Annotated in this window: 49 protein-coding genes, 2 rRNA genes, 5 pseudogenes and 1 riboswitch (2 of these 57 only partly in view); of the genes and pseudogenes, 37 read left to right on the top strand and 19 right to left on the bottom strand. The window is 69.4% G+C overall.

What is annotated here, in order from left to right:
- The 12 genes from FEF34_RS32890 to FEF34_RS32945 all read left to right on the top strand — a co-directional run.
- Positions 1-1,487 (top strand): 23S ribosomal RNA (locus tag FEF34_RS32890) (it extends 1,630 nt beyond the left edge of the window).
- An 88-nt stretch (positions 1,488-1,575) separates the two neighbouring features.
- Positions 1,576-1,692: ribosomal RNA gene (gene rrf, locus FEF34_RS32895) — 5S ribosomal RNA — on the top strand.
- Positions 1,693-1,856: 164 nt separating this feature from the next.
- Complete coding sequence (locus FEF34_RS32900; protein WP_138056414.1) at positions 1,857-2,465, top strand: CDP-alcohol phosphatidyltransferase family protein; 609 nt, start codon at positions 1,857-1,859, stop codon at positions 2,463-2,465.
- 116 nt (positions 2,466-2,581) lie between these two features.
- On the top strand, positions 2,582-5,089 hold the full coding sequence (locus FEF34_RS32905) for a mannose-1-phosphate guanyltransferase (protein ID WP_138056415.1): 2,508 nt from the start codon (positions 2,582-2,584) through the stop codon (positions 5,087-5,089).
- Between the two features lie 109 nt (positions 5,090-5,198).
- The gene (locus tag FEF34_RS32910; RefSeq protein ID WP_138056416.1) at positions 5,199-6,122 is read left to right on the top strand and encodes a DUF881 domain-containing protein; all 924 of its coding nucleotides are present in this window, start codon (positions 5,199-5,201) and stop codon (positions 6,120-6,122) included.
- Positions 6,119-6,451: a small basic family protein gene (locus FEF34_RS32915; protein WP_017948521.1), complete on the top strand. Its 333-nt coding sequence runs from the start codon at positions 6,119-6,121 to the stop codon at positions 6,449-6,451. Before FEF34_RS32910 ends, FEF34_RS32915 begins: the two co-directional genes overlap by 4 nt.
- A gap of 152 nt (positions 6,452-6,603) precedes the next feature.
- Positions 6,604-7,518: a DUF881 domain-containing protein gene (locus FEF34_RS32920; protein WP_234043281.1), complete on the top strand. Its 915-nt coding sequence runs from the start codon at positions 6,604-6,606 to the stop codon at positions 7,516-7,518.
- A gap of 485 nt (positions 7,519-8,003) precedes the next feature.
- Positions 8,004-8,534 carry an FHA domain-containing protein gene (locus FEF34_RS44020; protein WP_325063656.1) on the top strand — a complete coding sequence of 177 codons (531 nt, stop codon included), beginning with the start codon at positions 8,004-8,006 and terminating at the stop codon, positions 8,532-8,534.
- A 14-nt stretch (positions 8,535-8,548) separates the two neighbouring features.
- Positions 8,549-9,286 carry a transcriptional regulator FtsR gene (gene ftsR, locus FEF34_RS32930; protein WP_138056418.1) on the top strand — a complete coding sequence of 246 codons (738 nt, stop codon included), beginning with the start codon at positions 8,549-8,551 and terminating at the stop codon, positions 9,284-9,286.
- A 76-nt stretch (positions 9,287-9,362) separates the two neighbouring features.
- Positions 9,363-9,836 (top strand): bifunctional nuclease family protein, encoded by a 474-nt coding sequence (locus FEF34_RS32935; RefSeq protein ID WP_026281837.1) that lies wholly within the window; start codon positions 9,363-9,365, stop codon positions 9,834-9,836.
- 228 nt (positions 9,837-10,064) lie between these two features.
- Positions 10,065-10,667, top strand: a complete 603-nt coding sequence (locus FEF34_RS32940) for a MerR family transcriptional regulator (protein WP_138056419.1) — start codon at positions 10,065-10,067, stop codon at positions 10,665-10,667.
- Positions 10,668-10,746: 79 nt separating this feature from the next.
- Complete coding sequence (locus FEF34_RS32945; protein WP_138056420.1) at positions 10,747-12,249, top strand: DNA polymerase IV; 1,503 nt, start codon at positions 10,747-10,749, stop codon at positions 12,247-12,249.
- Between the two features lie 146 nt (positions 12,250-12,395).
- On the opposite strand, the pseudogene FEF34_RS44360 reads toward FEF34_RS32945, so the two are convergent.
- A pseudogene (locus tag FEF34_RS44360) lies at positions 12,396-12,542 on the bottom strand (PRC-barrel domain-containing protein); the annotation flags it as partial.
- A 114-nt stretch (positions 12,543-12,656) separates the two neighbouring features.
- Positions 12,657-12,752, top strand: a riboswitch (glycine riboswitch).
- A 177-nt stretch (positions 12,753-12,929) separates the two neighbouring features.
- On the opposite strand from FEF34_RS44360, the gene gcvP reads away from it, so the two are divergent.
- Positions 12,930-15,815: an aminomethyl-transferring glycine dehydrogenase gene (gene gcvP, locus FEF34_RS32955; RefSeq protein ID WP_138056421.1), complete on the top strand. Its 2,886-nt coding sequence runs from the start codon at positions 12,930-12,932 to the stop codon at positions 15,813-15,815.
- Positions 15,816-15,972: 157 nt separating this feature from the next.
- Here the strand turns inward: gcvP and FEF34_RS32960 are convergent, their stop codons facing one another.
- Entirely contained in the window at positions 15,973-16,170 is a 198-nt protein-coding gene (locus FEF34_RS32960) for a DUF5999 family protein (protein WP_093654310.1), read from the bottom strand.
- A 291-nt stretch (positions 16,171-16,461) separates the two neighbouring features.
- On the bottom strand, positions 16,462-17,052 hold the full coding sequence (locus FEF34_RS32965; RefSeq protein WP_138056422.1) for a hypothetical protein: 591 nt from the start codon (positions 17,050-17,052) through the stop codon (positions 16,462-16,464).
- Positions 17,053-17,545: 493 nt separating this feature from the next.
- Here FEF34_RS32965 and FEF34_RS32970 point away from each other — a divergent pair, with 493 nt between their 5' ends.
- Both FEF34_RS32970 and FEF34_RS32975 read left to right on the top strand, forming a co-directional pair.
- Positions 17,546-19,048, top strand: a complete 1,503-nt coding sequence (locus FEF34_RS32970) for a glutamate-cysteine ligase family protein (RefSeq protein WP_138056423.1) — start codon at positions 17,546-17,548, stop codon at positions 19,046-19,048.
- A gap of 85 nt (positions 19,049-19,133) precedes the next feature.
- A complete protein-coding gene (locus tag FEF34_RS32975) occupies positions 19,134-19,937 on the top strand; it encodes a CPBP family intramembrane glutamic endopeptidase (protein ID WP_138056424.1) in 804 nt (267 codons plus the stop codon).
- A gap of 142 nt (positions 19,938-20,079) precedes the next feature.
- Here the strand turns inward: FEF34_RS32975 and FEF34_RS32980 are convergent, their stop codons facing one another.
- Positions 20,080-20,901 carry a PhzF family phenazine biosynthesis protein gene (locus FEF34_RS32980; RefSeq protein ID WP_138056425.1) on the bottom strand — a complete coding sequence of 274 codons (822 nt, stop codon included), beginning with the start codon at positions 20,899-20,901 and terminating at the stop codon, positions 20,080-20,082.
- Between the two features lie 175 nt (positions 20,902-21,076).
- On the opposite strand from FEF34_RS32980, the gene FEF34_RS32985 reads away from it, so the two are divergent.
- The 3 genes from FEF34_RS32985 to FEF34_RS32995 are packed head-to-tail and all read left to right on the top strand — an operon-like array spanning position 21,077 to position 24,911.
- Positions 21,077-21,817 carry a TnsA-like heteromeric transposase endonuclease subunit gene (locus tag FEF34_RS32985; protein WP_407698320.1) on the top strand — a complete coding sequence of 247 codons (741 nt, stop codon included), beginning with the start codon at positions 21,077-21,079 and terminating at the stop codon, positions 21,815-21,817.
- Positions 21,805-23,877 (top strand): Mu transposase C-terminal domain-containing protein, encoded by a 2,073-nt coding sequence (locus tag FEF34_RS32990; protein ID WP_138056427.1) that lies wholly within the window; start codon positions 21,805-21,807, stop codon positions 23,875-23,877. The genes FEF34_RS32985 and FEF34_RS32990 overlap by 13 nt, the downstream gene beginning before the upstream one ends.
- A gap of 2 nt (positions 23,878-23,879) precedes the next feature.
- Complete coding sequence (locus FEF34_RS32995) at positions 23,880-24,911, top strand: ATP-binding protein (protein ID WP_138056428.1); 1,032 nt, start codon at positions 23,880-23,882, stop codon at positions 24,909-24,911.
- Between the two features lie 972 nt (positions 24,912-25,883).
- Here FEF34_RS32995 and FEF34_RS33000 read toward each other — a convergent pair.
- Together FEF34_RS33000 and FEF34_RS33005 are read right to left on the bottom strand one after the other, a co-directional pair.
- Positions 25,884-26,180 carry an Imm10 family immunity protein gene (locus FEF34_RS33000; RefSeq protein ID WP_325063657.1) on the bottom strand — a complete coding sequence of 99 codons (297 nt, stop codon included), beginning with the start codon at positions 26,178-26,180 and terminating at the stop codon, positions 25,884-25,886.
- Positions 26,181-26,288: 108 nt separating this feature from the next.
- Positions 26,289-27,289 (bottom strand): annotated as a pseudogene (locus FEF34_RS33005) (IS5 family transposase).
- A gap of 471 nt (positions 27,290-27,760) precedes the next feature.
- Here FEF34_RS33005 and FEF34_RS33010 point away from each other — a divergent pair.
- Complete coding sequence (locus tag FEF34_RS33010; RefSeq protein ID WP_138056430.1) at positions 27,761-28,366, top strand: PadR family transcriptional regulator; 606 nt, start codon at positions 27,761-27,763, stop codon at positions 28,364-28,366.
- Positions 28,367-28,440: 74 nt separating this feature from the next.
- Here FEF34_RS33010 and FEF34_RS33015 read toward each other — a convergent pair whose 3' ends face one another.
- The gene (locus FEF34_RS33015; protein WP_138056431.1) at positions 28,441-28,869 is read right to left on the bottom strand and encodes a type II toxin-antitoxin system Rv0910 family toxin; all 429 of its coding nucleotides are present in this window, start codon (positions 28,867-28,869) and stop codon (positions 28,441-28,443) included.
- An 875-nt stretch (positions 28,870-29,744) separates the two neighbouring features.
- Here FEF34_RS33015 and FEF34_RS33025 point away from each other — a divergent pair.
- The gene (locus FEF34_RS33025) at positions 29,745-30,737 is read left to right on the top strand and encodes an EamA family transporter (RefSeq protein ID WP_138056432.1); all 993 of its coding nucleotides are present in this window, start codon (positions 29,745-29,747) and stop codon (positions 30,735-30,737) included.
- Between the two features lie 232 nt (positions 30,738-30,969).
- A complete protein-coding gene (locus FEF34_RS33030; protein WP_138056433.1) occupies positions 30,970-31,956 on the top strand; it encodes a DMT family transporter in 987 nt (328 codons plus the stop codon).
- 175 nt (positions 31,957-32,131) lie between these two features.
- On the opposite strand, the gene FEF34_RS33035 is transcribed toward FEF34_RS33030, so the two are convergent.
- Entirely contained in the window at positions 32,132-32,803 is a 672-nt protein-coding gene (locus FEF34_RS33035) for a pyridoxamine 5'-phosphate oxidase family protein (protein ID WP_138056434.1), read from the bottom strand.
- 36 nt (positions 32,804-32,839) lie between these two features.
- Here FEF34_RS33035 and FEF34_RS33040 point away from each other — a divergent pair, with 36 nt between their 5' ends.
- A complete protein-coding gene (locus tag FEF34_RS33040) occupies positions 32,840-34,171 on the top strand; it encodes an aminotransferase class I/II-fold pyridoxal phosphate-dependent enzyme (RefSeq protein ID WP_138056435.1) in 1,332 nt (443 codons plus the stop codon).
- 140 nt (positions 34,172-34,311) lie between these two features.
- Here FEF34_RS33040 and FEF34_RS33045 read toward each other — a convergent pair whose 3' ends face one another.
- Positions 34,312-35,355, bottom strand: a complete 1,044-nt coding sequence (locus FEF34_RS33045; RefSeq protein WP_234042636.1) for a DMT family transporter — start codon at positions 35,353-35,355, stop codon at positions 34,312-34,314.
- 75 nt (positions 35,356-35,430) lie between these two features.
- On the opposite strand from FEF34_RS33045, the gene FEF34_RS33050 reads away from it, so the two are divergent.
- A complete protein-coding gene (locus FEF34_RS33050; protein WP_138056436.1) occupies positions 35,431-36,330 on the top strand; it encodes a LysR family transcriptional regulator in 900 nt (299 codons plus the stop codon).
- Between the two features lie 191 nt (positions 36,331-36,521).
- On the opposite strand, the gene FEF34_RS33055 is transcribed toward FEF34_RS33050, so the two are convergent.
- Positions 36,522-36,989 carry a pyridoxamine 5'-phosphate oxidase family protein gene (locus FEF34_RS33055; RefSeq protein ID WP_138056437.1) on the bottom strand — a complete coding sequence of 156 codons (468 nt, stop codon included), beginning with the start codon at positions 36,987-36,989 and terminating at the stop codon, positions 36,522-36,524.
- Positions 36,990-37,206: 217 nt separating this feature from the next.
- On the opposite strand from FEF34_RS33055, the gene FEF34_RS33060 reads away from it, so the two are divergent.
- Entirely contained in the window at positions 37,207-37,857 is a 651-nt protein-coding gene (locus tag FEF34_RS33060) for a cysteine hydrolase (RefSeq protein ID WP_138056438.1), read from the top strand.
- Positions 37,858-37,905: 48 nt separating this feature from the next.
- Here FEF34_RS33060 and FEF34_RS33065 read toward each other — a convergent pair whose 3' ends face one another.
- The gene (locus FEF34_RS33065) at positions 37,906-38,400 is read right to left on the bottom strand and encodes a Rieske (2Fe-2S) protein (protein ID WP_138056439.1); all 495 of its coding nucleotides are present in this window, start codon (positions 38,398-38,400) and stop codon (positions 37,906-37,908) included.
- A 112-nt stretch (positions 38,401-38,512) separates the two neighbouring features.
- Between FEF34_RS33065 and FEF34_RS43805 the strand changes: the two are divergent.
- Positions 38,513-38,614, top strand: a pseudogene (locus FEF34_RS43805) (HipA family kinase); the annotation flags it as partial.
- 425 nt (positions 38,615-39,039) lie between these two features.
- Here the strand turns inward: FEF34_RS43805 and FEF34_RS44365 are convergent.
- Positions 39,040-39,223: pseudogene (locus tag FEF34_RS44365) on the bottom strand (IS1380 family transposase); the annotation flags it as partial.
- A 368-nt stretch (positions 39,224-39,591) separates the two neighbouring features.
- On the bottom strand, positions 39,592-40,941 hold the full coding sequence (locus FEF34_RS33070; protein ID WP_199800618.1) for an ISL3 family transposase: 1,350 nt from the start codon (positions 40,939-40,941) through the stop codon (positions 39,592-39,594).
- A 172-nt stretch (positions 40,942-41,113) separates the two neighbouring features.
- Between FEF34_RS33070 and FEF34_RS33075 the strand changes: the two genes are divergently transcribed.
- Both FEF34_RS33075 and FEF34_RS33080 read left to right on the top strand, forming a co-directional pair.
- A complete protein-coding gene (locus tag FEF34_RS33075) occupies positions 41,114-41,560 on the top strand; it encodes a PhoD-like phosphatase N-terminal domain-containing protein (RefSeq protein WP_171053182.1) in 447 nt (148 codons plus the stop codon).
- Positions 41,561-41,596: 36 nt separating this feature from the next.
- Entirely contained in the window at positions 41,597-43,000 is a 1,404-nt protein-coding gene (locus FEF34_RS33080; protein ID WP_138056441.1) for a pyridoxal phosphate-dependent decarboxylase family protein, read from the top strand.
- Positions 43,001-43,472: 472 nt separating this feature from the next.
- Here FEF34_RS33080 and FEF34_RS33085 read toward each other — a convergent pair whose 3' ends face one another.
- Positions 43,473-44,369 (bottom strand): LysR family transcriptional regulator, encoded by an 897-nt coding sequence (locus FEF34_RS33085; RefSeq protein WP_138056442.1) that lies wholly within the window; start codon positions 44,367-44,369, stop codon positions 43,473-43,475.
- A gap of 91 nt (positions 44,370-44,460) precedes the next feature.
- Here FEF34_RS33085 and FEF34_RS33090 point away from each other — a divergent pair, with 91 nt between their 5' ends.
- The 9 genes from FEF34_RS33090 (at position 44,461) to FEF34_RS33130 (ending at position 53,029) form a co-directional block, all read left to right on the top strand.
- Complete coding sequence (locus FEF34_RS33090) at positions 44,461-45,324, top strand: PhzF family phenazine biosynthesis isomerase (protein WP_138057873.1); 864 nt, start codon at positions 44,461-44,463, stop codon at positions 45,322-45,324.
- A 554-nt stretch (positions 45,325-45,878) separates the two neighbouring features.
- The gene (locus tag FEF34_RS33095) at positions 45,879-46,691 is read left to right on the top strand and encodes a hypothetical protein (RefSeq protein ID WP_138056443.1); all 813 of its coding nucleotides are present in this window, start codon (positions 45,879-45,881) and stop codon (positions 46,689-46,691) included.
- Between the two features lie 288 nt (positions 46,692-46,979).
- Positions 46,980-47,834 (top strand): HipA family kinase, encoded by an 855-nt coding sequence (locus FEF34_RS33100; RefSeq protein WP_138056444.1) that lies wholly within the window; start codon positions 46,980-46,982, stop codon positions 47,832-47,834.
- The gene (locus FEF34_RS33105; RefSeq protein WP_138056445.1) at positions 47,831-48,226 is read left to right on the top strand and encodes a DUF3037 domain-containing protein; all 396 of its coding nucleotides are present in this window, start codon (positions 47,831-47,833) and stop codon (positions 48,224-48,226) included. The genes FEF34_RS33100 and FEF34_RS33105 overlap by 4 nt, the downstream gene beginning before the upstream one ends.
- 182 nt (positions 48,227-48,408) lie before the next feature.
- Positions 48,409-49,170 carry a 3-oxoacyl-ACP reductase FabG gene (gene fabG / locus FEF34_RS33110; RefSeq protein ID WP_138056446.1) on the top strand — a complete coding sequence of 254 codons (762 nt, stop codon included), beginning with the start codon at positions 48,409-48,411 and terminating at the stop codon, positions 49,168-49,170.
- 16 nt (positions 49,171-49,186) lie between these two features.
- Positions 49,187-49,960 (top strand): SDR family oxidoreductase, encoded by a 774-nt coding sequence (locus FEF34_RS33115; protein WP_138056447.1) that lies wholly within the window; start codon positions 49,187-49,189, stop codon positions 49,958-49,960.
- Between the two features lie 118 nt (positions 49,961-50,078).
- Entirely contained in the window at positions 50,079-51,659 is a 1,581-nt protein-coding gene (locus FEF34_RS33120; RefSeq protein WP_138056448.1) for an ABC transporter substrate-binding protein, read from the top strand.
- A 100-nt stretch (positions 51,660-51,759) separates the two neighbouring features.
- Positions 51,760-52,443 carry a uracil-DNA glycosylase gene (ung, locus tag FEF34_RS33125; RefSeq protein WP_138056449.1) on the top strand — a complete coding sequence of 228 codons (684 nt, stop codon included), beginning with the start codon at positions 51,760-51,762 and terminating at the stop codon, positions 52,441-52,443.
- Between the two features lie 109 nt (positions 52,444-52,552).
- On the top strand, positions 52,553-53,029 hold the full coding sequence (locus FEF34_RS33130) for a hypothetical protein (RefSeq protein ID WP_138056450.1): 477 nt from the start codon (positions 52,553-52,555) through the stop codon (positions 53,027-53,029).
- 54 nt (positions 53,030-53,083) lie between these two features.
- Here the strand turns inward: FEF34_RS33130 and FEF34_RS33135 are convergent, their stop codons facing one another.
- From FEF34_RS33135 to FEF34_RS33155, 5 genes and pseudogenes are all read right to left on the bottom strand, one after another.
- Positions 53,084-53,593, bottom strand: coding sequence for a DinB family protein (locus FEF34_RS33135; RefSeq protein WP_138056451.1), 510 nt, complete (start codon positions 53,591-53,593; stop codon positions 53,084-53,086).
- A 173-nt stretch (positions 53,594-53,766) separates the two neighbouring features.
- On the bottom strand, positions 53,767-53,991 hold the full coding sequence (locus FEF34_RS33140) for a hypothetical protein (RefSeq protein WP_138056452.1): 225 nt from the start codon (positions 53,989-53,991) through the stop codon (positions 53,767-53,769).
- Positions 53,992-54,014: 23 nt separating this feature from the next.
- Positions 54,015-54,230 (bottom strand): hypothetical protein, encoded by a 216-nt coding sequence (locus FEF34_RS33145; protein ID WP_138056453.1) that lies wholly within the window; start codon positions 54,228-54,230, stop codon positions 54,015-54,017.
- A 150-nt stretch (positions 54,231-54,380) separates the two neighbouring features.
- On the bottom strand, positions 54,381-54,746 hold the full coding sequence (locus FEF34_RS33150) for a hypothetical protein (RefSeq protein WP_138056454.1): 366 nt from the start codon (positions 54,744-54,746) through the stop codon (positions 54,381-54,383).
- A 94-nt stretch (positions 54,747-54,840) separates the two neighbouring features.
- Positions 54,841-55,821, bottom strand: a pseudogene (locus FEF34_RS33155) (RHS repeat-associated core domain-containing protein); the annotation flags it as partial.
- Between the two features lie 511 nt (positions 55,822-56,332).
- On the opposite strand from FEF34_RS33155, the gene FEF34_RS33160 reads away from it, so the two are divergent.
- On the top strand, positions 56,333-56,569 hold the beginning of the coding sequence (locus FEF34_RS33160) for a Gfo/Idh/MocA family protein (protein ID WP_138056456.1). 669 nt of this gene lie beyond the right edge of the window; 237 of the gene's 906 nt are visible here — the first part of the coding sequence; it begins with the start codon at positions 56,333-56,335; its stop codon lies beyond the right edge, outside the window.

The raw sequence follows: 56,569 nt of genomic DNA on the forward strand, positions 1-56,569 counted from the left end.
ATGGGGTGACGCAGGAAGGTAGTCCAGCCCGGGCGGTGGTTGTCCCGGGGTAAGGGTGTAGGACGTCACGTAGGCAAATCCGCGTGACACGTAGTCTGAGACCTGATGCCGAGCCGATTGTGGTGAAGTGGATGATCCTATGCTGTCGAGAAAAGCCTCTAGCGAGTTTCATGGCGGCCCGTACCCTAAACCGACTCAGGTGGTCAGGTAGAGAATACCGAGGCGTTCGGGTGAACTATGGTTAAGGAACTCGGCAAAATGCCCCCGTAACTTCGGGAGAAGGGGGGCCACGCCTGGTGATGGGATGTACTCCTTGAGCTGGGGGTGGCCGCAGAGACCAGCGAGAAGCGACTGTTTACTAAAAACACAGGTCCGTGCGAAGCCGTAAGGCGATGTATACGGACTGACGCCTGCCCGGTGCTGGAACGTTAAGGGGACCGGTTAGCTCCATTTCGGTGGGGCGAAGCTGAGAACTTAAGCGCCAGTAAACGGCGGTGGTAACTATAACCATCCTAAGGTAGCGAAATTCCTTGTCGGGTAAGTTCCGACCTGCACGAATGGCGTAACGACTTCTCGACTGTCTCAACCATAGGCCCGGTGAAATTGCACTACGAGTAAAGATGCTCGTTTCGCGCAGCAGGACGGAAAGACCCCGGGACCTTTACTACAGTTTGATATTGGTGTTCGGTTCGGCTTGTGTAGGATAGGTGGGAGACTGTGAAGCTTGGACGCCAGTTCAGGTGGAGTCGTCGTTGAAATACCACTCTGGTCGTGCTGGATGTCTAACCTGGGTCCGTGATCCGGATCAGGGACAGTGTCTGATGGGTAGTTTAACTGGGGCGGTTGCCTCCCAAAGGGTAACGGAGGCGCCCAAAGGTTCCCTCAGCCTGGTTGGCAATCAGGTGTTGAGTGTAAGTGCACAAGGGAGCTTGACTGTGAGACCGACGGGTCGAGCAGGGACGAAAGTCGGGACTAGTGATCCGGCGGTGGCTTGTGGAAGCGCCGTCGCTCAACGGATAAAAGGTACCCCGGGGATAACAGGCTGATCTTCCCCAAGAGTCCATATCGACGGGATGGTTTGGCACCTCGATGTCGGCTCGTCGCATCCTGGGGCTGGAGTCGGTCCCAAGGGTTGGGCTGTTCGCCCATTAAAGCGGTACGCGAGCTGGGTTTAGAACGTCGTGAGACAGTTCGGTCCCTATCCGCTGTGCGCGTAGGAGTCTTGAGAAGGGCTGTCCCTAGTACGAGAGGACCGGGACGGACGAACCTCTGGTGTGCCAGTTGTCCTGCCAAGGGCATGGCTGGTTGGCTACGTTCGGGAGGGATAACCGCTGAAAGCATCTAAGCGGGAAGCCTGCTTCGAGATGAGGACTCCCACCCACTTGATGGGGTAAGGCTCCCAGTAGACGACTGGGTTGATAGGCCGGATATGGAAGCCAGGTGACTGGTGGAGTTGACCGGTACTAATAGGCCGAGGGCTTGTCCTCAGTTGCTCGCGTCCACTGTGTTAGTTCTGAAGTAACGAACATGCCGAGACCACTGTGTGGTCGGCCGGGTTCGATATCTTCATAGTGTTTCGGTGGTCATAGCGTTAGGGAAACGCCCGGTTACATTCCGAACCCGGAAGCTAAGCCTTTCAGCGCCGATGGTACTGCAGGGGGGACCCTGTGGGAGAGTAGGACACCGCCGAACAATTCTTCTGGGAAAGCCCCGGACCGTGATGGTCCGGGGCTTTCTCATGTCCCGGGGGCAGGGGCAGACCGTGCCCGAGTGACCGCCACCCCTGTGTACACCGCTCATCCTGCTGACGGTAAGGTCAGGAGGCATCGTTGGTACGTTCGGCAGGAGGCCCCCGGGTGGAGGTCCAGGAGACCCGCGTTCAGACCGACCGGGTACTCACCATCCCCAACATCCTCAGTATGGCTCGCCTGCTCGGCGTACCGCTGTTCCTGTGGCTGATTCTCCTACCCGAGTTCGGTGGTCCGAAGGCCGACGGCTGGGCCCTGCTCGTGCTCGCGCTGAGTGGCGTCAGCGACTATCTCGACGGCAAGCTCGCCCGCCGATGGAACCAGATCAGCAGCCTGGGCCGGATCCTCGATCCCGCCGCTGACCGGCTCTACATCCTTTCCACCCTGGTGGGCCTGACCTGGCGGGGGATCCTGCCTCTTTGGTTGACCGCGGCACTTTTGGCGCGGGACCTGATGCTCCTCGTGATGGTGGGAATCCTGCGCCGGCACGGCTATCCGCCTCCCCAGGTGAACTTTCTGGGCAAGGCGGCTACCTTCAACTTGATGTACGCGTTCCCACTCCTGCTGCTCAGCGACGGAGACGGGTGGCTTGCGTCACTCGCCGAAGTTTTCGGATGGGCGTTCGCAGGATGGGGTACAACTCTGTACTGGTGGGCAGGGATCCTCTATGTGGTCCAGGTCCGCCGACTCGTCAAGGCTGACGCCGTGGCCGATTGAGCCGTATGCACGGAGCTGTGCAGAGTCCCACCGGTCCGCATGAGAACTGGAGAGGGGCCTGCCCGGACGGGTGAAGTCGGCTGGACCGTCGTCTCTTCAAGGAGGACGCTTCCGACATGAAGGCCGTCGTGATGGCTGGTGGCGAAGGAACACGACTTCGCCCTATGACCTCGAGCATGCCCAAGCCACTGCTGCCGGTGGTCAACAGGCCGATCATGGAGCACGTGCTGCGCCTGCTCAAGCGGCACGGGCTCACTGAGACGGTCGTGACCGTCCAGTTCCTCGCTTCCCTCGTCAAGAACTACTTCGGCGACGGTGAAGAGCTGGGTATGGAGCTCACCTACGCGCACGAGGAAAAGCCACTCGGTACCGCGGGCAGTGTGAAGAATGCGGAAGAGGCGCTCAAGGACGACGCATTCCTCGTCATTTCCGGAGATGCACTCACCGACTTCGACCTCTCGGATCTCATCCGGTTCCACAAGGAGAAGGGCGCACTGGTCACGGTGTGTCTGACCCGGGTGCCGAATCCCCTTGAATTCGGCATCACGATCGTGGACGAACAGGGCAAGGTCGAGAGGTTCCTGGAGAAGCCCACCTGGGGCCAGGTCTTCTCGGACACCGTGAACACCGGCATCTACGTGATGGAGCCGGAAGTCTTCGACTACGTCGAGCCGGATGTCTCGGTGGACTGGTCCGGTGATGTCTTCCCGCAGCTGATGAAGGAAGGCAAGCCGATCTACGGCTACATCGCCGAGGGCTACTGGGAGGACGTCGGCACCCACGAGAGCTATGTGAAGGCACAGGCCGACGTGCTCGAGGGCAAGGTCGACGTGGACATCGACGGCTTCGAGATCTCGCCCGGCGTCTGGGTGGCGGAGGGTGCCGAGGTGCATCCTGACGCCGTGCTGCGCGGTCCCCTCTACGTCGGCGACTACGCCAAGGTCGAAGCCGGCGTCGAGATCCGCGAACACACCGTGGTCGGGTCCAATGTGGTCGTGAAATCGGGTGCGTTCCTCCACCGGGCCGTCATCCACGACAACGTCTACATCGGGCCCCACAGCAATCTGCGCGGCTGCGTCATCGGCAAGAACACCGACATCATGCGCGCCGTTCGGATCGAGGACGGCGCTGTCATCGGCGACGAATGCCTGATCGGCGAGGAGTCCATCGTCCAGGGCAACGTCCGGGTCTATCCGTTCAAGACCATCGAAGCCGGCGCCTTCGTCAACACCTCGGTGATCTGGGAGTCCCGCGGCCAGGCGCATCTCTTCGGGGCCCGGGGCGTATCGGGAATCCTGAACGTCGAGATCACGCCCGAACTCGCCGTGCGACTCGCGGGCGCGTACGCCACCACGCTGAAGAAGGGCGCGACCGTCACCACGGCCCGCGACCACTCCCGAGGCGCGCGAGCCCTCAAACGCGCGGTGATCTCCGCACTCCAGACCAGCGCCATCGACGTCCGGGACCTGGAGAACGTCCCCCTGCCGGTGGCCCGGCAGCAGACGGCCCGGGGCAGCGCCGGCGGCATCATGATCCGCACCTCGCCGGGTGTGCCCGACTCGGTCGACATCATGTTCTTCGACGAGCGGGGTGCGGACCTGTCCCAGGGCGGCCAGCGGAAGCTCGACCGCGTGTACGCGCGTCAGGAGTACCGGCGTGCGTTCCCCGGCGAGATCGGGGACCTCTCCTTCCCGGCGAGCATCTACGACTCCTACACGGGCTCGTTGCTGCGCAACGTCGACACCAGCGGGATCGCGGAGGCCGGCCTCAAGGTCGTCATCGACGCGTCCAACGGCAGCGCCGGTCTCGTACTGCCGAGCCTCCTCGGCAGGCTCGGCGTGGACGCGCTGACGATCAACCCCGGGCTCGACGAGTCGCGACCGACCGAGACGCTCGAGCAGCGCAGGCAGGGCCTGGTGCGGTTGGGCGAGATCGTGGCGTCCGCGCACGCCGCCTTCGGCGTGCGCTTCGACCCCGTCGGCGAGCGGTTGTCGTTCGTGGACGAGCGCGGCCGGATCGTGGAGGACGACAGGGCGCTGCTCGTCATGCTGGACCTCGTGGCCGCGGAACGCCGCAGCGGCAAGGTGGCGTTGCCCGTGACGACGACGCGCATCGCCGAGCAGGTCGCCGCCTACCACGGCACCCAGGTGGAGTGGACGACCACATCGCCCGACGACCTGACCCGGGTCTGCCGGGAGGAGTCCACCATCTTCGGCGGTGACGGCCGCGGTGGCTTCATCATCCCGGAGTTCAGCAGCGTCTTCGACGGTCCGGCGGCGTTCGTGCGACTCCTCGGCCTGGTGGCCCGTACCCAGCTCACGCTGAGCCAGATCGACGCCCGTATCCCGAGGGCCCATGTGCTGCGCACGGACATCGCGACGCCGTGGGCGGTCAAGGGCCTCGTGATGCGCCGGGTCGTCGAGGCCGCCGGTGACCGGTTCGTGGACACGACCGACGGTGTCCGCGTCGTGGAGGCCGACGGCCGCTGGGTCCTCGTGCTCCCCGACCCGTCCGAGGCAGTCACCCATCTGTGGGCCGAGGGTCCCGACGACACATCCGCCCAGGCACTCCTCGGCGAGTGGTCCGCGGTGGTGGAAGGCGCAGGTGACGACACGAAGCAGTGAGCGGGCCGGCGGTCTGAGGACGGAGTGCCGGGGCGCGGGACGGCCCGCGTCCCGGCACAACCGTGGGGCCATTCGGCGGTAGCGGCTGCGACGTGCGACGATGTGCGGCATGCCGCAGCAGCCCCCCGTACCGAGGACAGCCTCACCGCCGCGTCCCGATGCCTCGATGTCGCTGCTGAACAACGTCATGGACCACAGCCTCGACGACGGTTACGCGGAGGCGGCGGCCCGCAGGGACGCGGAGGGCGGGCGGCTGCCCCAGACGCTTCGGGCGAAGTTGTGGCTCGCGGCCGGGCTGGTGCTGGCAGCGCTGGTGGTCACTCTCGGCGCTGCTCAGGCGCGGATATCGGCACCCGTCGTGGCGAAGGAACGGGAAGAGCTCATCGACCGTATCGAGGCCGAGACCACGGCCGCGGACGAACTGGAGCAGGACGTCGACAGCCTCCGCGAGGAGGTCGGCGAACGGCAGCGCAAGGCGCTCCAGCGGCAGGGCGGGCACCAGGGAGACCTCGTGGCGCTGCTCTCCGGAGCGACCGAGGTGACAGGCCAGGGGGTGAAGCTGGTCGTCGACGACGCCAAGGGCAGCAAGGCGGGCGGTGGCGGTCCGCGGGAGAGCAGCGGCTTCTCCGACACCGGCCGGGTCCGCGACCGCGACATGCAGCGCGTCGTCAACGGACTCTGGGAGTCCGGCGCGGAGGCCGTCGCGATCAACGGGCAGCGGTTGACGGCCCTGTCCGCGATCAGGGCCGCCGGTGACGCCATACTCGTCGACAACAAGCCGCTGGTGCCGCCCTACACGGTGCTCGCCGTCGGGGACGGGAAGAAGCTGAGCACCGCCTTCCAGGACAGCGCGGACGGCCAGTACCTCCACGCGCTGCGGGAGAACTTCGGGATCCGGAGCAGCATCTCCGCCCAGGAACGGGTGCGTCTGCCGGCCGCGCCGAGCCTGATCGTACGTACCGCAGAGCCGAGGACCGCCGGTGGTACGCCCGCCGGTCAGGGAACGGCAGAGACAGGGAAGGGCACATCGTGATCGCCGTACTGGGCCTGGTCTTGGGAGTCGTGGCGGGACTGTTGCTCCGCCCTGAGGTGCCGGCGGTGGTCGAGCCCTACCTTCCGATCGCCGTGGTCGCTGCTCTCGACGCGGTGTTCGGCGGCCTGCGGGCCATGCTCGACGGGATCTTCGTCGACAAGGTCTTCGTGGTCTCCTTCCTGTCGAACGTCGTCGTGGCCGCGCTGATCGTCTTCCTCGGCGACAAGCTGGGCGTCGGTGCGCAGCTGTCCACGGGTGTGGTGGTCGTCCTCGGCATCCGGATCTTCTCCAACGCGGCCGCCATCCGCCGCCATGTGTTCCGGGCGTGAGGCCGATGAGTGACGACGACAAGACCCTGCGTGAGAAGCCGGCCCCCCAGGACGGGAAGCCGACGACGACGGGCGACCGCCCGCCCGAGGCGACGCCGCCGCAGAGGCCCGAGGCGACACCGTCCCACCCGCCCGTCCCCGCACTCGGATCCGTGCCGGGGCCGCTCCCCGCCCCGGCTCCCTCGACGCCCGCGGGAACCGGGAAGGCCGGCGAACGGTCCGCCGCTGCCGGGAACGCGGGCTCCGGGACCGACGAGGCGGAGCGGACGGACCGCACCGACGTCCACGGCACGGACGCTCCCGCGGAGGAGGGCCCAAAGACGCCGCCGTCCGGCGACGGGACGCGGTTGACCGGGCGGCAGCGACTGGTGGCCGGGCTGTGGCCGCCCCGCTTCTCTCGCGCCCAACTCATCGTGGCCCTCCTGCTGTTCGTCCTCGGCCTCGGCCTGGCCATCCAGGTCCAGTCGACGAGCGACAACAGCGCCCTGCGCGGCGCCCGCCAGGAGGATCTCGTGCGCATCCTCGATGAACTGGATGACCGCACCAAGCGTCTGGAAGATGAGAAGCGGCGCCTCGAGGACCAGCGGACCGAACTGGAGACCAGCTCGGACCAGGCCGAAGAGGCGCGCAGGCAGACACAGGAAAAGGAGCGGCAGCTGGGCATCCTCGCAGGTACCGTGGCGGCACAGGGCCCGGGCATCACGCTGACCATCGGCGACGGTGCCGGAGCGGTCGAGTCGGACATGCTGCTCGATGCGATCCAGGAGCTGCGCGCCGCCGGGGCCGAGGCGATCCAGGTCAACGGGGTGAGGGTCGTCGCGGACTCCTACTTCTCCGACGGCGGCGGTTCCATCGAGGTGGACGGCAAGAAGATCAGCGCTCCCTACCGCTTCAAGGTCATCGGCAAGCCGCAGGACCTCGAGCCGGCGCTGAACATTCCCGGCGGCGTGGTGCAGACCCTGGAGAAGGAGCAGGCCACCGCCTCGGTGACCCGCTCGGAGAAGATCGTCGTGGACGCCTTGCGGCCCGTGGAACGGCCTGACTACGCTCGGTCGTCCTCTCAGTGAGACAAGGGCGTACCAGGGAGGCCGGAGATGGACGAGGGGTTGCGGGGGGTCGGCGCATCGTAGGAGTGCTGCGTGGTGGAAACTGTCCGGAGGGTACGGACGTTGTGAGGATGTCCGGTCGGCAGGTGTGTTCATTCAGGGTTCCTGCCCCACGGGCGGGTCTGTTTTTCGGTCAAGGGGAATCGCCCGTGAAGTTGTTTGGGAAGTTGTTCGGCAAGAGCGCACGCGAGGACGGCGGCACCACCCGTCATCGCGCACCGCGCCATGGCCAGGAGGCGGAGCAGAGCGGCGAGCGTCCGCTCTTCCGGGACGAGATCGCCGGTGGTGACATTCCCGGCGGTCCGGGCGCGTCTGCTGTTGACCCTGCCGGTCCCGGCCGCATAGGTTTCGGGGAACCGTCAACCTCAAGTGCGGGTGGAGGGTTTACGCCCGACCCGTATGCATCCCATGCCCCCGCGGGGCAGCCGCGGCAGGAGGACCCGTCCATGCCGGTGTGTACGCGATGCGGCAATCGCAACGCCGAGACCAGCCGCTTCTGTTCCAACTGCGGCGCGCCGCTGCGGGCCGGAGCTTCGGCGGAGCGTGCCTCGGAGACGACCTCGACGATCTCCATCTCGGGGATCGAGGCCTATGAGGCGGAGGCCACCGGCCAGACGCCCATTCCTTCGCTCTCGCCCGAGGCACAGGCGGCCGTCGACGCCCTGCCGCTCGGATCCGCCCTGCTCGTGGTGCGCCGCGGGCCGAACGCGGGCAGCCGCTTCCTCCTGGACAGCGAACTGACCACGGCGGGCCGCCACCCTCAGAGCGACATCTTCCTCGACGACTTCACCGTCTCCCGGCGGCATGTGGAGTTCCGCAGGGCGGCCGACGGCACCTTCACCGTCACCGATGTCGGCAGCCTCAACGGCACGTACGTCAACCGTGAGCCGATCGACTCGGTCGTCCTGGCGAACGGTGACGAAGTTCAGATCGGAAAGTACCGGCTGGTCTTCTACGCGAACCAGCGGGGCATGTGACCTCAGGGACCTCCATGCGGCGAACTCCGACGGGCGGTGCCGGTCACGGCACCGCCGGTGGCGACCAGCTGGTCAGTATCGGCTCGGTGCTGAGTCAGCTGCGCGAAGAGTTCCCCGAGGTCACGATCTCCAAGATCCGGTTCCTGGAGGCCGAGGGGCTCGTCGAGCCGAAGCGCACACCGTCCGGCTATCGCAAGTTCAGCGCCGAGGACGTCCGGCGGCTCGCTCAGGTGCTCCGGATGCAGCGGGACCACTACCTGCCTCTGAAGGTCATCCGCGAGCACCTCGACGCGCCGGCCCGGGGAGAGCGGCCTCCGCCGCCGTCCGAGAGCGGGCCAGTGGATTCCGGTGCGGCGGACGAGTTCCTCTCCGAGAAGCCCACGGCGGCCCGCGTCGGCCGGGCGGAGCTGCTCGCCGCCGCGGAAGTGACCGAGGCGGAGCTCGACGAGTGGGAGTCCTACGGTCTGATCACTCCTTCGGCGGAGTCCGCCTACGACGCCGAGTCCGTGACGGTGGCCAAACTGATCGCCGACCTGGGCAGATTCGGTCTGGAGCCGAGGCATCTGCGGGCGATGAAGGCGGCTGCCGACCGTGAGGCCGGACTGGTCGAACAAGTGGTCGCACCGCTGCGCCGGCACCGCAATCCGCAGACCAGAGCGCATGCCGAGGCGACCGCGAAGGAGCTGGCGGCGCTCTCGGTCAGGCTGCACTCCGCGCTGGTCCAGACGGCGCTGGGGGTGCGTCTCCCCTGAACTCCCGGGCGGGCTTGCACCGATCTTGGGGGAACCCGACTACCCAAACCTGCCGGGCACGTCCTAGGGTTGCTGTGTGAACGAGCTCGACGTTGTGGGTGTCCGGGTGGAAATGCCCTCCAACCAGCCGATCGTGCTCCTGCGCGAAGTGGGAGGCGATCGGTACCTCCCCATCTGGATCGGACCGGGTGAGGCGACCGCGATTGCCTTCGCGCAGCAGGGAATGGCGCCGGCCAGGCCGTTGACCCACGACCTGTTCAAGGACGTCCTGGAGGCCGTCGGACAGGAACTCACCGAGGTGCGGATCACGGACCTGCGGGAGGGTGTCTTCTACGCGGAGCTGGTTTTCGCCAGCGGCGTCGAGGTCAGCGCCAGGCCGTCCGACGCCATAGCTCTGGCGCTGCGGACCGGCACGCCGATCTACGGCAGCGACGGCGTTCTGGACGATGCGGGCATCGCGATCCCGGACGAGCAGGAGGACGAGGTCGAGAAGTTCCGCGAGTTCCTCGACCAGATCTCGCCGGAGGACTTCGGCTCCAGCAGTCAGTGATTCCGCCGGTCCGGCGCCGCCATCCGTAGGGAGGAGGCGTCGCTGTCCGGTCCGGGCCCGGTGAGTCGGAACTTCGCCCGCCGGGCATCCGGCCACCTATTCCCCGAATCAGGGCACGCAAAACCACTCTCAGGGTGATTATCACTCGGCGTGCCGAGTGTGGCGATCGTTGACGCACCCGGGGCGACTCCCTACCGTCGAGGAGGCAGGTCAAGGACGGAGGTCGGCGTGAGAAGCAGCGGCGACGGTACGGCAGCGGGTGCTCACGGGCGTGGTCCCGCGGAGGGCTTGCAGCCGTATTCGCTTCACGACAGTGCGCAAGCCGATGTGACGCCCGAGACCGTGGGCTACCGGGGGCCGACCGCCTGCGCGGCGGCGGGCATCACCTACCGGCAGCTCGACTACTGGGCGCGCACCGGTCTGGTCGAACCGAGCGTCCGGCCGGCCTACGGATCGGGCACGCAGCGGCTCTACAGCTTCCGGGACGTGGTCGTCCTCAAGATCGTCAAGCGCTTCCTGGACACGGGCGTCGCCCTGCAGAACATCCGCGCTGCGGTACAGCACCTGCGGGCCCGCGGCTTCGCGGACCTGGAGCGGATGACCCTCATGAGTGACGGCGCGACGGTCTACGAGTGCTCCTCGCCGGACGAGGTCGTCGATCTCCTCCAGGGAGGGCAGGGCGTGTTCGGGATCGCGGTCGGAGTCGTGTGGCGGGACGTCGAGGCGGCGCTCGCGCAGCTGCACGGCGAGCGCGTCGACACCGGTGAGACTCTGATCGGCCACGACCCGGGTGACGAGCTGGCCCGGCGCCGCCGCGAGCGCGCCGGCTGACCCCCGGGCCGGGCCGGACTTCCTGGCCGGCCGGTACGGGCACGGGCGATTGTCAGTGCCATAGGGCAGCATCGGAGCCGTGAGACCCGCGCCCACCATCCTGCATCTGGACATGGATGCGTTCTTCGCCGCCGCGGAGCAGGCGGCGAAGCCGAGTCTGCGCGGGAAGCCGGTGGTCGTCGGCGGCCTGGGGCCGCGCGGAGTTGTCGCCACCGCTTCGTACGAGGCGAGACGGTTCGGTGTGCACTCGGCGATGCCCATGGCACAGGCGCGGAGGCTGTGCCCAAACGCCGCCTACCTGGTGCCGCGCTTCTCGCTCTACCGGACGGTCAGCGACCAAGTGATGGAGCTGCTGGGCGAGCTCTCGCCCCTGGTGGAACCGCTGAGCCTGGACGAGGCCTTCGTGGATCTCGAGGCGGGTGGGACGGCGGATGACTCCCGATCGGCCCGGGAGGCCGGTGAGCGGCTGCGCAGGGACATCCTGGTGACCACCGGGCTGACGGGTTCGGTGGGATTGGCGGGTTCCAAGATGCTGGCGAAGATCGCCTCGGAGCAGGCCAAGCCGGACGGGCTGGTGCTCATAGCGCCCGGCACCGAGCGGGAGCTGCTGGGGCCGATGCCGGTACGGACTCTGCCGGGCGTAGGTCCGGCGACGGGCGAGCATCTGCGGCGGGCCGGCATGACCACGGTCGCGGATCTGGCCGAGGCGGGGGAGGACGAGCTCGTACGGCTGCTGGGGAAGGCGCACGGGAGAGCGATCTTCCGGATGGCCATGGGCCACGACGACCGGCCCGTGGTCGCCGAGCGGGACGCCAAGTCCGTGTCGGTCGAGGACACCTTCGACGTGGACCTGCACGACCGGGTCCGCATCCGGACGGAGGTCGAGCGGCTGGCCGACCGGTGTGTCCGCCGGCTCCGTGCCTCCGGGCACTCGGGACGGACGATCGTGCTGAAGGTGCGGCGGTTCGACTTCTCGACGCTGACCCGGTCGGAGACGCTGCGCGGGCCCACGGACGATCCCGCGGTGGTGCGGGAGGCTGCGGCCCGGCTGCTGGAGGCGGTGGACACCACGGGCGGGGTCCGGCTGCTCGGCGTCGGTGTGAGCGGCCTCGCCGACTACACGCAGGAGGACCTCTTCGCACAGGCAGCCGCGGGGGAGCGACACGACGAGGACGAGGAGTCCGCGCCGTCCCGTGAGCCGACGCCGGGCGAGGAGCGGTCGCCGGGCGGGGACGCGAGGCCGGTGGCGGACCGGCGCTGGGCCGCCGGGCAGGATGTACGCCACGCCGAGTACGGCTCCGGATGGGTTCAGGGCAGCGGGCTGGGGAAGGTCACGGTCCGCTTCGAGGAGCCGTGGTCGGCCGCGCCCGGCCGGGTGCGGACGTTCGCGGTGGACGACCCGGGCCTGGAGCCCTCGGAGCCGCTGCCGCTGGTGCGCCCGCCGGAGGATCAGTCGTCGTGGCCGGCCAGCCGCCCGAAGTCGCGGTCACCGGCGGAGCCGGTGCCGGGGCCCCCGGCCTCGTCGCCGGGGGACGGAGAGGTGGTCGGCCTCTCCGGAAGCGAGGGCAGGTCGAGACCGTAGTGGTGGTACAGCTGCAGCTCCTGCTCGGGAGAGAGATGGCGGCCGACACCGAAGTCCGGCGCGTCCTTGATCAGGGCGCGCTCGAAGGGTATGTGGAGGCCGTCGCCCTCGAGCCGGCTGGGCTCCAGTGGTACGAACGCGTCCCGGCTGAACAGGCCGGTTCGTACGGCCGCCCATTCGGGGACGCCCGTGGCGTCGTCGAGGTACACCTCGTCCACGGTCCCGATCTTGTGGCCGTCGCGGTCGAACGCCTTGCGGCCGATCAGGCTGCGCGGATCGATGTCGGTCTGCACGGTCCCTCCAAACAGGTCGCACGGGTTCGCTGAACACTACGAAAGTGCACATCCAGGGCGGCGTCCACTCGAAGCTCCCAGGTGAGGCCGCGCTGGTACGCTGGCAGCGGCTGCTGACCCCGTGCGGGAGAGTGCCCCGGTGAAAGCCGGAGCCGCCGAAGGAGCAAATCCTCCCCGGAATCTCTCAGGCCCCTGTACCGCACGGACGAGGTCACTCTGGAAAGCAGGGCGGGCGTCGGACGGCATCCGCTCTCACCGACGGTGAAAGCCGGCGCGCCCCGGGGCGTTCCGGTGAAGCTCTCAGGTTGAGATGACAGAGGGGGAGGCCGTCCGGGCACCCGCGCCGTGGTGCCCCTCGCAGGTCGTTACGACCAGGAGGCCTCCGCAATGACCGCCAACCGCATTCCGCTCTCCCAGCTGGAGCGAGGCACCCCCTTCGAGCAGCGCCACATCGGCCCCGACACCGAGGCCCAGGCGAAGATGCTGGCGCAGGTCGGCTACGGCTCGCTGGACGAGCTGACCGCCGCCGCCGTGCCGGACGTCATCAAGAGCACCGAGGCTCTGGGACTGCCCGGCGCCCGCACCGAGGCCGAAGTGCTCGCCGAGCTCCGCGGCCTCGCCGACCGCAACCAGGTGCTCGCCCCGATGATCGGCCTCGGCTACTACGGGACCTTCACCCCGCCGGTCGTCCTGCGGAACGTGATGGAGAACCCGGCCTGGTACACGGCGTACACGCCGTACCAGCCGGAGATCTCGCAGGGCCGTCTGGAGGCGCTGCTCAACTTCCAGACCATGGTCGCCGACCTGACCGGACTGCCCACGTCCGGCGCCTCGCTGCTCGACGAGGGCACCGCCGCCGCGGAGGCCATGGCGCTGTCCCGGCGCGTCGGCAAGGTCAAGAACGGTGTCTTCCTGATCGACGCCGACGCGCTGCCGCAGACCATCGCCGTGATCGAGACCCGGGCCGAGCCGACCGGCGTCGAGGTCGTCGTGGCCGACCTCGGCGACGGGATCCCGGCGGAGATCGCCGAGCGCGGAGTTTTCGGCGTACTGGTCCAGTACCCGGGTGCCTCCGGTGCCGTCCGGGACATAAAGCCGGTCATCGACCAGGCCCACGAGCTCGGCGCGATCGTCACCGTCGCCGCCGATCTGCTCGCCCTGACGCTGCTCACCTCGCCCGGTGAGCTCGGTGCGGACATCGCCGTCGGCACGACGCAGCGCTTCGGCGTCCCCATGGGCTTCGGCGGCCCGCACGCCGGCTACATGGCCGTCCAGCAGAAGCACGCCCGCAGCCTGCCCGGGCGACTCGTCGGCGTCTCCGTCGACGCCGACGGCAACAAGGCGTACCGTCTCGCCCTGCAGACCCGCGAGCAGCACATCCGCCGCGAGAAGGCCACCAGCAACATCTGCACCGCCCAGGTGCTCCTCGCGGTCATGGCCGGGATGTACGCCGTCTACCACGGTCCCGAGGGGCTGCGGACGATCGCGCGCCGGACCCACCGCTACGCCGCGATCCTCGCCGAGGGGCTGCGCGCGGGCGGTGTCGAGGTCGTCCACGGCACGTTCTTCGACACGCTGACCGCCCGTGTCCCGGGCAAGGCCGCCGGCATCGTCGCCGCGGCCCGCGAGGGTGGTGTCAATCTGCACCTCGTGGACGCCGACCACGTGTCGCTCTCCTGCGACGAGACCACGCTGCGTGCCCAGGTCTCCGCCGTCTGGGCCGCGTTCGGCGTCTCCGGCGACATCGAGGCGCTGGACGCGACCGTCGAGGACACGCTGCCCGCCGCGCTGCTCCGCAGGGACGATTACCTCACCCACCCGGTCTTCCACGCGCACCGCTCCGAGACCGCGATGCTCCGCTACCTGCGCCGGCTCGCCGACCGCGACTACGCGCTGGATCGCGGCATGATCCCGCTCGGCTCCTGCACGATGAAGCTGAACGCGACCACCGAGATGGAGCCGGTCACCTGGCCGGAGTTCGGCCAGATCCACCCCTTCGCCCCGGTCGGGCAGGCCGAGGGTTATCTGACCCTGATCCACGAGCTGGAGGAGCGCCTCGCCGAGGTCACCGGCTACGACAAGGTCTCGATCCAGCCGAATGCCGGATCCCAGGGCGAACTGGCCGGCCTCCTCGCGGTCCGCGCGTACCACCGTGCCAACGGCGACGAGCAGCGCACCGTCTGCCTGATCCCGTCCTCCGCGCACGGTACGAACGCCGCCAGCGCGGTGATGGCCGGGATGAAGGTCGTCGTCGTCCGCACCGCCGACGACGGTGAGATCGACGTCCACGACCTGCGCGCCAAGATCGAGAAGTACCGCGACGAGCTGTCCGTCCTCATGATCACCTACCCGTCGACGCACGGGGTGTTCGAGGAGCACGTCGCCGACATCTGCGCCCAGGTGCACGAGGCCGGCGGTCAGGTGTACGTCGACGGTGCCAACCTGAACGCGCTGGTCGGCCTCGCCAGGCCGGGCAAGTTCGGCGGCGACGTCTCACACCTCAACCTGCACAAGACGTTCTGCATCCCGCACGGCGGCGGCGGTCCCGGTGTCGGCCCGGTGGCCGTCCGTGAGCACCTCGCCCCGTACCTGCCGAACCACCCGCTCCAGCCCTCCGCCGGGCCCGAGACCGGCGTCGGCCCGATCTCGGCCGCCCCCTGGGGCTCCGCGGGCATCCTGCCCATCTCGTGGGCGTACATGAGGCTGATGGGCGGCGAGGGCCTCAAGAGCGCCACCCAGGTCGCGGTGCTCGCGGCGAACTACATCGCCAAGCGCCTCGAGCCGCACTACCCGGTGCTGTACACCGGACCGGCGGGCCTGGTCGCGCACGAGTGCATCGTCGACCTGCGACCGCTGTCCAAGACGACCGGTGTGAGCGTCGACGACATCGCCAAGCGCCTCATCGACTACGGCTTCCACGCGCCGACGATGTCGTTCCCGGTGGCCGGCACGCTGATGATCGAGCCCACCGAGAGCGAGGACCTGACCGAGATCGACCGGTTCTGCGACGCGATGATCGCCATTCGCGCGGAGATCGAGAAGGTCGCCTCCGGCGAGTGGCCCGCCGAGGACAACCCGCTGCGCAACGCCCCGCACACCGCGGCCGTGCTCGGCGGGGAGTGGGAGCACGCGTACAGCCGCGAGGAAGCCGTCTTCCCTTCGGGTGTCGAGGTGACGGACAAGTACTGGCCGCCGGTGCGCCGGATCGACGGCGCCTTCGGTGACCGGAACCTGGTCTGCTCCTGCCCGCCGCTTGACGAGTACGACGGCTAAGGGCTGTCCCCGGGGCTGCCCGGAAAGCGTCAGGGCCGGCTCGGAGGCGTCTCCGAGCCGGCCCTCTCGCGTCCGTGGCCCGGTCACCCCTCGCTCCGTCGGTACGGAGCAGGGGAGGGGCCCCGGGCGGATGGTCCGATCGACGCGGCGGCGGGCCTCAGGCCGCCGTCACGATCCGCAGCGGCCGGTGCGGGGCGATGATCTGGCCGTCCGGGAGCAGTTCGCCCGTGTCCTCGAAGAGCAGCACGCCGTTGCACAGCAGGCTCCAGCCCTGCTCCGGATGGTGCGCCACGAGGCGGGCGGCCTCCCGGTCGGCGGAGTCTGCTGTCGGGCACGGCGGCTGGTGCTGGCACATGGATGGGTTCTTTCGCTGCGATGTGGTGAGTGTCCTGCGGCTCGATGCGGTGCTCATGGCCGCCCCCCGTATCTGTCGTCGATCCCAGTGTTGCCCCACGGGCGTCAATCCGCAGGGATTTCACGGCAGCTCGTCCTACCAGTTAAGGACGCATCACCCCGGTGGGCGGTTCAGCTCAACTGCACCGTCCCTTCGGGTGGTTCGCAGTGGCCCTAGTGGGCTAGTCCGGAAGGGGTGTGAACATGCCCCGTGACTCCATGTCACGGGGCAGCTGGTGTCCGGTGGCTCAGGTCAGGCCGGGAATCCGAGCAGGGGTGCGGGAGTGACCCTCGAGGTCATCACCGGCAGCAGATCGGCCACCCGGTGCGATCGGTGGGCGGCGATGCCCGGGGGTGCGGGAGCGAGCGGCACCAGCAGGTCGGCGGGGGCCGGTTTGCCCTTCGCCGGGTCGGCCTCGCGGTTGCCGTGCAGCCAGAGCGTGATCATGTACAGCTCGGGCACGGACAGCAACCGTGGCTGGTAGCTGCCGGGGAGGGCCTCGGCCTGTTGCAGCGCCCGCTCCGTCGACGCGATGTACGGGCCCTCGAAGAAGTGCGAGAAGGCCCAGCCGTCCGGGGTCAGCATGGTGTCCGCGGCGGCGATGGCGCGGTCGCCGCCGCGGATCAGGAACCGCCAGCCCGCCAGCCGGGTGCGGGGCCGGCGGTCGCCCTGTGGCACCACCTGGTCCAGGACGTGGACGGGAAGTGGGAGTTCGGCGGTCACCGCTCCCTGGACGGAACGGAGAGCGGGAGTGCGCGCCTCGCGGACTGCGGAGGGGGATCCGAGTGCCGTGAGGACGCTGCGCAGTGCGGGCGCGGGTGCCGGGGGGACATGGAGCGGCATGGTGGGTCGCCTCTCACTCAAGAGACAGGGTGATGCGAGGGCAGATGCGGACGGCTCTGTCGGCGTGGGCCGGAGGGGGCCGGATTTCCGTGGCCGGGCGCCGACTTTCTGCCTCGTTCGCGTGAGTTTATACGACGTGTGTTCACTCAATGTTTCTGCTAGCCGTCCCCGGCATTGCAGTCAAGGTCGAATCAGGACCTTCGGTGCGCGAAGTTCGAGGGGGTTATTCGTGAGCGTAACGGCGTCACCTGGTGTGTTACCCCACGAGTGGTCGGCCGAATCTCGTCGGACTTTTTCACCACACCTCGGGAAGTGGTAAATGCTCACTGCGTCATGCCGACGGAATGTGCCGGACGGATGGCGCACGGTCGCTGCTTCAGACTAGCGGCCCACCGGTCGCGCGCGAGACGTTATGGATCTCTTCGTCTGGGCATTATCGTCCGTGACACGAGCGGCCCGGCCGCGGACTGCCCACTCGAGGAGGGACCCTTCGATGGGGGAGAAGATCGTGGCAGGCGGGTTCGACCTGTCCGATCGGCAACGCTACCGGAGAAAGCTCCAGCAGTGCCTGGCGGGACTGGGGAGACTCCTGGCGGAAAAGAGGTTCGATCGCCCCAGGAATCTGATGGGGATGGAGATCGAGCTCAATCTCGCGGGCTCCGACGGCCTGCCCCGGATGATGAATGCCGAGGTGCTCGACAGGATTGCCAGCCGTGATTTCCAGACCGAGCTCGGAATGTTCAACCTGGAGGTGAACATAGCGCCGCACCGGCTCGGCGGACGGGTCCTCGACCAGCTCGCGGAGGAACTTCGCACGGGTCTGGGATATGCCCATCGCAAAGCCGCGGAGGTCGATGCCGGAATCGTGATGATCGGCATCCTTCCGACCCTCGCCGGTAAGGATCTGGTTTCCGCGAATCTGTCGGACGTCGACCGCTATGTCCTTCTCAACGACCAGATCGTCGCCGCCCGCGGTGAGGACTTCACCCTCGACATCGAAGGGGTCGAGCACCTCGGCTGCACGTCGTCCTCGATCGCTCCGGAGGCGGCCTGCACGTCGGTGCAACTGCACCTCCAGGTGACACCGGGCCGGTTCGCCCAGGTGTGGAACGCCGCCCAGGCCGTGGCGGCGGTCCAGATCGCCGTCGGCGCGAACTCCCCGTTCCTGTTCGGCAAGGAACTCTGGCGCGAGTCCCGGCCACCGCTCTTCCGGCAGGCGACGGACACCCGGCCGCCAGAGCTCCAGGCCCAGGGCGTGCGGCCCAGGACCTGGTTCGGCGAGCGCTGGGTGGGCTCCGCCTACGAACTCTTCGAGGAGAACCTGCGCTACTTCCCGGCCCTCCTGCCGATCTGCGACGACGAGGAGCCGCTGCGGGTGCTCGACGACGGCGGCGTGCCGCGGCTGCAGGAACTCGTCCTGCACAACGGCACGGTCTACCGCTGGAACCGGCCGGTCTACGGTCTCGCGGACGGCGTGCCCCATCTGCGCGTCGAGAACCGGGTGCTCCCGGCCGGTCCCACCGTCACCGACGTCGTGGCCAACGCGGCCTTCTACTACGGGCTCGTGCGGGCGCTCGCCGAGGAGTCGCGACCGCTGTGGACCCGGATGTCGTTCGAGACCGCCGCGGCGAACTTCGAAACCGCCTGCCGGAACGGCATCGAGGCCGAGCTGGAGTGGCCGCGTCCGGGCCGGGGCGGCGGGCTCACCCGCGTTCCCGCCGTCAAACTCGTACGGGACGAACTGCTGCCGCTCGCGGCGGCCGGGCTGGACGCCTGGAACGTGGAGCCCGCGGACCGGGATTTCTACCTGGGTGTTGTCGAGGGGCGGTGCAGACGCCGGGTGAACGGTGCGTCCTGGCAGGTCGAGGCCTTCCACAGGGCGCTGGACGCCGGGCTCGACCGGCGTGCCGCGCTCGCCGCGGTCACGCGCCGCTACAGCGTGCTGATGCACGCGGACGAGCCCGTGCACACCTGGCCGGCGGGACCGGGGGACTGATCGCTTCGCATTCGGGTCCCGCCTTCGACCTCGGTCCCGCCGTCGGGCAAGCTGTGACGGCGGGACCGAGGAAACGGGAGGCAGTGTGCAGGCGGAGGCGGGACGGGTGTCCGGATCGGTCCCCGACGGGGGATTCCCGCGCGGGATACTGCGGTCCGAGACCCTGATCGTCCTGGCGCTCTCGCTGGGCGCCAGCGCGGTGTCGTCGCTCATCAGCTTCATCGGGGCGCTGACGAAGCCCGGCGGTCTCGCGGACCAGGCCGCGAACCTCAACAGCTCCTACGCGCCCGGCCGGCCGTGGCTCGACCTCGCATGGCAGCTGTTCGGGATCGCGACGGCACTGGTTCCCGTCGTCCTCGTCGGCCATCTGCTGCTCAGGGAGGGCGCCGGCGGGCTGAGGGCCGTCGGCTTCGACCGGACCAGGCCGTGGTCCGACCTGGGGCGCGGTGCGCTGGTGGCGGCCGGCATCGGCAGTGCGGGGCTGGCGTTCTACCTGGTGGTCAGGGCAGCGGGGGCCAACCTCACGGTGGTTCCGGAGTCGCTTCCCGACGTGTGGTGGAAGTACCCGGTCCTCGTTCTCTCCGCGGTGCAGAACTCCGTCGTCGAGGAGGTCATCGTCGTCGGGTACCTGCTGCGGCGGCTGGACCAACTGGGCTGGAGCCCGGTCCGCGCCCTCGTCGCCAGTTCGGTGCTGCGCGGCTCGTACCACCTCTACCAGGGGATCGGCGGCTTCGTCGGCAACATGGTGATGGGCGTGGTCTTCGTTCTGCTGTACCGCCGCTGGGGCCGGGTGGGGCCGCTCGTGGCCGCCCACGCGCTTCTCGACATCGTCGCCTTCGTGGGCTACGGACTGCTGGCGGGGAAGGTGGGCTGGCTGCCCACGGCATGAAGTGTGCCGTGGCCGGCCGCGGCGCGGGGCCGCGGTGCACGGCGCCGAGGGGCGTACGGCGGAGAACCGTCGTACGCCCCTCCCGCACCCCGGGGGCCCGGCTGCCGTGCCCGCAGTGGCCCCGCGACCGGCCGCGTCCCGGTCAGAGGGTGACGAGCAGTTCGCCGTCGACGACGGTCACGGCGCTGCCGGTGAGCAGGACGCGGTCGCCGCGCAGCGCCGTCCGCACCAGGCCGGAGCGGGCGGAGGCCTGCAGCCCGGTCAGCTCCGGTCGGCCCAGCCGCGCCGACCAGAACGGCGCGAGGGCGGAGTGCGCACTGCCGGTGACGGGATCCTCGTCGATGCCGACGTTCGGGAAGAAGCAGCGCGAGACGTAGTCGTACCCCTCCCCCGGGTTCGCGGCCGCCGCCGTGGCGATGATCCCGCGCTGCGAATGGGCGGCGAGGGCGCGGATGTCCGGGCGCAGACCGCGGACGGCCGCCTCGTCGCCGAGCTCGACCAGCAGATCGCCTATGTGGTCCGAGGTGTCCAGGACCGAGAGCGGAGCGGCCCCCAGCGCGTCGGCGATGCCGTCCGGAGTCTCTACCGGGGTCAGGGACGACACGGGGAGGTCCAGGGTGATCGAGCCGTCCTCGTGCACGGTCGTCGTCAGGATCCCGCAGCGCGCGGCGAAGCGCACGGTGCCGCTCGCGGTGCCGGTCCGGTGGAGGACGTGGGCCGTGGCGAGTGTCGCGTGCCCGCACATGTCCACCTCGGCGGCCGGTGTGAACCAGCGCAGCGCCCAGTCCGCCTCGCCGCCCTCGGGCAGCGGATGTGCGAAGGCCGTCTCGGAGAGGTTCATCTCCGTCGCCACGTCCTGGAGCCGGCCGTCGTCGGGGAAGGCGTCGGTGTCGAGCAGCAGGACCGCGGCGGGATTGCCCGCGAAGGGCCGGTCGGTGAAGGCGTCCACGATTCGAATCCGCATGGCGCCGACCGTAGGGCGCGGACGGCTCCGCAGGCCAAGGCCAATCCCGGTGTGACCTGTGACAGCGAACCTTGATCGGTTGCCACCGAAGATCGATCAACGCTAGTTTGTGCCACTGAAGATCAACTGATTGGTGTACGGGTGGGTGGGGGACGTGTTGGGGGCGCGTGCTGGCGTGTTCGAAGATGCTGCTCTGACAGCCTTTGAACTGGCCTTTTCCGAAGACGGCACGCGCGTACGCCGGTCGCTGGGGGCGAGTTGGGGAACGCGGTTCGAAGCTGTGGCCCCTGTACGCGAGTTCAGCTGGCACAAGGACGGTCGCGGTTTCGCTGGCTGGTACTACTCAGCAACGGTGCGGGACCATGTGGGCTACGAGTCGTGGCTTGAGCGGGATCGGCTGATCCTGCTGGATCGTGATCCCAGGGTGGCTGCGATTGGTTCACAGCCGTTCTGGCTGCACTGGAACGACGGCACTCGCAAGCGGCGACACGCCCCTGACTACTTCGTCCGGCTGTCCGATGGACGGGCCCGCGTCGTTGACGTCCGCGCCGAAGACGAAGTCGATGAGGCGACGGGGGAGGCGTTCGCCGCGACCCACGAGGCGTGTCGGGCGGTGGGTTGGGAGTTCGAGTGGGTGGGGCGGCCTGAGCCGGTGTTCATGGCGAACGTCCGCTGGCTATCCCGTTATCGGCGGGCCCGCTGCGGGCGGCCGACGGCGGTGGCGGAGCGGCTCCTGGAGGTCTTCCGTGAGCCGATGGGGCTATGGGATGGCGCTGGACTGGTCGGGGAGCGTCTTCAGGTGCTGCCGGTGCTGTTTCACCTGCTGTGGTCCGGTGCTCTGGGAACGGACCTCGTCGGTCGTCTGATGGAGACCGACAGTCTGGTCTGGACGGAGGGAAGCGGATGGGCAGCTTGAAGCGGCCGCCGGTTCTGGCGGTCGGTCAGAGGGTGCGGTTCGAGGGCCAGGTGAGGGGTGTTCTCGAGGTCGCCGCCCAGGCAGCGGTGCTGGAGGACGCCGAGGCGCCACACCGAGTCGTCGCCTTGATCGATCTATTCGAGGCACCAGACTTCGAGGTGCTGTTCCGTCCGGAGCGCATGCCGCTGCCGCCGTCCGGCTTGCTGGAGACCCTTTCGTCCGAGGCGGTGAAGCAGGCGCTTTGGTGGGAACAGCACATTCTCGAAGTCCTCCACGGGCTTCCGCCGGACGCCGAGCCAGACACGGTGCCGCGGCCCGGTTACGGTCCAGGCACGTCGGTGACCTCACGGCAGAAGGTCAAAGCGGCCGAACTCACCGCCCTCGGTTACGACGTCAAGCCCGGAACAGTGGGTTTTCGGCGGCGCCGCTACCAAGCTGACGGCCTGGCCGGGCTGGCCGATCACCGGCCGGTCCGCAAGCGCAAGGAGTTCGGCTCCGTGCCCGATGCCGTCGTCGAGGCGATGCGGCAGGCGGTCAAAGAGGGAGTCGACACGTCGACGCGCAACGGGGCCTATCTGATCTGGCGGACTGGGGAGATCATCCGGGAGAATGGCGGGGACCCGGTCAAGCTACCGTCGCGGCGGACGCTCTACCGGCTGGTGGCGAAGCTGACCGCGGGCACGCACACCACCGGATCGGCGGTCACACGCCGCTCCAGGGCCCACGGAGCCGCTGCACCGTTCGGTGAGCTGACGGTGTCGGCACCGGGCGAAGTCATGCAGATCGACTCCACTCCCCTGGACGTCATGGTCCGGCTGGACAACGGCGTTGTCGGCAAGGTCGAGCTCACCGGCATGATCGACGTTGCTACCCGGACGCTCATGGCGGCCGTGCTGAGGCCCACGACGAAGTCGGTCGATGCCAGCGTGCTGCTGGCCCGCACGGTCACGCCGGAATTGATGCGACCGGGCTGGGTCGACGTGTTGAAGATGTCCCGCTCGGTGCTGCCGCACAGGCGCTTGCTGACGCTCGACGAGCGTCTTGAACACGCCGCGGCCAGGCCAGTGATCGTCCCGGAGATGATCGTCTGCGATCACGGGAAGGTGTTCGTCTCGCACAACTTCCGTGCTTCCTGCCGGTTCCTGGAGATTGACTTCCAGCCGACCCATAAGGGCTCGCCCTTCGAGAAGGGCCACATCGAGAAGATGCTGGGCTCCGTCGCCACGATGTTCGCCCAGTTCCTCCCCGGCTACACTGGCCGCAACACCGACCATCGCGGCCGCCACCCGGAACAGGAGAACCTGTGGTCGCTGCCTGAACTGCAGGAACTGCTGGACGAGTGGGTCGTCGCCCAGTGGCAGAACCGCCCTCATGAGGGCCTGCGCGATCCCGACCACCCCGGTCGGTTGTTCACGCCGAACCAGAAGTACGCCGCACTGGTCGAGTCCTGCGGTTACGTCCCCGTTGCGCTCAGCGGCCAGGACTACGTCGAACTCCTCCCCGCAGCCTGGCGGGCCGTCAACTCCTACGGCATCCGGATCAACAACCGCACTTACGATGCCCCCGAGCTGGGTCCGATGCGGCGGCGCGATTCAGGGGTCACCGCCAAGAGGGGGCTCTGGGAAGTGCACCGGGACCCCTACGACGTCTCCCGAGTCTGGGTACGCAACCACCGCGGCGAAGGCGAGTGGGTCCAGGCAACCTGGAAATACCTGAACCGGGCGCCCGTTCCCTTTGGCGACCTTGCCTGGGATCACGTCAGCCACCAGTTGCCCAAGGCCACCGAGGAAGAACTCGCTGCGGCAGTGTCCGCCTTGTTGACCCGGGCCCACGCCGGCCCTGACCAGCCAGCGGCAAAGAAGCGGAAGGCCAAGCCGTCCAAGGCGGACCGCCGCGTCGCCGCCCGGACCAAGGCCACCGCACCGGCAGCAGCCAAACCCCCGCCGCGACCGGAGACGCAACCCTTGCCGGAGCCGCCGGTGGAGGACGAGGAAACGATGGCCGAAGTGATCCCGCTGGGAATCTTCGACCCGCTTGAGGACCCCTGGAGACGTTCGTGAGCATGCCGCTGGCAGCACAGTCGGATGACGATTTCGGCCGCTACCTGACGGTCCTGCCCGGCTGGCGCGAGTTCGTCGCTGGGGCGATCAGCGAGCCGATGGTCATGCTGACGCAGGACGAGTACGACGCCCTGGCCAAGGAGGACCGATACCAGTACGACGAGGACCGGCTTGACCACCACGCCCGCCTGCAGGTGGTGGCCACCTCGACCGTCCGGCACACAGTCACCTGCGGACGCCGCCTGATCATCCTCAACCGCGGCGCGATCAGTGCCCGCAGGGGCCTCATCGTCAGCGGGCCGGCCAACACCGGCAAGACGATCGCCCTGACCCAGCTCGGCCTGGCCCACGAACTCCAGGACCGCCGCCGGCATCCCGGCCAGGACGAACGCATACCGGTCATCTACATCACCGTCCCGCCCGCCGCGACACCCCGCATGATCGCTGCGGAGTTCGCCCGCTTCCTCGGCCTTCCGGTCCTGCGAAGCTCCAACATCACCGACCTCACCGAGGCCGTGGTCGGCGTCTGCACCAAGGCTCGCACCAGCCTCGTCCTGGTCGACGAGATCCATAACATCTCCCTGCACACCCGCACGGGAGCCGAGGCGTCCGACACGCTCAAGTACTTCTCTGAGCGCGTCCCTGCGACGTTCGCCTACGCCGGCATCGACATCGAAGACAGCGGTCTGCTGTCCGGCACCCGCGGCGACCAGATCGCCGCCCGCTTCACCTCGGTGGCCACCCACTCGTTCCCCTACAACAAGGAGTGGAAGGCGCTGGTCGCGCAGATGGAGGCGAACCTTGTGCTGCACCAGCACAAGCGCGGCACCCTGACCCGTCTGGACCGCTTCCTGCACACCCGAACGAGCGGCATGATCGGCACCCTCTCCCACCAGCTCCGCGGTGCCGCCGTGGACGCCATCCTCACCGGCTCAGAAAAGATCACGAAGTCCGGACTGCTGGCCGTCGACCTGGACATCGCCTCCGGCCGGAAGCGGCCAGGCGGCCCCTCGGCAGCGGTTGGCGATCAGTGACAGCACCCGCTCAAAGCGCTCTCTCGATCGCTCGCCTCCCCTTTCAGGTCCGTCCTCAAGCAGGAGAAGGCGGCCCTTCTTTCATCAGGCGCCTCGCCCACGCCAACCACCTCCCGCCTCCCTATCTTCGAAAGTTCCTGCTGGAACCGCCAGGGCTTCGGGGGACGCCGTCCTGGGACCGCCTGGCTGCGGTCACCGGCCGCGACCCTGACTTTCTGCGAGTCACCCTGGAGACGAAGAAGTGCAGAGAGTGCGGCACGGACATACCGCCCACGGGGGCGTTCGGCAGGCGGGCGATCCTCTGCTCCATGCGCTGCAAGACGCGGGCACATCGCCGACGGCAGACCACGGCACCCTGCCGGGTCTGTCAGAAGCCGATGAAGATCCAGATCGGACAGCGTCACCGGCTCTGCTCGTCGACCTGCCGCCGCACCGCCTACCTTCTCCGCCAGCAAGGTGGCGCTTCCTCCACGGCATCCACCGCCGACGATGACCCTGTCGGCGAAGGAGACCGGCGCTGCATAGCCTGCGATAAACCTCTGCCTCCAGGCTCTCGCTCGCACCGCCAGACGTGCTCAGCGGCCTGTCGCCAGCACGCGCGGCGCTGGAGCCGTCTCGCTACACCGGAACGCTTCCTGCGCTCACCGGCTGAGACGTGTGAGTTCTGTCAGGACCCTCTCCCGAAAACGAAGCCCAGTACCAGCCTGCGCCGCTGGTGCTCGGGCCGTTGCAGGCAACGAGCCCACCGAGGACTCGACCCGGCTCCTTATCGGATCCGGACCTGCGAGCACTGTCAGGACCCCATCGAGAGGGATGAGTCCGGAACGGCCCGTCGCTGGTGCTCAAGGAGCTGCCGGGAGAAGGCGCAGCGACGCCGTCGCAAGTCCACTGCTGGCAGCAACTAGGCTCGAGGTCCCAATTTCGCCGCGCCGCGTGTGCTCGATCAGCTGAGGTCAGAGGCAGGAGATCTACTCAGATGACGAGACGACTGGGCACAGCGTCCGCGCGTCCGTAGTTGAGCACCTGGGCGAGAACTTCTCGGAACTGGACGATGTCTTCGGTCGACGCTTCTATGACGGCCTCGATCTCGCTGTCATCCAATCGCAGGTCTTCCAGCGCGTCAGGGTCGAGTGAGACGTGGAGCACGTTGCCCGTCAGAACGGCCCCACGCACACAGCCATAGGCGGTCCCCTGGCCGGCCGTGACCAGGCAATGCGTGTCCATCCCTAGGGCAACCTCCTGATCATCAGGCTCTTCCTCTCCCGCCATGAACATCAAGATGAAGCCACTCCCGTCCTCTCCTTCGGCAAGGGCGGCTTCGGTGAAGTAGCCGTCAGGGTCGATCTCGGTTCTAGGGAGCGTATGTGGTTGTGATCATCAGGTGGTCCGGGTGAGCTCTCTGAGCCAGATCATCGAGGCGCGGAGGTGGAGGCCGGCGAGGTAGCTGTCGGGGGTCTTGTCGTACCGCGTGGCGATGCCTCGCCAGGCCTTCAGCTTGTTGATCAGCCGCTCGACGGTGTTCCGCTCCTTGTAAAGGTCGGCATCGTGGCTGACGGGCCGGCCGCCTCTGGAGCCCTTCTTCTTCCGGTTGGCGGCCTGGTCCTTCTTCTCCGGGATGACCGCCTTGATACGGCGTTTGCGCAGGTGGGCGCGGTTGCCGCAGGACGAGTACGCCTTGTCCCCGGCGACTGCGCCGGGCCGGGTGCGCGGACGGCCGACGGGCATGCGCACCCGCACCTTCCCCAATACGGGGATGAACTGCGGGCTGTCGGCGGCCTGGCCCGCGGTCAGTATGAACGCCAGCGGGCGGCACTTCCGGTCGCCGACGACATGGATCTTGCTGGTCTGCCCTCCCCTGGAACGCCCGAGCAGGGCGGCCTTCAGCCGGAGTTTTCGTCGGCGCCGGATGCGCCGCCGCTCTTCCCGCACGGGATCGCCTTCGGCCTCCTGTCCGGTTTGTTCGTCGCAGTCGCCCCTTTTGACCTGGCCTTCTCGGTCTCGGCGGCAGCCTTCTCCAAAGCGGTGAGGACGTCTTCGTCCATGTGCATCCCGGCAGCGTCGTGGTGGGCCCGGGCGGTGGTGGAATCGATGCTGACCAGGGACAGGTCCACCTCGCCGCGCTTCGCGGCTTCCGTGACCAGGCCCTCCATGATGGCTTCGAAGACGCCGGAGTCACGCCACTGCCGGAAGCGGTTGTGGACGGTCGACCAGGCGCCGAACTCCGTCGGCATCTCCCGCCACTGCCCGCCTGTCTTGAACCTCCAGATCACGCCCTCGAACTGCTGCCGCAGCCGCTCGGGGTACGGGCCGTACTCGCCGATCGGCAGGTACGGCTCGATCAACTCCCACTCCACATCCGTCAGTTGCGCTCGCGTCACCCAAAGAGGTCTACCGGTCCAAACCCTGCCGCGCAGGCAGATCTCGCAGATTGATCACGACGCAATACGCCCCCTAGCGGCGCGGGCGGTGAATCGGAACGTCATGACGGGGTTCTATCAGCGTTTCCCTCTGGGCTGTGAGGCAGGGGCAGGTCTGAGCAGAGAGATAGGCGGAAAGTGCGTCACCTTCGTCATCTACGGCTGATCCAGCGAGAAAGAGCCAGGTCATGGCCATCGGAGTCAGGCTTGAGTGCGTCACCCGGGACCATCGTTGATCAAACTTCGCTGGCACAAACTGTCTAGTCGTTCCTCTTGGATGGCACGGATCACCATGCATCGATCTTCGGTGGCAACCGGTCAAGGTTCGCTGTCACAGGTCACGGTGATCTGGACCGCTCGGCGATTGCCAATCGAAGTATTCCGATATATCGTTGAAGCATCGCGACAGATCGACGGTGGAGGGAGCGTGTGATGCGTTCACATGGACACGGCTTCGGACCCGGCCCGGGACAGGGCGGTTGCGGGCCCGGCCATCACGGTCGGGGTGAGCACGAGGGGCGCCGCGCCGCCTTCGGCCCGTTCGGGCCGGGGTTCGGCGGCCCCCCGTGGGGTGGCGGCCGCGGCCGCGGCCGGGGGAGGGCCCGCCGGGGTGATGTGCGCGCCTCGATCCTGGCCCTGCTGAAGGACCGCCCGATGCACGGTTACGAGATGATCCAGGAGATCGGCGAGCGCAGCGGCGGGGCCTGGAAACCCAGCCCCGGATCGGTGTACCCCACTCTTCAGCTGCTGGAGGACGAGGGGCTGATCACCAGCGAGAGTGACGGCGGCAAGAAGCTGTTCACGCTCACCGAGGCGGGGCGCGCCGAGGCCGAGTCGGTTCCCGACGCGCCCTGGGAGGAGGCCGGCCGCGGGATCGACTGGGATGCCATGAACGAGATCCGTCAGGCCGGATTCGGGCTCATGGAGGCCTTCGGCCAGGTCTGGAAGACGGGCACCCCGGATCAGCGGCAGAAGGCGATCTCGGTGATCAACGAGGCCCGCAAGAAGCTGTACCTGATCCTGGCCGACGAGGACTGAGCCCCGCCTGGGCCCGGCCCGGGCGCGGGGAAGGGCCCCGTAAACAAGGGGCCCTTCCCCGCGCCTCCGGCCCGTCAGCTCACGAGCCCGCCCAGCTTGCGGAGTGATTCGTGGAGCGCGACGGTCGCCGAGTCCCTGAGCTTGCCCGCCATCAGCGAGACGGCGGCGCCCGTGAACTCGCCGACGATGCGAACGGTCGTCGTGCCGCCTTCCGGGGTGAGGGTGTAGCGGGTGCCGACGAGGACGCCCATCGGGCCCTTGCCCCTGATCGCGAGGACCCGCTCGGGCTCCAGTTCCTCCACCGTCCACTGCACTTCCGCGGGGAATCCCATGAGCTTCATGCTCTCGGTGAAGGTCGCGCCGGTCTCGAGAGTCTCGGGGCCGCCCTGCGGGAAGCTCGTGTGGGTGGCGTTCCACCGGCCGTAGGAAGCGAAGTCCGTCAGTTGGGCCCATACCTTCCCGGCAGGCGCCCCGATGCGTGCGTCCGCGCTGACCTCGGCCATGGTGACCACCCCTTCTCGTCGGGCTCGGTGGCTTTCGGGTCCCGGTGCCGTCGGAACGTAGCCGCGCGGCCTGCAACGTTCAATACTGATGAACTGTCAGATCCGGTCGCCTCCCCGTCGATGCGCGCGGTCTCCGGGGCCGGTGCCCGACGGCCTCCCACCGGCGGGGGAGCGCACGGAACCGCTCGTGAGGGGCGCGCCTCCTCCGCAAGGAGCAGGCGCGGCACGCGGTGCCCACCCTCCCCGGGATGCCCGAACGCTCCCGTGCGGCGATGGCCGGGGCCGTTCGCCGCTGATGGGGTGTGACCGTGCACCTCCCTGTCCCGCGCGTTCCCCGGCAGCCCGCTCCCGCCCCACCGGGACCGACGCCGGACTCTCCGAGGAACTGGCCCCGGTCGTCGCCGGCGCTCGGCGGTGTGCGCTGCGGGACCGTCAGATCGACACGGCCCATCTGCCGCACTCCCTGGTCGAGTCCGAACCCGGCGTCCGGGCGGCCTTCGGCGGCCCGGACCGGGTCGCGCCCGCGTCCTCGGCCGTCTCGTGCAGCGCAGCATCGGGTACGGGCTGCGCCGGCAGGTGACGGTCGAGGACTCCGGCGCGGTCCCGGCGGTCCGGGACCCCGCGCAGACGGGCTGGGCGCCGTCGGCCGCCTCCGCCGTGCTGCGGGCGCGGGAGCGGCCAGCGGAGCGCGGGGAGCCCCGGGTCCGGCGGCCTCGATCTGCTCGCCGGACTCGCCGCCGACCGCGACTCCAGGGCCGCCGAAGTCCTCGTGCGTGCGGGGGGCGCCCCCGACCGGCTGGCCTGCCGGATCGCCGAGCTGTCTCAACAGGTGCGACAGATGTGACGCTCCTGACTCGGGCTGCCATGATGTGCCGATGCACGCGTCTCGGGAAAGGAGCGCCGGGCTGGGACTCGCCCTGGCCTCGGCGTTCGCCTTCGGTGGTTCAGGTGTGGCGGCCAAGCCGCTTATCGAAGCGGGGCTCGACCCCCTGCATGTGGTGTGGCTGCGAGTGGCCGGTGCCGCCCTCGTCATGCTTCCCGTCGCCTGGCGCCACCGCGACCTGCTGATACGCAAACCGGCGCTGCTCGCCGGGTTCGGAATGCTCGCCGTCGCCGGTGTCCAGGCCTGCTACTTCGCCGCGATCTCCCGCATCCCCGTGGGCGTGGCGCTGCTCATCGAGTACCTGGCCCCCGCCCTCGTCCTCGCCTGGGTCCGCTTCGTCCAGCGCCGCCCGGTCACCCGTGCCGCCGCCGTCGGTGTCGTCCTCGCCGTCGGCGGACTCGCCTGCGTGGTCGAGGTCTGGTCCGGGCTCGGCTTCGACGCGATCGGCCTGCTGCTCGCCCTCGGGGCGGCCTGCTGCCAGGTCGGCTACTTCGTCCTCTCCGCCCAGGGCGCCGACGCCGACGACGCCGCCGACCCGCTCGGCGTCATCGCGTACGGACTGCTCGTCGGTGCGCTCGTGCTGACCGTCGTCGCCCGCCCGTGGGGAATGGACTGGCAGGTGCTCGGCGGCGGGGCCGTCCTGGCCGGCACGACCGTCCCGGCGGCGCTGCTGCTCGGCTGGATCGTCCTGATCGCCACGGTCGTCGCCTATGTCACCGGCGTCGTGTCCGTCCGCAGGCTCTCGCCGCAGGTCGCGGGAGTCGTCGCCTGTCTGGAGGCCGTGATCGCGACGATGCTGGCCTGGGTCCTGCTCGGCGAGCATCTCTCCGCGCCCCAGATCGCCGGCGGTGCCGTGGTGCTCGTGGGGGCTTTCATCGCCCAGTCCTCCACGCCGAAGGCCGCATCCGGACCGGTGGCAGGTGGTTCCGGCACCGTGGCCGGGGCTGCCGACGGCGACTTGGCGGCCGAGCGGGCTGCGGTCTAGGGTGGCGATCATGCATTCGACCGTCCTCCCGCCGCCCGCCGCATAGCGCGGGCGGTTCTCCGCCGACGAAGACCGGGTCCGGGGTGTGGAGTCCCCCGGACGGTTCGTCGCTGCCCGCGTGTGGAGTCCAGCGGCCAACTGTCCTGTCTTCCGGCCCGTCGTGGGACGCGTTCCCCACCCTTCGGGGCGGGCCTCCGGGGCTTTCCCCGGACACCCAGCACGGAGTACTCACGTGTCGAATCCATCTTCGGCTGCCGTCACCGGCCTGCCCGTCGGGCGCAGCCTGTTCTATCTCGTCGTGGCCGGTGCGGCCTGGGGGACCGCGGGGGCTGCCGCCGCACTGGTCTTCGAGGTCAGCGATCTGGGCCCGCTCGCCCTGTCCTTCTGGCGCTGCCTCGGCGGGCTGCTGCTGCTCGCGGGCGCGCTCGCGCTGCGCGGACGCCGGGCGGCGCGGAGCGGCGGCGCCGTCGTGGCCAGGCCCGAACCGCGCCGCCGCAGGCTGCTGCGCATCCTCGGCACCGGCGTCGGTCTGACCGTCTTTCAGAGCTCCTACTTCGCCGCCGTCGAACAGACCGGGCTGGCGGTCGGCACGGTCGTCACCCTGGGCGCCGGGCCCGTACTGATCGCCTTCGGCGCCAGGATCACCATGGGGGAGCGGCTCGGGGGCGGCGGGATCGCCGCCGTCGCCGGAGCGCTGACCGGGCTCGTGGTGCTGGTCCTGGGCGGCGGGAGCGGCACGGTGCGGCCGGTGGGCGTGGCGCTGGCGGTCGTCTCGGCGGCGGGCTACGCGGCCATCACCCTGCTGACCCGCCGGCTCGGCCGGGACGGCGACGGTCCCGATCCTCTGTCGACGACGATGTGGACCTTCGTGGTCGGCGCCGTCGGGCTGCTGCCGGCGGCCCTCGTCGAGGGGCTCCTGCCGCACACCGCGGAGCCGCTGCGGGTGCTGGGCATGCTGGTGTACATCGCCGCCGTCCCGACGGCGCTCGCGTACGCGCTCTACTTCGCGGGAGCGGCTGTCGTCCGTGCCGCGACGGTGTCGGTGATCATGCTTCTGGAGCCGGTCAGCGCAGCCGTCCTGGCCGTGACCGTGCTGAACGAACGGCTGACCTCGGCAACGGTGGCCGGGACGGTGGTCCTGCTCACGGCGGTGGTCGGGCTGGCCTGGCAGGAGGCCCGGCCGGCCGGGCGGCGCGGCGCCGTGGACGTGGCGGCCTGATCCTGCGACCCCGTCGGCGCCGGTGACCACGGCGAGGGCGGAACCGGGCCCGACTGGCCCGGTTCCGCCCTCGCCGTGCCGCGGCCTGTTCACCTGCCTCTCGGCGTCGGACCGTCCGTGTGACGCCCGCGGGCGTCACACGGACGGTCCGATCGGCCTCTCCGGAGGCCGGCCGCTACAGCGAGGACAGGTACGGGGGCAGGACCACCGACGGGTCCATGTCGTCCGCGGGGACCGGCACGCCATGGCCACGGACCAGCGGGACGACGCCGGTCCAGTGCGGAAGCGCCAGGTCCTCCGGGTCGTCGTCCGGTCCGCCCGTCCGGACCTTGGCGGAGACCTCGTCCAGATCGAGTCGGAGCACGGCCGTCGCGGCGAGTTCCCTGGCGTTGGCCGGACGCGAGTCGGAGGAACGGCCGGGGATGACATGGTCGACGAGGGCGTCGAGAGCGGTGCGCTTCTCCTCCGGGTCGGTCACCTGGCGGGCGGTGCCGTGAACCACCACCGACCGGTAGTTGATCGAGTGGTGGAACGCCGAGCGGGCGAGCACCAGGCCGTCGACGTGCGTGACGGTCAGACAGACCTCCAGGCCGGGATCGGCCTGACCGGCCATGCGCAGCGGACGGGATCCGGTCGAGCCGTGCACGTAGAGCACGTCGCCGACCCGGCCGTACAGCGTCGGCAGTACCACCGGTGCCCCGTCGCGCACGAAGCCGAGATGGCAGACGGAGGTCTCGTCGAGTATCGCGTGCACCAGTGCGCGGTCGTGGGACGCGCGCTCCCGCGCTCTGGTGGGGACGGTCCGGTCGGTGGACCGGTAGGTCGGCGACTCCTGGGACGGTGCCATTGCGTGCTCCCATTGCACTAGTGCATAATTCTATTTGTGCTAGGAGAGTATCGGATCGAAGGGCGCGGCGCATCGGACATCGCGGCCAGCGTCGAGCGAGGTGTCGGGTCGGGAGACCTCCGCCCCGGCCAACCGCTGCCCCCCATGCGGGAGCTGGCGGCTTCCCTGGGGGTCAATCCGAACACCGTCGCGGCCGCCTACCGGACGCTGCGCGACCGCGGCGTGATCGAGACGGCCGGCCGCAAGGGCAGTCGTGTGCGCGAACGGCCGGCCAGCACGGCGCGCGGCTCGCTCGCGATCGACGCCCCGCCCGGCGTACGGCAGATCTCCGAGGGAAACCCGGACGCCGCCCTGCTGCCCCCGCTCCACGACGCCTTCGCGGCGGCTGCGCGCCATCACGACGCCCGGCCGGTGCTCTACGGGCAGGACGCCGTGGACCCCGAGTTGGCGCGGCTCGCCCGTGCCGGACTGGACGCGGACGGGGTGCCGGAAGGCCCCGTCGCCGTCACCTCCGGGTCGCTCGACGCCATCGAGCGGGTGCTCCACGCCCATCTCCGGCCCGGCGACGCCGTGGCCGTGGAGGACCCCGGCTGGGGGAGCCTGCTGGACCTGGTCCCGGCGCTCGGGCTGCGGCCGGTTCCGGTCGCCGTCGACGACGACGGTCCGCGTCCCGAGGACGTCGAGCGGGCGCTCGACCGCGGGGCGAGGGCCCTGATCGTGACCGACCGGGCACAGAACCCCACGGGTGCCGTCGTCTCCGCGTCCCGCGCCCGCGAACTCCGCGACGTGCTCGGCCGGTACCCGCGGACGCTGCTCGTCGAGGACGACCACGGCCATGCGATCGTCGGCGAGCCGCTGTGTCCCCTCGCCGGTGTCACGGACCACTGGGTGCTCGTACGATCGGTGGCCAAGGCGTACGGTCCCGACCTCAGGCTCGCCGTGCTCACCGGCGACCGGGTGACCCTCGACCGGGTCCAGGGGCGGCAGCAACTCGGCCCGGGCTGGGTCAGCCGGCTGACCCAGCGCGCCGTCGTGGAGCTGTGGACCTCCGGGGCCGTCGACCCGCCGGCCGTCGCGGCCGCCTACTCGGAGCGGCGCGACGCGCTGCTGAGGGCCCTGGCGGTGCGGGGAGTCGAGGCCCGCGGCCGCAGCGGTATGAACGTGTGGGTGCCCGTGGCCGACGAGACGGGCACGGTGGCCCGGCTGCTGCACTCCGGCTGGGCCGTGGCGCCGGGTGCCCGCTTCCGCATCTCCTCACCACCGGCGGTGCGGCTCACCGTGTCGGGCCTGACGGCCGACGACATCTCCGTGCTCGCCGACGCGGTGGCCCTGGCGGCCGGCCCGGTACGTCCGCGCAGCTACGGCTGAGCGGACGTACCGGGCCGGCCGGCCCGAGCGGCGACCGCCGGGGCGGCGAGGTGTCCCGCACGGCACCTGTCGCACACGCCGGCCCGCGAGCCCGCGGCCACCGCCGGCCGCCGCGGCCGTTCGCCCGGGCCCCTACGCGGTCACGACCGGTTCCGGCGCTTCCGTGCCCGAGGCGGGCGGACGCCCTTCCCCGCACGCCTCGGTCCGGACGCGTTCTGGGTGAGCGCGGCGCCCGCCAGCACGATCAGGGCGCCGACGGGAGTGTTCCAGCCCAGCCTCTCGTCGAGCAGCGTGACTCCCGCCGCAGTCGCGATCACCGGGATGAAGTACGTGACCATCGTCGCGGTCGTGGGTCCTACCTCGGCGACCAGTCCGTACTGCAGCAGCATGGCGAACCCGGTGCCCAGTGCACCCAGGGCGACCACCGCGAGCAGCGGAACCACCGGGAACGAGCTGGGCATCCTGGTGAACAGAGGTGTCACCACCGCCAGTTGGAGCGTCGCCAGCATCAGCTGCGCCCCGGTCAGGGACAGATGGGAATGGGACGAGCCGGCGAGCGTCCGCCGGACGTAGATCCAGCCGACCGGGTAGCTCAGGGAGGCGAGCAGGGCCATCGCCGCGCCGCCGACGTCGAGCCCGGAGAAGCCCTGCCAGGCGCCGAGCACGGTGAGGACGCCGAGGAAGCCGATGCCCAGGCCGGCGACACGTCGGCGGGTCGGCCGGTCCTCGGAGAGCGCCACCAGCGACAGCGCCATGCCCCACAGCGGGGACGTGGCGTTGCAGATCCCGGCCAGTGTCGAGGGGATGGTCAGCTCCGCATAGGCGAAGAGCGAGAAGGGCAGCGCGTTGAGGAAGAACGCCGCGACGGTCAGATGCGCCCAGGTACGCACACCGCGAGGCAGCCCCTCGCGCCGCACCGCCATGGCGGCGGCCAGCACGGCCGTACCGAAGAGCAGCCGGCCGAACGTGACCTGGAAGGGTGCGTAGCCCTCCGTGCCGACCTTGATGAGCAGAAAGCTGAAGCCCCAGATCAGGGCGAGTACGGCGAACCTCAGGCGCCAGTCGAAGGCCGGGTGGCCGCGCCCGGTGGAGGGCGGGGTCGCGGGGGGAGGGGTGGGCGCAGCGGATGCGGACGCGGATCCCGTGGCGGGCTCCGTGCGCGACGGCGGCATGGCGGTGGTCATGGGGTCCAGCCTGGAGCGCCATGTCTTCTTAGAACAAGCGAGATTTCTTTCAGTTGTTTGATTAGCATTGCTTACATGTTGAACCTGGAGCGCCTTCGGACCCTGGACGCCCTGGCCCGGCACGGTTCCGTCAGTGCCGCGGCCGACGGACTGCACGTCACGACCTCGGCCGTGTCCCAGCAGATGGCCAAGCTGGAGCGCGAGGTGGGCCAGCAGCTGCTGGCCAGGAACGGGCGCGGGGTGCGGCTCACGGACGCCGGCCGTCTGCTTGCCGACCACGCCGCCCGCATTCTGTCGCAGGTCGAGCTGGCTCAGTCCGACATAGAGGCGCAGCGGGGCCAGGCGGTCGGCGAAGTGCGGCTCGGGGCGTTCCCGACGGCCGCCCGGGGCCTCTTCCCCACGGCGCTCAGGGCCCTCCGCGCCGACCACCCCGACCTGCGGGTACGTACGAGCGAACTGGAACCGGAGTACGCCCTGCGCCAGGTGATCAGGGGCGATCTCGATCTGGCGGTGGCGCTGGACTGGAGCAACAAGCGGCTCCCCGTCCCGGGCGGGCTCACGCGCGAACCGCTGCTGGACGACGCCGCCGACGTGGCGATGCCCGCCGGTCACCCGCTCGCCGACCGAGCGGACGTGGATCTCGAGGACTTCGCCGACGACGACTGGGTCTCCTGGCCCGAGGGCGAGTTCTGCTACGAGTGGCTGGTGTTCACGCTACGCGCCAGGGGAATCGAACCCCGCATCGTCCACCTCGCCGGCGAACACCACACCCAGCTGGCACTGATCGCGGCGGGCCTCGGTGTGTGCGTGACCCCGCGGCTGGGCCGGGGGCCGGTCCCCGACGGCGTCCGGCTCGTCCCGGTGCGGCAGAAGGTACGCCGGCACATCTACGCGGTCTGGCGGACGGACGCCGACCGCCGGCCGTCGATCCGCGCGGCGCTCGCGGCGCTCCGGTCGGCCGCGGCGACGGCCTGACGCCCGCCGGGCAAGGACAGGGCGCGCCTCCTCCGCACGCGGGCCCCGCGGTGGCGCCCGCGGACGTCCCGGGGCCCAGCGGTCACGGGGCGGCGCGCCACCCGCCGGACCGGCTCGTCGGCCGCACCCCCCGCGCCGCCACCCCCGCACCGCGCCTCGCGGCGCCGCCGGCCATGAAAGGGGCGCCCGGTTCAGAGCCCGCTCAGCTTGCGGAAGTCCCACGACGCGATCGCCTCGGGCGTCAGCCGGAGCCAGGCGTGCCGGCCGTCGTGCGGCATCGAGTCCAGGCCGAAGTTCTTCCGCGCGAACAACTGCTCGGGCACCTCGAGTTCCGGGCAGGGTTCGCCGGTGCGCGGGGCCTCGCCCACGAAGACCGCCGTCCCGGAGAGTTCCACGCCGCGCAGCTCGCCGTACTCCTCCCCGGCGTCCACCACGACCGCGATCCGCGGATCACGGCGCAGTTCGGACCACCGCCGGCTGCGGGTGATCGAATACAGCCACAGCGACGTACCGTCCCAAGCGAACCACAGGGCACTGGCGTGCGGCATGCCGTCGGGCGAGACCGTCGCCACCCGGCAGGTGCGCTGCTCGGCCAGGAAGGCGTCCAGTTCGGCGGGCGACATCATGATCCGCCGGCCCCGGCGCTGTGTGACGGCCATCGGCGGCCCCTCCTCCCGCGAGCCGGCGTTCCGCCGGCCGACCGGCTGATGTGGTGTCAGAAATGATGGGTGCTCTTCCCCTGTGAGGCAATGCCCGTTACCGTCGCGCGCCCGGGCCGGCCCGGGCGCGCGGATCTTCCGGGGCCGGTCGGGCCCTACCGGACCCGACCGGCGACGACGGGCCTCCGCGGCCCGGACGAGGAGAAAGGCGGGGCGCATGCCCTCGTACGAGCAGCTACAGGCGCAGCTCGACCCGGCCCGTACGGTCCTGCTCACCGTCGAGTGCCAGCAGGGCGTCGTCGGCCGGGACAGCGCCCTCCCGGAACTCGCGGCACAGGCGCGGTCATCGGGCGCCCTGGAGAACATCGGACGGCTCGTCGACGTGGCCCACGAAGCGGGCGTGCAGGTCATGCACGCGGTCGCCGAGCGGCGTCCCGACGGGCGCGGGGCCGGCAGCAACGCCCGGCTGTTCCGGGCCGCCGAGCGGCTGCCCGTCCGGCAGTACTCGGGCAGCAAGGCGGTCCGGGTCGCCGAGCCCATCGAGGTCGCGGACGAGGACATCGTGGTGCGCCGGCTCCACGGCCTGTCGCCGATCGCCGGCACGGACGTCGACGCGCTGCTGCGCAACCTGGGCTGCCGCACGCTGGTCGTCACGGGCGTCTCGGCCAATGTGGCGATCCCGAACGCCGTCTTCGACGCGGTCAACCTCGGCTACACCGCGGTCGTCCCCGCGGACGCCGTCGCGGGGGTGCCCCCCGAGTACACCCCCGCGATGATCAGGAACACGCTCGCTCTCGTCGCCACCGTCACCACCACGGACGACGTGCTCGCGTGCTGGAAGGCGCCGCGCCGGACCCAACGCACCTGAGGTGCGCGGCCCCGACGGCCGCCGTCTCCCCGGATGCTCCGGGGGCTGTCAGGCGAGCTTGATCGAGCCGCCTTCGACGACGATGGCCGCGGCAGGCAGCGGTGAGGTCGCCGGGCCGCTCTTCACGCTGCCGTCACGGGCGTCGAAGTTGCTGTTGTGGCACGGGCAGTTGATCATTCCGTCGGCGACGCCCTTCACCGCGCAGCCCTGGTGGGTGCACTTCGACGAGAAGGCCTTGAACTCGCCCGAGGCCGGCTGCGTCACCACGATGTCGCCGATGACCTTGCCGCCGCCCTCGGGGATGTCGGCGACGTTCGCGATGACCTCGCCCCCGCCTCCGCCCGTCGTGCCCCCCGTGCTGCCGCCCGTCGAACCGCCCGTGGAATAACCGGTCGTGCCGCCCGCTGCCGGGGACACGGCCCCGCTGCCCGGACTCTCCGAGCCGCCGCACGCCGTCAGCGCCGCGGCGAGTCCGGCACCGCCGGCGGCCGTGAAGACGGTACGTCGCGCCACCGTGCGCGCCGGTCCCTGCGTTCCGGTCATGCCGCTCCCTTTCCACAGTCGGCCCCGTCCCGGGCCGTTCGTGTTGTTCTACGGGACCGGGCCACCGCTCGTTCAACGGCCACGCCGCAAGACCGCAAAGTAGTCTGGCGCAATGCTCTCCGAAGTCACAGCGACCCGCTACGTCACGCCCCTGCGTGAGGGCGGCTCGCTCCCGGGCGTCGTCGAGGCCGACGATCTCGGTACGTACGTCATGGCGTTGTCCACCCGGTGGCGCTGACCTGCGGGCGGTAATGCGGCCTTCCGCGCCTCTGACCTGCCCAGACGAGTCTTTCAGGGTCTTGCAGAATCGTGCCGCATCACGCAACCCGCCCCCCACGTGCTCCCCAGCGCCGCCCGTACTCCCCCGCGGTGTCGGGACCGGGGTACGGGGCTCACCATGGGCGTCGTCCCCGCCGAGTGGCGTCCCGGCACACGTCTCTGCCGCGCGGGTTCCGAACGTTTCGTCACATGCCCTGCCTCTGGGGCGGAGCGTCAGCCGTCCTGGGCGATCAGGGCGGCAGGAGCCGTGCAACGGGAATCCGCTAAGCGACGGTTCTGTGGGGCCGGAGGGTGAGACTCCCTCCGGTTCCCCGACACCTCACCGGTGCGGTGGTGCAGGTTGTGGGGACGGTCGAACGGTCAGCCGGGGGCCGGCATGGCGTGGAGCCAGTCGACTGCGCGGGTGATGACGTCGGTCCAGGCGCCATCGGGCGGGCAGGCGGAGCCAGCGTCGGCGGCCGGTGTGCACGAGCTGCGCGGCGGCGGAGAACAGGCGCACGCGGAGCTTCTTGGGTTCCCAGCGGCGGGTCTCGCCGGACTGCGCGAAAGACTCGCCCCTCCTTGCGGTCCACGGAATGCGAATTGGCCTTGGCAGTGCGAGGTTCGTCGATGGTCCCCTGACAACCAAACCCCCCGACACCGTTCTTGGTTGGGCTTCTTCACTACTGGAATGCTCCGCGGCCACGTCGATGGCCTGACGGCCGCGCGGCCAGGGGAGCAAGAAGAGGGATTCTCACAATGAGCCGTATTGACCGGCGTGGTGACTCTGCTGCCCAATTCCGGGGCAACTCCGACACGCGGACCATGACCTGCGACAACGCGGTGACCGTTGCGGCCTTCCCGGCATGACTCTGCTGCTCAGCCGAATTGAGCAGCAGAGTCCGTGGTCTGCTCAAAGCCGGGTCTTCGAATTTAGTGGGGGTGCGCCTGCCGTCGGCTCCGGCGGGTGGTCGCACAGCGTGAGCGTAGGCGCTGGTTGGCGCGGTTGCGGAAGCCGAAGGCGTTACGCGCTTCGAGCTTGATGAGGCGGTTGTTGCCTTCGGAGGCGGCGTTGGTGATGCCGGTGGTCAGGTAGGTCTCGATGCCGTCCCACCACTGCTCGATGGTCTCGGCGAGGGTGAGGAGTTCGTGCAGGTGGGCGTGGTCGGCGACGTGGGTGAAGAAGCGGTGGCGGGCGGCGGAGATCGCGGAGCGGTCGGGGGCGTGGTGGGTGCGGCTGACGGCCAGGCCGAGGAGGTCGCGCAGGAGTTCCTTGGCCTGCCAGGCCGCGTGGATCTGCCGGCCGTAGGTACCCATGTACTCCAACTCGGTCTTCAGGAGGAGGCGTTGGTCTTCGGTGAGGTCTTCTTTGTTGCGGCGCAGGAGTTTGCGGACGGTGTAGATGCCGTCGCCCTTGCGGGCCCGGCGGCCGTGCTGCCGCCAGGTGAGGCGTCGGCGCAGGTCGGCGAGGTGGCGCTGGGCGAGTTGCACGATGTGGAAGCAGTCGACGACCACGGTCGCGTGCGGCAGGGCACGGTGGACGGCGGCGCGGAAGGTGGAACACAGGTCGATGGCGACGTAGCGCACCTGTGCCCGCCAGGATGCGGGCTGGGAGCTGAGCCAGTCGGCGACCGAGGTGGCGTTGCGGCCTTCGACCTGCCCGAACAGTCCTTGCCCGCCGATCGCGTCGACGAAGCCGATGTGCCAGGCGTCCGCGACCAGTTCCCACTTCTGCGTGGCCGGGTTCTGGGCCCAGACCGGCTTGCCCCGCCGGGTCTCGTCGATCCCGACCGCCTCGGTCGCGGGCGGCGTCTCGGGCAGGACCGTCGCGGCGTAGTCCTCAAAGCATCGCTGCACGATGGGCCAGCTCAAGGACAGGTCGCGGCCGGCCTGCACGACGGTGCGGGATCCGTCGCAGACCGCGGCCCCCGCCGCCCGGCGCAGGGCGGTGGTGGTGCGCATCCCGGCGGGCACCGCGTGGATCGCCTCGGTGAACGAGCCGCGCTCGCACGCGGGTTCGGCGCAGTACCAGCGTGCCTTGCGCCACCGGATACTCACAGGGCGTCCACCGCAGGGCAGGTGCCGGGGCCGGGTGGTGCGGTAGTCCTTCAGCCGGGTGGCGAAGACCCCGCACGAGGGGCAGGCCCGGGCGGAGTCCTCGCTCGTGACCACGTACACCGTCGAACCGCCCGCCCCGTCGTCCTTGACCTGCGTCACACTCACCCCCTCCAGCCCCAGAAGTCGCGTTGCCGCTTCGTTGATGCCGGTATCGTCGCTGTTCAAGCCCGTGGGGTTTCATGATCGGTTGCCTAGACAACAACCATGATCACGAAGGCCCGCGGGCTCCTTGCGTCCAGGGCGCCCGCACCCCAACCACCTCACACAGCGTGACCGGCGAGCGCGCCCGTCACCGCCGCACCCCCCACTAAATTCGAAGACCCTCAAAGCCACGGGGGTGATCGCCGCCGCGGCCGCCGTCGGTGCCGAGGGTGCACCTGCCTTCGCGGCCGACGACTGGAACCCCAGGTTGCCCTGGAACCCGTTCGACGACCTGGGAGTTGCATCCGGCGACCCGACCGCTGAGAGCGTGCTGATTTGGACTCGGCTGTGCCTGCACGCGGCGGCAGAGGACGGACTCGGAGGGATGCCATTCGCATTGTACGCCGCGCGTTACGACGTATCGACGTCCGCCGACTTCAACAAGGGAGGCATCGTTGCCAGCGGTTCCGTCGGTACCGTCGAGGCGTTGGGGTACAGCATGCGGGTGCGCGTGACCGGGCTGCAGCCGGACACGGCGTTCGTGGGGACGCCGAGATCGTCGACCGGCAAAGCTCCACAACGCTGCCGCGAGTCAGGGGAGTGGCCCAACGCGATAGGCACCAATCGTCGTTGCCGGGGCTGATCGGGAACCACCCACTCACGAGATGAGGAATGACACATGCACCATGGCCTCGCCCTGGATCTGGCGCACCTTCCCCAACTGCTCAAGTGCGTCCAGGACCAGGCGACATCGTTTCTCGACCGTGTCGCTGAGCGGCCGGTCGTCCCGCTGGCGCAGCCTCCGCAGGAGGTGCCCCTTCCCGAGCGGGGAGTCGGGGCGCGGGGCGGAATGCGGGACTTCGTGGAGCGCTGGGAACCGGCTCTGTCGGCGAGCGCCGGCCCCCGCTATCTTGGCTTCGTCACGGGCGGGGTAACCCCGGCGGCACTGGCCGGAGACTGGCTCACTGCGGTGGCCGACCAGAACGTCATGTCGTCCGCCGACGATACGGGGCAGCGTCTGGAGCATGAGACGATCGCGTGGCTCCGCGAACTGTTCGGGCTCACCCGCGAGCATCAGGGGACGTTCGTCAGCGGCGCCACGATGTCCAACACGGTCGGCCTGGCGATCGGCCGTGAATGGGTAGGGGAGCGGCTGGGTGTTTCCGTAGCGGAAGCGGGAGTGGCCGCTCTCGGGCCGGTCCGAGTGCTGTCGGGCAGTCCCCATTCCAGCGTGCCCAAGGGACTGTCGATGCTGGGACTCGGCCGGGAAGCGCTGGCCTCCGTGCCCACACTTCCCGGGCGGGAGGCGGTGGACCCGATGGCGCTGGAGGCAGCGCTCGCACAGAGCGACACCCCCTGCATCGTGGTCGCGAACGCGGGCACGGTGAACACCGGCGACTTCGACGATCTGCGTGCCGTGGCAGCTCTGCGCGGCCGCTACGACTTCTGGCTGCACGTGGATGCCGCGTTCGGTGCCTTCGCTGCTCTCTCGCCCGCCGAGGCTCACCTGGTGGAGGGGCTCGATCTCGCCGACTCGGTCTGTGTGGATCTGCACAAGTGGCTCAACGTCCCCTACGACAGCGCCGTGCAGTTCACGCGGCGCCGGGACCTGCAGGCCCGTGTCTTCCAGAATGCCGCCGCCTATCTCGGCCCTCTGGGCGACGTGCCGGACTGCGTACACCTGACCCCGGAGAACTCCCGTCGGCTGCGGGCGCTGGCTGCGTGGTTCACGCTGCGCGCGTACGGGCGGGAGGGGTACCGCGAAATCGTCGAACGGTGCATCGCCTGCGCGCGGTCCCTGGCGGCGTCCCTTGAGCAGATTCCGGAGCTGCGACTGCTGGCGCCTGCCAGGCTGAACGTCGTGTGCTTCACACTCGCGGACGACCCCACTCCGGCCCGGCTGGCTGGCCTCGCCCGGGAACTCGCGGACCAGGCTTTCCTCACTCCGACCGTCTATGACGGGGTCCCCGCGCTTCGTGCCGCGTTCAGCAACTGGCGCACCACGGATGCCGACGTCCTTACCGTCATCGAGGCTCTTCGGGCAAAGTTCGCGGCGACTACGGCGGGCCCCGGATCGTCGTGATCCGCCTGCACCGTCCAGTGTGGGGCGCATTCTCCACGGTCGTCGACTGACGCAGCATCCGGGGCCGCCGCCTGTGCAACGTCAGAGCCAGGGGGTTCGCTGCGCGCGACGCACCGTCTGGATCGGGTGATCGTCGCGGTCAGCGTCGACCCCGAGCCCGGCCCGCCTGTACCGGACGCCCCGCTCCACGATTGCGTGGACGAGATGGACGGCGTGCGGGTGATCTACCACGTGACGGCGCTGCGCATCCTCACGATCGAAACAGCAGCGCCCCGGATCCGGATGGATTCCGGGCGCTGCTGCGTCTGCTGCTTCGGTGCGGCCGCTGTGTGGTGTCGGATCGCCGCTCGGTGTCCGTGTGCCGGCCGACCCCGGCGGCACAGGGTGTGCTGCTCAGATGGCAGCCGACCGGCGGGCGCCGGCGGCGGAAGGGAGCGGCCGGCCGACGATTCGTGACAGAGCCTCCTGCACGTCACAGTCGGCAACTACGGAAGTGGTGCGCGATTTGGGCTGTGACGATGCGTGATGCGCGCGAGGGTTGTCGCCGGCTGTGGCGTACCAGGTGGACGGAGGCATCGGGGAGGGAGGGGCCGGGCACCGTCCTGAGACGTCCATCGCTCAGCGACTCGGCTACGTTGGCGAGGGGGAGGATGGTGAGGCCGAGTCCGGCCGCCACACAGGAGCGGGCGGCTTCGATGCTGCCGAACCGCGTCAGTCGGGGCTGGGCTCCCTCAGTCGCTTGCAGGCGTCGAGCGAGCCAGTCGCTGTAGGAACATCCCTGTTCGTGGAGGAAGAAACTCTCCCTCCCCAGTTCCTGCCAGGTTACCGGCTGTTTGCGGCCGGCAAGGGGATGGTCGGGGGCACACAGGAGGGCCAAGGGCTGGCTGGCGATGTGCTCGGCCGTGATGTCCGGGAAGTCAACCCGCTCTTCCAGCAACAGCGCACAGTCCAGACTTCCGGCCCTGAGCCCTTCCACGGCGTTGCCGGTGCCGCATGGCTGCAGGTGCACTTCCACGTCCGGGTGCAGACCGCGCAGCGCGGCGACCACCCTCGGCAGATGGGCTGAGCACAGGGTCTCACCCGCGCCCACCACCACGGTCCCGGTGACCGGCCCGTCGTCGGTGGCCGCCGCGAACAACCGTGACTCGGCCTCGAGGACTTCTTCGGCCAGAACAAGCAACCGTTGCCCCGGCTCGGTGAGCAGCGCGCCTCTGGACAGGCGGTCAAAGAGCCGGGCGCCCAACGCCTTCTCCAGGGTCCTGATCTGCACGGTGACCGTGGACTGTGCGAGCTGCAGCTCAGCGGCGGCGGCGGTAAAGCTCCCCGTCCGGGCCAGCGCGGTGAAGGTCTTCAGCAGCCGGGTATCCATGGCCGCACCCTAGCAAGCAATCGTGAAAGTCGATGGCTTTCATGTGAAACCATCGTTGGTAATAATGTGGCGATGGCGGAAGTATGAAGGCATGACCTTCCCAGCAACCGCCTCTGTCCTCCGCTACTCGGCGTTCGCATCCCGCCCTGGCGGCGGAAATCCGGCCGGCGTCGTCCTCGACGCCTCACCACTCGACGAGCAGCAGATGCTGGCGGTCGCCGCCGAGGTCGGGTACTCGGAGACCGTGTTCGTCACGTCGCGAGACGAGCAGCGGCGCCGGTTCACACTGCGCTACTTCAGCCCTCTCGCCGAGGTCGCCTTCTGCGGGCACGCAACCGTCGCCGCATCGGTGGCGCTCGCCGAGCGCATAGGCCCCGGCGATCTGGTCTACGACACACTCGCCGGCGAGATCAGGGTGGAGACCGTGGCCGATGGTCCAGGTCTTGTGAGGGCGACGCTGACCAGTGTCCCCACCCGATCCCGTCCGGCGCAGGCCGCCGAGGTGGACGCTGCGCTTTCGGCTCTGAGGTGGGGAAAGGCCGACCTTGACCCGGCGCTGCCGGCGCACGTGGCCTTCGGTGGTAACGAGCACCTGGTGCTCGCGGCTGCCACCCGTGCCCGACTGGCCGATCTCGACTACGATTTCGAGGCCCTCACGGCTGTCATGAAGATCCACGGCTGGACGACCGTGCACTTGGTCTGGCGCGAGAGTGACGGCCGCTTCCATGCGCGTGACCCCTTCCCCGTCGGGGGCGTCATCGAAGACCCGGCCACCGGAGCAGCGGCAGCCGCGTTCGGTGGCTATCTGCGTACGCTCGGCCTGGTGGCAGCGGCGGATACGATCGCCATCCGCCAAGGCGAGGACATGGGACGGCCGAGTGATCTGATCATCGAAGTGGACTCCCACGACCCTCGGGTGCGCGTTACCGGTCATGCCGTGCCGATCCCTGGTTGATCAGGACCTGGACCACCATCGGCACCGGCAGCGCCGACCGCAGACGCAGCGCCAACCTGCCTTCGTGGACAACGGCTTCAGCTCAGCGAGGGCGCCGCCGTCTCCTGGGCGCAGATGTCCGGGGACGACGACGATGCCCCGATGTGTTCCTCGCACTCCTGCAAACGGGCTGCCTACCGCCTGGCGCCGGCGCACGCCCGGCCGTCTGCGGGCGACCAGCCTGCATGACACGGATGCGCGCATCCGAGGTCGAAGCCCTGGCCGGCACCGGACAAGTCCCGTTCGAGAGGAGGGAACTGGGCGACATCGACGACGTCGGCGCCTTCCTCGGCCCGGACGTCGGCGAGAGCGCCCGCCACGGGCACCGCCTCGCCTCGGGCCCGGCAGGAAGGGGCCGTCCACGAGGGGTGGTACCGCCTCGAATGCGCAGATCGCGCAGTCGCTGGAGGGACGCCCTGCTTTCCGCGGTCCCGACCTCGATACAGGGGGCGGGGTCGGGACCGCCGTCACCACACCTGCCCGGATCATCGTTCACCCTCGGAGAAAGTGACCTCATGCTGCGACACCCGACCGTCCACAGGCTTGCCATCCTGGCGGGTACCACCACCGCCGCCTTCGCCCTGACCGCTCCCGCACACGCTGAACCTCAGCCGCTGGCCGCCGTCGACCTGGCCGAGAGCTATGTGCTCTCCGCTACCGACAGCACCCTCAACACCTACGGGGGCGGAGCCACGGCGCATCTCCACCGCAACGCCGAGGGTGTCACCGACGCCCGAGTGGAGTGCAGTCACTTCATCAGCCTTCTCACCACCCAGGCCTGGGCCAACATCGACACCGGCACGATCGTCGATCTGGTCGACGGGCCCGACGCCGGCACATTCTCCAACGCCGGTGAATGGCACGACGCCATCGTCGACGGGAGGAGTACCAACGACACTCCTGGCAGTGACAACACCGTGGCCTTGGTCCAGCGGCCCCAGTGGATGGACCCCAGCGGTGAGGTGCTGGTCCGGCGCGGCGACATCCTGGCGACAAAGCACCCGGCGGGCAATTCCACGAGCGGCCACATGGGCCTGGTCCAGTCGGTCGTGCCCATCTCCGAGACGGCCGACGACCACGATTCCAGCCAGTCGTCGTACGCCCAGTTCCGGGTCCGGATCACCGACTCCGCGGGCAGCCCCCACAGCGACGACACCCGGTCCGCCTACCCTGCCGGTGACCGGGACGGTATCGGAACGGGTGACATCCGTGTCCTCGTGGACCCGGTCACACGCCAGCCCGTGGCCTGGAAGTTCACGATGTCCACCGGTGCGACGATGCGCACCGAGGACATCGCGGTCGGAACTCTCATCGGCGGCGACAACTGAACCGCGGCATGGTGTCCGGCTGTGTGAGGCCGATCCAAGGCCGGGTAGTTAGCGACTACCCGGGCCTTGGAGGCCGATCCCTCGGAGTGGTCACCCTGACAATGGATCTTGATGGTCCAGGAAGGGATGTCCAGGTGGGCGGGCGGGTACATCGAGGGCCGTGCCATGACTTTGTCCCTTACCCGGGATCGCGGCTCCACCCGACCCGGGGCGGTTCGATTCCCCAGGCTGGACGGCACTGTGCTCGTCCGTCGATTGACAGGTAGCCAAGCCGTATAGCCTGGCGAAATGCTGACAGAAGTCACAGCGACCCGCTATGTCACGCCTTTGCGTGAGGGCGGCTCGCTCCCCGGGATCGTCGAGGCCGACGATCTCGGCACGTACGTCATGAAGTTCACGGGGGCCGGGCAGGGGCGCAAGACCCTGGTGGCCGAGGTCATCTGCGGGCAGCTCGGGCGCAGGCTCGGGCTGCGCGTGCCCGAACTGGTCCGGATGCAGCTCGACCCGGTCATCGGCCTGTCCGAGCCCGACCAGGAGGTGCAGGAACTGCTGAAGGCCAGCGGCGGGCTGAACCTCGGGATGGACTTCCTGCCCGGCTCGATCGGTTTCGATCCGCTCGCGTACGGAGTGGACTCCGCGGAGGCGGGCCGGGTCGTCTGGTTCGACGCACTGATCAACAATGTCGACCGGTCCTGGCGGAACCCCAACATGCTCGTGTGGCACGGCGACCTGTGGCTCATCGACCACGGCGCCACCATGATCTGGCACCACAGCTGGCCCGGGGCGGCGGCCTCGGCGGCGAAGCCGTACAACGCGTCCGACCATGCCCTCGCGCCGTTCCGGCCGGACATCGCGGGCGCCGCCGCCGCGCTGGCCCCGCTGGTCACCCGCGACCTGCTGACCGAGGTCGTCGCGGACGTCCCCGACGAATGGCTCGTGGACGAGCCCGGGTTCGACACCACCCACGCGGTCCGCCGCGCCTATGTGGAGGCCCTGCTGCCGCGGGCTGCCTCGATCCACGAGCGCATCACACTGGAGGCACCCTCCAGGCCCCGGCCGTCCCAGGCGCCGGGCTGGCTCACCGACCACCTCGGCCCCTGGCCGCACCCCACCGAGAAGAGCACGAAGGGCGGCGGCCAGTGACCCGGCACGATCCCAGGCGGGATGTCTTCGAGTACGCGCTGCTGCGCGTCGTCCCGCGCGTCGAGCGCGGTGAGTGCTTCAACGCGGGCGTGGTGGTGTACTGCCGCGCGAGGTCCTTCGTGGCCGCCCGCACCCTTCTGGACGAGACCAAACTGAGGGCGCTGGACCCGCGGGCCGACGTCACCGGTGTACGGGCGGCACTGCACGCCGTAGAGGGTGTCTGCCGTGGCGGTGAGGAGGCCGGGCAGGCGGCCCGGGACGACGCGGGCCGGCGCTTTCGCTGGCTGATCGCGCCCCGGTCCACCGTGGTCCAGCCGGGACCCGTGCACACCGGTCTGACCGCCGATCCGGAGGCCGAGGTCGAACGGCTGCTGGACGTCCTGGTGCGCTGAACGAGCCCATCGGAGGGGGCAAGTGACGGGGGGCACCCGGTGTGCCGTTGACACCGGGTGCCAGGGCTTCTAGCGTCTCGTCTGCTGAAGGTACTAAGCGGTCGCTCACCCTCTCGGGTCGAGTCGACGGGCCGTGCCGGGCGAGCCGTATCCAAGGGATCCGAGGGCGAGGAGAACCAACCATGTCCAGCAACGAGCAGCGCGTCGCGATCGTGACGGGGGCGGCGCGCGGCATTGGCGCCGCCACCGCCGTGCGCCTGGCGGCCGAGGGCCGTGCCGTGGCCGTACTCGACCTCGACGAGGCGGCCTGCAAGGACACCGTCGAGAAGATCACCTCGGCGGGCGGCAAGGCGATCGCGGTCGGCTGCGACGTCTCGGACTCCGCCCAGGTGGAGGCCGCCGTGGAGCGGGTCGCCGCCGAGCTCGGCGCGCCGACCGTCCTCGTCAACAACGCGGGCGTGCTCCGCGACAACCTGCTGTTCAAGATGAGCGAGTCCGACTGGGACATCGTGATGAACGTGCACCTCAAGGGTGCGTTCCTGATGGCCAGGGCGTGCCAGAAGCACATGGTCGACGCGGGCTTCGGCCGTATCGTCTCCCTCTCCTCCAGCTCCGCGCTGGGGAACCGGGGGCAGGCGAACTACTCGGCGGTCAAGGCCGGTCTGCAGGGCTTCACCAAGACCCTCGCCAAGGAACTCGGCAAGTTCGGCGTCACCGCCAACGCCGTCGCACCCGGCTTCATCGTCACGGAGATGACCGCCCAGACCGCCGCCCGGGTCGGCATGGGCTTCGAGGAGTTCCAGGCCGCCGCCGCCACCCAGATCCCGGTCCAGCGGGTCGGTCGGCCGGAGGACGTCGCGGCCGCGATCGCCTTCTTCACCGGCGACGACGCCGGCTTCGTCTCGGGCCAGGTCATGTACGTGGCCGGCGGCCCGCTCAACTGAACCGGAGGCGACCGACATGACCGCACAGGAGCGAGAGCTTCCCCCGCTGTCCGGCAAGGCGGCCCTGGTGACGGGCGGCAGCCGCGGTATCGGCTACGGCGTCGCCGAGGCGCTCGTCGCCCGCGGCGACCGGGTGTGCATCACCGGCCGTGGCGAGGACGCGCTGAAGGAGGCCGTCGAGAGCCTCGGCGCGGACCGGGTGATCGCCGTCGCGGGCAAGGCCCACGACGAGGCGCACCAGGCCGTCGCCGTCGAACGCGCCATGGAGGCGTTCGGCCGGGTCGACTTCCTCGTGAACAACGCCGGCACCAACCCGGTGTTCGGCCCCATCGCGGAGCTCGATCTCAACGTCGCCCGCAAGGTGTTCGAGACGAACGTGATCTCGGCGCTCGGCTTCGCCCAGCAGACCTGGAAAGCCTGGCAGAAGGAGAACGGCGGCGCGATCGTGAACATCGCGTCCGTCGCGGGACTCTCCGCGTCCCCCTTCATCGGGGCGTACGGCATGAGCAAGGCGGCCATGGTCAATCTGACCCTCCAGCTGGCGCACGAGTTCGCGCCGGCGGTCCGGGTCAACGCGATCGCCCCCGCCGTGATCAAGACGAAGTTCGCCGAGGCGCTGTACGAGGGCCGGGAGGCCGAGGCCGCCGCGGCGTACCCGATGGGCCGGCTCGGTGTCCCGTCGGACATCGGCGGGGCCGCGGCGTTCCTCACATCCGACCAATCGGACTGGATCACGGGGCAGACACTCGTGGTGGACGGCGGTATCTTTCTCAACGCCGGAGTCCACTGAGTCGATTTCTACCTGAATGGCTCGGGATAGCCCTAAGTGCCCCGCCGGACCACCACGTTGTTCCGGCGGGGCACTGCGGTATGGTTCGCCGACCCATGGCTGAACGAGGAGCGTGCACGTGTTCAACCGGACGATGCTGCAGGCGGCTGCAGCCCTTGCGTCCATATCCCTGGTGGCGGGATGCGGTCTGTTTTCGGACGACGACGCCGATGGGGCGCAGCACGTAGTGGTCGGTACGATGAGTGCACCCAGCACACTCGACCCGGCCGCCGCGTGGGACAGCTCCTGGGAGCTGTACCGCAACGTCTTCCAGACTCTTCTCAGCTTCCCGACCGGAAGCACCACCCCCCAGCCGGACGCGGCCGAGAAGTGCAAATTCACCAATCCGGCCAATACCGCATTCCAGTGCACCCTCCGTGAGGGCCTGACCTTCTCCAACGGTCACCCGCTCGACGCGGCCGCGGTCAAGCACTCCATCGACCGCATCCAGAGGATCGATGTGGACAGCGGTCCCAACGGTCTCCTCGGCTCGCTCCGCGAGGTCAAGCAGGAGGACGACCGGACCGTCACCTTCCACCTGACCAAGCCCGACGCCACCTTCCCGTTCATCCTCGCCACGCCCGCGATGTCCCTGGTGGACCCGGCCGAGTACCCCGCGGACAAGCTCCGGGAGGACGGCAAGCTCACCGGCTCCGGCCCGTACGTCCTGGAGTCCTACCAGGAGAGCTCGAAGGCGGAGCTGAAGAAGAACACCCGCTACAACGGGTTCGCGGACCGCAAGAACGACGCCGTCACGATCCGCTACTTCAAGCGCTCGGAAGCCATGGTGGCCGCGCTCAAGAGCAAGGAGATCGACGCCACCTACCTCGGTCTGACCGCGGAGGAAGTGGCCGATCTCCAGGAGAAGAAGAAGGCGAACGAGGGCCTCCAGATCGTGGAGAGCCCCGGTGTCGACATCCGCTACCTGGTGTTCAACCCCAAGGATCCCTCCGTCCGCGATGTCGAGGTCCGCCAGGCGATCGCCCAGCTGATCGACCGCGGCGAGCTCATCAACAAGGTGTACCGGGGCACGGCCGAGCCGCTGTACTCCATGGTCCCCAAGGGCATCGCCGGCCACGCGACCAGCTTCTTCGACAAGTACGGCGACCCCAGTGCGGCGAAGGCGCGGGACATCCTCGATGAAGCGGGCATCAAGACACCGGTCCGGCTCGACTTCTGGTTCACCACTGACCGCTACGGCTCCGCCACCGCCGCCGAGTTCGCCGAGATCAAGCGGCAGCTGGAGCAGTCCCAGCTGTTCGAGGTCTCGATCCAGGGCAAGCCCTGGAAGGACTTCCAGGAGGGCTACCAGAAGGGCAGCTATCCGGTCTTCGGACGAGGCTGGTTCCCCGACTTCCCGGACCCCGACAACTTCATCGCGCCGTTCGTCGGCAAGGAGAACGTGCTCGGGACGCCCTACGAGAGCCCTGAGATCACCCAGCAGCTGCTGCCGCAGACCCGTCAGCTGAGCGATCGCGGTGCGGTGTCCAAGAAGTTCGAGCGGGCCCAGACGATCCTGGTCGAGGACGTGCGCCTGCTCCCACTGTGGCAGGGCAAGATCAACATCGCGTCCCGGGAGGAGATCGCGGGTTCCGAGCGTGCCCTGGACCCGCAGATGATCATGCAGCTCTGGACGCTGCACCGCCAGACCAGCTGGTAGTGCGGATCCGACCTCCGCACGCCCCACTGCCGGGAGCGTTGTCAGTGGCCGCGTATAGGTTGGGTCGTCGGTAACTGATCGCACACCGGAGGTTGTTGACGTGACCGACACCGACATGCTGCCCGAGTCCTGGCGCGGCGTCCTGGGCGAGGAGCTCCAGAAGCCGTACTTCAAGGAGCTCGTCGACTTCGTCGAGGACGAGCGCGCCAGGGGGCCGGTGTACCCGCCTCGCGAGGACGTCTTCGCGGCGCTGGAGGCCACGCCCTACGACCGGGTGAAGGTGCTGGTTCTGGGGCAGGACCCTTATCACGGTGAGGGGCAGGGGCACGGCCTCTGCTTCTCCGTGCGCCCCGGTGTGAGGGTCCCTCCCTCGCTGCGGAACATCTACAAGGAGATGAAGGAGGAGCTCGGTCTGCCGGTGCCGGACAACGGCTGCCTGACGCCGTGGGCCGAGCAGGGCGTCCTGCTGCTCAACGCGGTGCTGACCGTCCGCGCCGGAGAGGCGAACTCCCACAAGGGCAAGGGCTGGGAGAAGTTCACCGACGCGGTGATCCGTGCGGTCGCCTCCCGGCCGGACCCGGCCGTCTTCGTGCTGTGGGGGAACTACGCCCAGAAGAAGCTGCCGCTGATCGACGACACGCGCCATGTGGTGGTGAAGGGCGCGCACCCCTCGCCGCTGTCCGCGAAGCGATTCTTCGGGTCCCGTCCGTTCACCCGCATCAACGAGGCGGTCGCCGCCCAGGGCCACGACGCCATCGACTGGCGCATCCCGGACCTGGGCTGACGGTTGGCGCACCTGGCTGACAGGTTCGGGTCACCGCCCGAGCCTGTGCCGGATTGCCTCCGGCGGCGGCTAGCGTCGGGAGGACGCGTCGAGGTGCTGGAGGGCCGCAGTGGTGGAGCAGCAGGGGGCGTCGGGTGACGCGGTCATGACCACCAGGATCGGGCAGGCGATCATGCTGCTCCACGGCGGGGACCGCGAGGAGGCACGCAACCGTTTCTCCGCGCTGTGGGCACAGCTCGGCCAGGAAGGCGATCCCCTGCACCGCTGCACGCTCGCCCACTATCTGGCGGACACCCAGGACGATCCCGGAGACGAGCTCGCCTGGGACCTCCGGGCGCTCGCGGCCGCCGAGGCGCTCACCGAAGAGCGCCCGGTGCGGCACGAGGCCGCCGTCGCCGCGCGCGGGCTCTATCCCTCGCTCCATCTGAATCTGGCCGCCGACTATCTGAAGCTGCATCGCCCCGAGGCCGCCCGGGCCCATCTGGACCGTGCCAGGGCGTCCTCGGCCGCACTCGGGGACGACGGCTACGGCGATGGGGTGCGGGCGGCCATCGACCGGCTGGACCGGCGGTTGTCCGGCCTCTGACGTCGCGCCCGACAACCTGGGGCGCCGCCTGACGCGACGGGTGGTGGGGTCGTCTCAGGCTCCCGTGGCCCCGTCGATCCGCTCCCTGAGGAGATCCGCGTGTCCGTTGTGCCGGGCGTACTCCTCGATCATGTGGACGTAGATCCAGCGGAGGCTGAACCGCTTGCCGTGCCGCTCCTCCTTGGAGGTGTCGTCCAGGGACCGTGACGCGGCCAGCTCGCGGGCCCGTTCGATCTCGGCACGCCAGACGGTCTCCGCCGCCTCGAAGGTGTCCGCCGACCCGAGGTGGAACTCCCCGTCCGGATCCTCGTCGCTGAAGTAGAGGGGTGGGGCGGCCTCACCCTCGAGGACCCTGCGGAACCAGATCCGCTCGACCTCGGCCATGTGCCGCACCAGTCCGAGCAGGCTCAGCCCGGACGGCGGCACCGAGGTCTCCCGCAGCTGCTCGTCGCCGAGTCCGGCGCACTTGAGGGCGAGGGTCTCGCGGTGGAAGTCGAGCCAGCCCTCCAGCATCTCCCGCTCGCCCGCGATCGTGGACACCTCGGTCCGTTCCCATGTCGTCATGGCCCGATCCTCGACGACGCGCACGACCCGCCGCCAGTGGTTTCGGCCCTCTGCCCCGAAGCTGCGTCGAAGTGACGAACGGCTCTCCGCAGGTCCGCCGCCGGTGATGGGCGTCACCCGCGACCACTTCGCCGAGGGCCGTGGTCGGCGTACAGGACGGCGAAGGCCTGCCGTCACGAGAAAACGAGGAACATGACACCGAAGACGGTGGCGAATCCACCGAGCGCGACACAGCCGCGCCCCACCATCCTGAAGGCCCACACGCTGCGTTCGTCGCCGGGCATCAGGTTGATCGGCGAGGCCAGGAGACGGTCGGCCAGGCCTCGGTGGTTGCGTACCCACGCCAGCCCGAACAGCAGCCAGCCCAGGCCGAGAAACAGGGGAACTATACGCATCATCGGTGATCCCTAACTCGGGTCTGCTACGGGAGTGCCAGTACGAAGGACAGACCGAAGAGCATGACGACAAGTCCGACGACTATCCATCCGAGGCCCATCAGCCTGGCCATCACCAGGGGATATCGGTCCATTCGGCTCGCACGTCCCCGGAGGTCGAGAGCGACGGCGCCACCGAGGGCGAGGAAGCAGATTCCGAGGCCCATGAAGAGCCCTCCGAAGATCCAGGTGAGTGCTGTCATGGGATTTGCTCCTGAGCCCTTCTCGGAAGATCGGGACGACACGCCAGGGACGTTCATATGCCCCGCCCGGACGGGCGCCCTCCGGCGGGTTCTTCCCGCCGGAGGGCGCCGACGCGGCAGGCCGTGTCCGGTTGGCCGGTGGCGGTTCGGTCAGGGATTGCAGCCTGGTCTGAAACTGCAGGTCAAGGTGTGGTTGAGGCCTACCTCCGCCCCCGCCTCGATGCCGACGCCGGTCCCCGCTGTGACAGCCCAGACAGGCTCGCCCTCACTGTTTCGCACCAGCCCCCGCTCGGGGTGGAGGTTGATGGCATTCTCGTGGTTGACGAAGCCATCGACCTTGTAGTGCAGGGACAGCTCCTTGTCCAGACCGTAGCCCGCGAGCTGGTCCATGCCGTCGGCGTTGCTGACGAGGAGCCCGCCGTCCAGGGAGGCGCCTGCCCCGGGGCCGGACAGCCCCACGGAGGTGCTGCCGCCCAGGTCCCACCCGTCAGGGCCGTGAGTGACGATGACACACAACTCGCCGGAGGCCATGAGCCATTTTCCGCCCGACGCGCTGCCGCAGAAGCCGAAGGTGTTCGGGACGGTTCCGATGCCGATGATCTCGGTGATCTTTGACCAGCGGATCAGCGGCGGGCAGGCGGAGCCGAGTACCGGTCGCCCGGTTGAGGCTGTCGTAGGCGGTGACCGACTTCGTGTACGCCAGGCCCGTCTTCCCCCCGACGTAGCGGGTGCTGGAGGCGGGCTGCCCCTTGAGCACGGTGTCGTAGGTGTAGGACGTCAGCTGTTCGGCGTCCGTCTTCTCACCGGACCAGGTCCCGAGGCTCCGGCCGAGTGCGTCGTACTCGGTGAGGATGCTGTGGCCCCGCGTGTCCGTTGCCTTGATCACCCGGTCGAGGCCGTCGTACGCGAGTGTGGACGCTCCCTTGTCCGGATCGTCGGCCGACACCATGCGGCCGTTCAGGTCGTACGCGCTGTTCCATCGAGCGCCGTCGGGGCCGGTGACCGACTCCTTCTTGTCGTCGAGGCTGTACGTGAACTTCGTCGCGGTGTACGGGGTTCCCAGACCGCCGCCGTACGCGGGGTCTGCCGGGTTCACTCCCGCGTACTCGCGGCTCTCCGTCGTACGGCCGCGGGCGTCCGTGATCGTGCGTTCCGCCGTTCCGCCCTGCACGGCCGTGGTGGCGGTGGAGTCACCGGTGTACGTGGTGCCGGTCGACCACTTCTTCACGCCGTACACGTGCAGCGTGCTGGTGGTGGCCCGCTCGGCACCGTCGTAGACGGTCTCCGTCTGGGTGGGCGCCTCGCCGTACTCGGCGCGTGTGTAGGTGCCGTTCGGTTCCGTGGTGCTGTCGAAGATGTCGGAGCAGGTCCCGTAGGCGAGGCCCCGGGAGTCGTAGCGGGTGTCGGTCAGCAGCCGGCCGCCCTGCGGGGTCGGCGCCTGGTCCTGCAGCTTGCGCAGCAGCGCGTCGTGGATCGCGTAGGTGGTGTTGTAGGTCTCGCCGTCGGCCTTGAGCGTGGCCGTCGACACCCAGGACGCCTTGGTGTTGCTGAGGAGGTACCGGAACTTCTGGCGGCGCCAGGCGGCGCCGCTGTAGACGTACTGCTGCTCCAGGCCGTCGTTCTGGCCGGCCGGGTCCGAGGTGCTCACCGCGAGGACACGGTACTTGTGGACCCAGTCCACGGACGCGGTGGTGGACCCGTTGACGTTCCAGTACTGCGGGAAGCAGTTGCGGGTGTTGGTGTCCTCCGCGGCGCCGACGACCTGGCTGCGTACGCACTCGGCCGCGGAAAGGGTGACCGTGGTGATCGCACCCGTCTCCGAGGTGACCGTCGAGACACGGGGACGGGTCAGCGGCGGGATGTCGTCCGTACCGTCCACACGGTTCGGACGCATCCGGTACGTGAACGAGATCGGGTCCATCCCGATGGCCGTGCCCGCCTTGGCGGTCCGCTTGATCGATTGGAGTGTCAGGGATCGTCCTCCGCGGTCCCGACGGCATCGCCGACTGGCGGCGGCCCGGGCGGACGTATGCTGCCGGGGCGGAGCGGACGGCTGCGCCGCGCTGACGGCAGGCAGGACAGGGCGGACTGAGGAGGTCCAGGTGAAGGTCGGCTGCATCGGGCTCGGGGACATCGCGCAGAAGGCCTATCTGCCGGTCCTCACCACCCTGCCGGGCGTCGAACTGCATCTGCAGACCCGGACGACGGCCACCCTCGACCGGGTCGCGGCGGCCCACCGCATCCCAGGCGGCCAGTGCCACACCACCCTGGGCTCCCTCCTCGCCGCCGGGCTCGACGCCGCCTTCGTCCACGCCCCGACCACCGTGCACCCCGGGATC

The sequence above is a fragment of the Streptomyces marianii genome, from assembly GCF_005795905.1.
In the GTDB taxonomy this organism is placed as follows: Bacteria; Actinomycetota; Actinomycetes; order Streptomycetales; family Streptomycetaceae; genus Streptomyces; species Streptomyces marianii.

What these genes read in the sequence shown, in the direction of transcription:
- FEF34_RS33135 (WP_138056451.1), bottom strand. Translation starts at nt 53,593, where the DNA reads ATGACGACATGGGAACGGACCGAGGTGTCCACGATCGCGGGCGAGCGG.
- FEF34_RS32960 (WP_093654310.1), bottom strand. Translation starts at nt 16,170, where the DNA reads ATGTGCCAGCACCAGCCGCCGTGCCCGACAGCAGACTCCGCCGACCGG.
- FEF34_RS33095 (WP_138056443.1), top strand. Translation starts at nt 45,879, where the DNA reads ATGCTGCGACACCCGACCGTCCACAGGCTTGCCATCCTGGCGGGTACC.
- FEF34_RS32905 (WP_138056415.1), top strand. Translation starts at nt 2,582, where the DNA reads ATGAAGGCCGTCGTGATGGCTGGTGGCGAAGGAACACGACTTCGCCCT.
- ftsR (WP_138056418.1), top strand. Translation starts at nt 8,549, where the DNA reads ATGCGGCGAACTCCGACGGGCGGTGCCGGTCACGGCACCGCCGGTGGC.
- FEF34_RS33140 (WP_138056452.1), bottom strand. Translation starts at nt 53,991, where the DNA reads ATGATGCGTATAGTTCCCCTGTTTCTCGGCCTGGGCTGGCTGCTGTTC.
- FEF34_RS33060 (WP_138056438.1), top strand. Translation starts at nt 37,207, where the DNA reads ATGCCCTCGTACGAGCAGCTACAGGCGCAGCTCGACCCGGCCCGTACG.
- FEF34_RS32970 (WP_138056423.1), top strand. Translation starts at nt 17,546, where the DNA reads ATGGGGGAGAAGATCGTGGCAGGCGGGTTCGACCTGTCCGATCGGCAA.
- FEF34_RS33055 (WP_138056437.1), bottom strand. Translation starts at nt 36,989, where the DNA reads ATGGCCGTCACACAGCGCCGGGGCCGGCGGATCATGATGTCGCCCGCC.
- FEF34_RS33085 (WP_138056442.1), bottom strand. Translation starts at nt 44,369, where the DNA reads ATGGATACCCGGCTGCTGAAGACCTTCACCGCGCTGGCCCGGACGGGG.
- FEF34_RS33045 (WP_234042636.1), bottom strand. Translation starts at nt 35,355, where the DNA reads ATGACCACCGCCATGCCGCCGTCGCGCACGGAGCCCGCCACGGGATCC.
- FEF34_RS32980 (WP_138056425.1), bottom strand. Translation starts at nt 20,901, where the DNA reads ATGCGGATTCGAATCGTGGACGCCTTCACCGACCGGCCCTTCGCGGGC.
- FEF34_RS33050 (WP_138056436.1), top strand. Translation starts at nt 35,431, where the DNA reads ATGTTGAACCTGGAGCGCCTTCGGACCCTGGACGCCCTGGCCCGGCAC.
- FEF34_RS33090 (WP_138057873.1), top strand. Translation starts at nt 44,461, where the DNA reads ATGACCTTCCCAGCAACCGCCTCTGTCCTCCGCTACTCGGCGTTCGCA.
- gcvP (WP_138056421.1), top strand. Translation starts at nt 12,930, where the DNA reads ATGACCGCCAACCGCATTCCGCTCTCCCAGCTGGAGCGAGGCACCCCC.
- FEF34_RS33100 (WP_138056444.1), top strand. Translation starts at nt 46,980, where the DNA reads ATGCTGACAGAAGTCACAGCGACCCGCTATGTCACGCCTTTGCGTGAG.
- fabG (WP_138056446.1), top strand. Translation starts at nt 48,409, where the DNA reads ATGTCCAGCAACGAGCAGCGCGTCGCGATCGTGACGGGGGCGGCGCGC.
- FEF34_RS32910 (WP_138056416.1), top strand. Translation starts at nt 5,199, where the DNA reads ATGCCGCAGCAGCCCCCCGTACCGAGGACAGCCTCACCGCCGCGTCCC.
- FEF34_RS33145 (WP_138056453.1), bottom strand. Translation starts at nt 54,230, where the DNA reads ATGACAGCACTCACCTGGATCTTCGGAGGGCTCTTCATGGGCCTCGGA.
- FEF34_RS33015 (WP_138056431.1), bottom strand. Translation starts at nt 28,869, where the DNA reads ATGGCCGAGGTCAGCGCGGACGCACGCATCGGGGCGCCTGCCGGGAAG.
- FEF34_RS33115 (WP_138056447.1), top strand. Translation starts at nt 49,187, where the DNA reads ATGACCGCACAGGAGCGAGAGCTTCCCCCGCTGTCCGGCAAGGCGGCC.
- FEF34_RS44020 (WP_325063656.1), top strand. Translation starts at nt 8,004, where the DNA reads ATGCCGGTGTGTACGCGATGCGGCAATCGCAACGCCGAGACCAGCCGC.
- FEF34_RS32965 (WP_138056422.1), bottom strand. Translation starts at nt 17,052, where the DNA reads ATGCCGCTCCATGTCCCCCCGGCACCCGCGCCCGCACTGCGCAGCGTC.
- FEF34_RS33000 (WP_325063657.1), bottom strand. Translation starts at nt 26,180, where the DNA reads ATGGCGGGAGAGGAAGAGCCTGATGATCAGGAGGTTGCCCTAGGGATG.
- FEF34_RS33065 (WP_138056439.1), bottom strand. Translation starts at nt 38,400, where the DNA reads ATGACCGGAACGCAGGGACCGGCGCGCACGGTGGCGCGACGTACCGTC.
- FEF34_RS33025 (WP_138056432.1), top strand. Translation starts at nt 29,745, where the DNA reads ATGCACGCGTCTCGGGAAAGGAGCGCCGGGCTGGGACTCGCCCTGGCC.
- FEF34_RS33080 (WP_138056441.1), top strand. Translation starts at nt 41,597, where the DNA reads ATGCACCATGGCCTCGCCCTGGATCTGGCGCACCTTCCCCAACTGCTC.
- FEF34_RS32995 (WP_138056428.1), top strand. Translation starts at nt 23,880, where the DNA reads ATGCCGCTGGCAGCACAGTCGGATGACGATTTCGGCCGCTACCTGACG.
- FEF34_RS32990 (WP_138056427.1), top strand. Translation starts at nt 21,805, where the DNA reads ATGGGCAGCTTGAAGCGGCCGCCGGTTCTGGCGGTCGGTCAGAGGGTG.
- FEF34_RS33035 (WP_138056434.1), bottom strand. Translation starts at nt 32,803, where the DNA reads ATGGCACCGTCCCAGGAGTCGCCGACCTACCGGTCCACCGACCGGACC.
- FEF34_RS33010 (WP_138056430.1), top strand. Translation starts at nt 27,761, where the DNA reads ATGCGTTCACATGGACACGGCTTCGGACCCGGCCCGGGACAGGGCGGT.